Annotated in this window: 52 protein-coding genes and 2 riboswitches (2 of these 54 running past the window's edge); of the genes, 13 read left to right on the top strand and 39 right to left on the bottom strand. The window is 70.8% G+C overall.

Translation table 11 applies throughout. From position 1 onward, the window contains the following. Positions 1-499, bottom strand: partial view of a proline dehydrogenase family protein gene (locus ACWDRW_RS09665; protein ID WP_451721740.1) — the 5' portion only. It extends 428 nt beyond the left edge of the window; the window shows 499 of its 927 coding nt (coding positions 1-499); it begins with the start codon at positions 497-499; its stop codon lies off the left edge, out of view. A 163-nt stretch (positions 500-662) separates the two neighbouring features. On the opposite strand from ACWDRW_RS09665, the gene ACWDRW_RS09670 reads away from it, so the two are divergent. Continuing rightward, positions 663-1,850, top strand: a complete 1,188-nt coding sequence (locus ACWDRW_RS09670; protein ID WP_451721741.1) for a PucR family transcriptional regulator — start codon at positions 663-665, stop codon at positions 1,848-1,850. Positions 1,851-1,881: 31 nt separating this feature from the next. On the opposite strand, the gene ACWDRW_RS09675 is transcribed toward ACWDRW_RS09670, so the two are convergent. Beyond that, positions 1,882-2,460, bottom strand: coding sequence for a TetR/AcrR family transcriptional regulator (locus tag ACWDRW_RS09675; protein WP_451721742.1), 579 nt, complete (start codon positions 2,458-2,460; stop codon positions 1,882-1,884). An 82-nt stretch (positions 2,461-2,542) separates the two neighbouring features. On the opposite strand from ACWDRW_RS09675, the gene ACWDRW_RS09680 reads away from it, so the two are divergent. Continuing rightward, positions 2,543-4,093: an MFS transporter gene (locus tag ACWDRW_RS09680; RefSeq protein ID WP_451721743.1), complete on the top strand. Its 1,551-nt coding sequence runs from the start codon at positions 2,543-2,545 to the stop codon at positions 4,091-4,093. A 79-nt stretch (positions 4,094-4,172) separates the two neighbouring features. Here ACWDRW_RS09680 and serA read toward each other — a convergent pair whose 3' ends face one another. The 6 genes from serA to ACWDRW_RS09710 form a co-directional block, all read right to left on the bottom strand. Further along, complete coding sequence (gene serA / locus ACWDRW_RS09685; protein ID WP_451721744.1) at positions 4,173-5,762, bottom strand: phosphoglycerate dehydrogenase; 1,590 nt, start codon at positions 5,760-5,762, stop codon at positions 4,173-4,175. Positions 5,763-5,991: 229 nt separating this feature from the next. Then, a complete protein-coding gene (gene ilvC, locus ACWDRW_RS09690) occupies positions 5,992-6,990 on the bottom strand; it encodes a ketol-acid reductoisomerase (RefSeq protein ID WP_451721745.1) in 999 nt (332 codons plus the stop codon). A gap of 118 nt (positions 6,991-7,108) precedes the next feature. After that, positions 7,109-7,633 carry an acetolactate synthase small subunit gene (ilvN, locus tag ACWDRW_RS09695; protein WP_093722996.1) on the bottom strand — a complete coding sequence of 175 codons (525 nt, stop codon included), beginning with the start codon at positions 7,631-7,633 and terminating at the stop codon, positions 7,109-7,111. 21 nt (positions 7,634-7,654) lie between these two features. Next, positions 7,655-9,511, bottom strand: a complete 1,857-nt coding sequence (locus ACWDRW_RS09700; RefSeq protein ID WP_451721746.1) for an acetolactate synthase large subunit — start codon at positions 9,509-9,511, stop codon at positions 7,655-7,657. Between the two features lie 225 nt (positions 9,512-9,736). After that, positions 9,737-12,730: a putative bifunctional diguanylate cyclase/phosphodiesterase gene (locus tag ACWDRW_RS09705; protein ID WP_451721813.1), complete on the bottom strand. Its 2,994-nt coding sequence runs from the start codon at positions 12,728-12,730 to the stop codon at positions 9,737-9,739. A gap of 384 nt (positions 12,731-13,114) precedes the next feature. After that, positions 13,115-14,089: a 2-hydroxyacid dehydrogenase gene (locus ACWDRW_RS09710; protein ID WP_451721747.1), complete on the bottom strand. Its 975-nt coding sequence runs from the start codon at positions 14,087-14,089 to the stop codon at positions 13,115-13,117. Between the two features lie 75 nt (positions 14,090-14,164). On the opposite strand from ACWDRW_RS09710, the gene ACWDRW_RS09715 reads away from it, so the two are divergent. Further along, the gene (locus ACWDRW_RS09715) at positions 14,165-15,163 is read left to right on the top strand and encodes an aldo/keto reductase (RefSeq protein WP_451721748.1); all 999 of its coding nucleotides are present in this window, start codon (positions 14,165-14,167) and stop codon (positions 15,161-15,163) included. 157 nt (positions 15,164-15,320) lie between these two features. Next, a complete protein-coding gene (locus ACWDRW_RS09720; RefSeq protein WP_451721749.1) occupies positions 15,321-16,487 on the top strand; it encodes a PQQ-dependent sugar dehydrogenase in 1,167 nt (388 codons plus the stop codon). 3 nt (positions 16,488-16,490) lie between these two features. On the opposite strand, the gene ACWDRW_RS09725 is transcribed toward ACWDRW_RS09720, so the two are convergent. From ACWDRW_RS09725 to ACWDRW_RS09800, 16 genes are all read right to left on the bottom strand, one after another. Then, a complete protein-coding gene (locus ACWDRW_RS09725) occupies positions 16,491-16,751 on the bottom strand; it encodes a hypothetical protein (RefSeq protein WP_451721750.1) in 261 nt (86 codons plus the stop codon). Between the two features lie 25 nt (positions 16,752-16,776). Then, a complete protein-coding gene (locus ACWDRW_RS09730) occupies positions 16,777-19,809 on the bottom strand; it encodes a helix-turn-helix transcriptional regulator (RefSeq protein ID WP_451721814.1) in 3,033 nt (1,010 codons plus the stop codon). 65 nt (positions 19,810-19,874) lie between these two features. Next, the gene (locus tag ACWDRW_RS09735; protein ID WP_451721751.1) at positions 19,875-20,060 is read right to left on the bottom strand and encodes a hypothetical protein; all 186 of its coding nucleotides are present in this window, start codon (positions 20,058-20,060) and stop codon (positions 19,875-19,877) included. 198 nt (positions 20,061-20,258) lie between these two features. After that, on the bottom strand, positions 20,259-20,819 hold the full coding sequence (locus ACWDRW_RS09740; RefSeq protein WP_451721752.1) for a hypothetical protein: 561 nt from the start codon (positions 20,817-20,819) through the stop codon (positions 20,259-20,261). A gap of 35 nt (positions 20,820-20,854) precedes the next feature. Next, on the bottom strand, positions 20,855-21,430 hold the full coding sequence (locus ACWDRW_RS09745; protein WP_451721753.1) for a GNAT family N-acetyltransferase: 576 nt from the start codon (positions 21,428-21,430) through the stop codon (positions 20,855-20,857). Further along, positions 21,408-23,636 (bottom strand): MMPL family transporter, encoded by a 2,229-nt coding sequence (locus ACWDRW_RS09750; RefSeq protein WP_451721754.1) that lies wholly within the window; start codon positions 23,634-23,636, stop codon positions 21,408-21,410. Before ACWDRW_RS09750 ends, ACWDRW_RS09745 begins: the two co-directional genes overlap by 23 nt. Positions 23,637-23,830: 194 nt before the next feature. Continuing rightward, on the bottom strand, positions 23,831-24,133 hold the full coding sequence (locus ACWDRW_RS09755) for a hypothetical protein (protein ID WP_451721755.1): 303 nt from the start codon (positions 24,131-24,133) through the stop codon (positions 23,831-23,833). Between the two features lie 294 nt (positions 24,134-24,427). Then, positions 24,428-25,945: an Asp-tRNA(Asn)/Glu-tRNA(Gln) amidotransferase subunit GatB gene (gene gatB, locus ACWDRW_RS09760; RefSeq protein WP_451721815.1), complete on the bottom strand. Its 1,518-nt coding sequence runs from the start codon at positions 25,943-25,945 to the stop codon at positions 24,428-24,430. A 12-nt stretch (positions 25,946-25,957) separates the two neighbouring features. Beyond that, positions 25,958-26,197, bottom strand: a complete 240-nt coding sequence (locus ACWDRW_RS09765) for a hypothetical protein (RefSeq protein ID WP_451721756.1) — start codon at positions 26,195-26,197, stop codon at positions 25,958-25,960. Further along, complete coding sequence (gene gatA / locus ACWDRW_RS09770) at positions 26,194-27,687, bottom strand: Asp-tRNA(Asn)/Glu-tRNA(Gln) amidotransferase subunit GatA (protein ID WP_451721757.1); 1,494 nt, start codon at positions 27,685-27,687, stop codon at positions 26,194-26,196. The genes ACWDRW_RS09765 and gatA overlap by 4 nt, the downstream gene beginning before the upstream one ends. A 6-nt stretch (positions 27,688-27,693) precedes the next feature. Further along, positions 27,694-27,990, bottom strand: a complete 297-nt coding sequence (gene gatC, locus ACWDRW_RS09775) for an Asp-tRNA(Asn)/Glu-tRNA(Gln) amidotransferase subunit GatC (RefSeq protein WP_007384860.1) — start codon at positions 27,988-27,990, stop codon at positions 27,694-27,696. Between the two features lie 187 nt (positions 27,991-28,177). Further along, positions 28,178-30,418 carry a putative bifunctional diguanylate cyclase/phosphodiesterase gene (locus tag ACWDRW_RS09780; RefSeq protein ID WP_451721758.1) on the bottom strand — a complete coding sequence of 747 codons (2,241 nt, stop codon included), beginning with the start codon at positions 30,416-30,418 and terminating at the stop codon, positions 28,178-28,180. A 268-nt stretch (positions 30,419-30,686) separates the two neighbouring features. Further along, the gene (ligA, locus tag ACWDRW_RS09785; protein WP_451721759.1) at positions 30,687-32,879 is read right to left on the bottom strand and encodes an NAD-dependent DNA ligase LigA; all 2,193 of its coding nucleotides are present in this window, start codon (positions 32,877-32,879) and stop codon (positions 30,687-30,689) included. 15 nt (positions 32,880-32,894) lie between these two features. Then, complete coding sequence (locus ACWDRW_RS09790) at positions 32,895-33,890, bottom strand: methionine synthase (protein ID WP_451721760.1); 996 nt, start codon at positions 33,888-33,890, stop codon at positions 32,895-32,897. Next, positions 33,887-34,585 (bottom strand): SDR family oxidoreductase, encoded by a 699-nt coding sequence (locus ACWDRW_RS09795; RefSeq protein WP_451721761.1) that lies wholly within the window; start codon positions 34,583-34,585, stop codon positions 33,887-33,889. The genes ACWDRW_RS09790 and ACWDRW_RS09795 overlap by 4 nt, the downstream gene beginning before the upstream one ends. An 18-nt stretch (positions 34,586-34,603) precedes the next feature. Continuing rightward, complete coding sequence (locus ACWDRW_RS09800) at positions 34,604-35,143, bottom strand: LOG family protein (RefSeq protein ID WP_451721762.1); 540 nt, start codon at positions 35,141-35,143, stop codon at positions 34,604-34,606. A 51-nt stretch (positions 35,144-35,194) separates the two neighbouring features. Here ACWDRW_RS09800 and ACWDRW_RS09805 point away from each other — a divergent pair, with 51 nt between their 5' ends. Both ACWDRW_RS09805 and ACWDRW_RS09810 read left to right on the top strand, forming a co-directional pair. Then, positions 35,195-35,518: a DUF427 domain-containing protein gene (locus ACWDRW_RS09805; protein WP_451721763.1), complete on the top strand. Its 324-nt coding sequence runs from the start codon at positions 35,195-35,197 to the stop codon at positions 35,516-35,518. A gap of 36 nt (positions 35,519-35,554) precedes the next feature. Further along, entirely contained in the window at positions 35,555-36,337 is a 783-nt protein-coding gene (locus tag ACWDRW_RS09810) for an alpha/beta fold hydrolase (protein WP_451721764.1), read from the top strand. 31 nt (positions 36,338-36,368) lie between these two features. Here ACWDRW_RS09810 and mnmA read toward each other — a convergent pair whose 3' ends face one another. Then, positions 36,369-37,493, bottom strand: coding sequence for a tRNA 2-thiouridine(34) synthase MnmA (gene mnmA, locus ACWDRW_RS09815; RefSeq protein WP_451721765.1), 1,125 nt, complete (start codon positions 37,491-37,493; stop codon positions 36,369-36,371). Positions 37,494-37,553: 60 nt separating this feature from the next. On the opposite strand from mnmA, the gene ACWDRW_RS09820 reads away from it, so the two are divergent. After that, positions 37,554-38,219 (top strand): N-acetylmuramoyl-L-alanine amidase, encoded by a 666-nt coding sequence (locus tag ACWDRW_RS09820; RefSeq protein WP_451721766.1) that lies wholly within the window; start codon positions 37,554-37,556, stop codon positions 38,217-38,219. 12 nt (positions 38,220-38,231) lie between these two features. Here ACWDRW_RS09820 and ACWDRW_RS09825 read toward each other — a convergent pair whose 3' ends face one another. The 4 genes from ACWDRW_RS09825 to ACWDRW_RS09840 form a co-directional block, all read right to left on the bottom strand. Next, positions 38,232-38,606: a DUF1304 domain-containing protein gene (locus ACWDRW_RS09825; RefSeq protein ID WP_451721767.1), complete on the bottom strand. Its 375-nt coding sequence runs from the start codon at positions 38,604-38,606 to the stop codon at positions 38,232-38,234. Positions 38,607-38,632: 26 nt separating this feature from the next. Beyond that, the gene (locus ACWDRW_RS09830) at positions 38,633-39,796 is read right to left on the bottom strand and encodes a cysteine desulfurase family protein (protein WP_451721768.1); all 1,164 of its coding nucleotides are present in this window, start codon (positions 39,794-39,796) and stop codon (positions 38,633-38,635) included. An 81-nt stretch (positions 39,797-39,877) separates the two neighbouring features. Next, complete coding sequence (locus ACWDRW_RS09835; protein ID WP_451721769.1) at positions 39,878-40,144, bottom strand: DUF4190 domain-containing protein; 267 nt, start codon at positions 40,142-40,144, stop codon at positions 39,878-39,880. Between the two features lie 38 nt (positions 40,145-40,182). Continuing rightward, positions 40,183-40,335 carry a hypothetical protein gene (locus ACWDRW_RS09840; RefSeq protein ID WP_451721770.1) on the bottom strand — a complete coding sequence of 51 codons (153 nt, stop codon included), beginning with the start codon at positions 40,333-40,335 and terminating at the stop codon, positions 40,183-40,185. 121 nt (positions 40,336-40,456) lie between these two features. Between ACWDRW_RS09840 and ACWDRW_RS09845 the strand changes: the two genes are divergently transcribed. Next, on the top strand, positions 40,457-41,086 hold the full coding sequence (locus tag ACWDRW_RS09845) for a TetR family transcriptional regulator (protein ID WP_451721771.1): 630 nt from the start codon (positions 40,457-40,459) through the stop codon (positions 41,084-41,086). Positions 41,087-41,203: 117 nt separating this feature from the next. Here ACWDRW_RS09845 and ACWDRW_RS09850 read toward each other — a convergent pair whose 3' ends face one another. The 10 genes from ACWDRW_RS09850 to ACWDRW_RS09895 all read right to left on the bottom strand — a co-directional run bounded on the left by ACWDRW_RS09850 (position 41,204) and on the right by ACWDRW_RS09895 (position 51,892). Then, a complete protein-coding gene (locus tag ACWDRW_RS09850) occupies positions 41,204-42,055 on the bottom strand; it encodes a thioesterase family protein (protein WP_451721772.1) in 852 nt (283 codons plus the stop codon). Between the two features lie 93 nt (positions 42,056-42,148). After that, positions 42,149-42,805, bottom strand: coding sequence for a trimeric intracellular cation channel family protein (locus tag ACWDRW_RS09855; protein WP_451721773.1), 657 nt, complete (start codon positions 42,803-42,805; stop codon positions 42,149-42,151). 71 nt (positions 42,806-42,876) lie between these two features. Further along, complete coding sequence (locus ACWDRW_RS09860) at positions 42,877-44,103, bottom strand: ABC transporter ATP-binding protein (protein WP_451721774.1); 1,227 nt, start codon at positions 44,101-44,103, stop codon at positions 42,877-42,879. Further along, positions 44,100-45,197, bottom strand: a complete 1,098-nt coding sequence (locus ACWDRW_RS09865) for an ABC transporter ATP-binding protein (protein ID WP_451721775.1) — start codon at positions 45,195-45,197, stop codon at positions 44,100-44,102. Before ACWDRW_RS09865 ends, ACWDRW_RS09860 begins: the two co-directional genes overlap by 4 nt. Continuing rightward, positions 45,194-46,201 (bottom strand): ABC transporter permease, encoded by a 1,008-nt coding sequence (locus tag ACWDRW_RS09870; RefSeq protein WP_451721776.1) that lies wholly within the window; start codon positions 46,199-46,201, stop codon positions 45,194-45,196. Before ACWDRW_RS09870 ends, ACWDRW_RS09865 begins: the two co-directional genes overlap by 4 nt. Positions 46,202-46,270: 69 nt before the next feature. Next, positions 46,271-48,028 carry an ABC transporter substrate-binding protein gene (locus ACWDRW_RS09875; protein WP_451721777.1) on the bottom strand — a complete coding sequence of 586 codons (1,758 nt, stop codon included), beginning with the start codon at positions 48,026-48,028 and terminating at the stop codon, positions 46,271-46,273. Between the two features lie 58 nt (positions 48,029-48,086). Further along, positions 48,087-49,085 carry an ABC transporter permease gene (locus ACWDRW_RS09880; protein WP_451721778.1) on the bottom strand — a complete coding sequence of 333 codons (999 nt, stop codon included), beginning with the start codon at positions 49,083-49,085 and terminating at the stop codon, positions 48,087-48,089. A gap of 322 nt (positions 49,086-49,407) precedes the next feature. Next, positions 49,408-50,196, bottom strand: a complete 789-nt coding sequence (locus tag ACWDRW_RS09885; protein WP_451721779.1) for an enhanced serine sensitivity protein SseB C-terminal domain-containing protein — start codon at positions 50,194-50,196, stop codon at positions 49,408-49,410. Positions 50,197-50,366: 170 nt separating this feature from the next. Then, entirely contained in the window at positions 50,367-51,158 is a 792-nt protein-coding gene (locus ACWDRW_RS09890; protein WP_451721780.1) for an enhanced serine sensitivity protein SseB, read from the bottom strand. A 77-nt stretch (positions 51,159-51,235) separates the two neighbouring features. Continuing rightward, positions 51,236-51,892, bottom strand: a complete 657-nt coding sequence (locus ACWDRW_RS09895) for an AAA family ATPase (protein ID WP_451721781.1) — start codon at positions 51,890-51,892, stop codon at positions 51,236-51,238. Between the two features lie 176 nt (positions 51,893-52,068). After that, positions 52,069-52,164: riboswitch (glycine riboswitch) on the top strand. Beyond that, positions 52,165-52,272, top strand: a riboswitch (glycine riboswitch). It abuts the riboswitch before it with no gap. 38 nt (positions 52,273-52,310) lie between these two features. On the opposite strand from ACWDRW_RS09895, the gene gcvT reads away from it, so the two are divergent. The 5 genes from gcvT to ACWDRW_RS09920 all read left to right on the top strand — a co-directional run. Further along, on the top strand, positions 52,311-53,429 hold the full coding sequence (gene gcvT, locus ACWDRW_RS09900) for a glycine cleavage system aminomethyltransferase GcvT (RefSeq protein WP_451721782.1): 1,119 nt from the start codon (positions 52,311-52,313) through the stop codon (positions 53,427-53,429). Between the two features lie 98 nt (positions 53,430-53,527). Next, the gene (gene gcvH / locus ACWDRW_RS09905; RefSeq protein WP_451721783.1) at positions 53,528-53,905 is read left to right on the top strand and encodes a glycine cleavage system protein GcvH; all 378 of its coding nucleotides are present in this window, start codon (positions 53,528-53,530) and stop codon (positions 53,903-53,905) included. A gap of 9 nt (positions 53,906-53,914) precedes the next feature. Continuing rightward, the gene (gene glyA / locus ACWDRW_RS09910) at positions 53,915-55,180 is read left to right on the top strand and encodes a serine hydroxymethyltransferase (RefSeq protein ID WP_451721784.1); all 1,266 of its coding nucleotides are present in this window, start codon (positions 53,915-53,917) and stop codon (positions 55,178-55,180) included. Between the two features lie 60 nt (positions 55,181-55,240). After that, the gene (locus ACWDRW_RS09915) at positions 55,241-56,608 is read left to right on the top strand and encodes an L-serine ammonia-lyase (protein ID WP_451721785.1); all 1,368 of its coding nucleotides are present in this window, start codon (positions 55,241-55,243) and stop codon (positions 56,606-56,608) included. A 73-nt stretch (positions 56,609-56,681) separates the two neighbouring features. Beyond that, positions 56,682-57,045, top strand: the 5' portion of a protein-coding gene (locus tag ACWDRW_RS09920) for a glycoside hydrolase family 25 protein (protein WP_451721786.1). The gene runs 194 nt beyond the window's last position; 364 of the gene's 558 nt are visible here — the first part of the coding sequence; its start codon is at positions 56,682-56,684; the stop codon falls past the right edge of the window.

The following is a 57,045-nucleotide window of genomic DNA, read 5'->3' on the forward strand; positions in this document are numbered from 1 at the left end:
ACAGGTAGGCCTGGATCACACAGCCGGTCTGCGGGAAGTCCTTCCGCAGCTCCTCGTGGATGGCGAACATCGAGTCGAGGGTGGTGTGGTCCTCCGCGTCCAGGGTGACCGTGGTGCCGATGGCGGCGGCGGCCTCGACGACCGGGCGGACGTTGGCGAGCGCCAGCTCGTGGCCGCCGGGCAGCGCCTGGCCGAACATCGACAGCTTCACGGACATCTCGGCGCGCGTGCCGAGGTCGAGACCCTTGAGCCGGTCGATCAGTTCCAGGTAGGCGTCCCGGGCGGCCTCGGCCTGCTCGGGAGTGGTGATGTCCTCGCCGACCACGTCCATGGTCAGCTCCAGGCCCTTGGCGGTGAGGTCCTCGATGATCGGGACGATCTCGGCCACGGTCTCACCGGGGATGAAGCGGTCGACGACCTGCTTGGTGACCGGGGCCGCCGAGACCAGACGTCGCATCCGGTCGCTGCGTGACGCGGCGAGAATCACGGGACCCAGCACGGGGCACCTCCACAAACCATCAGAAACAGGCCGCGACCCGACGCTTGGGGTACGGCACGGAGAACCACCGTGAAACCTAAGGATCCCTCCGATCGTCGGCCATCGACAGCTGTCACGCATCCGTGCCACGGATCTCATACAGATGTATGAGGACCCTCTTGAAATGAGGGAGAATGCCCGAGTGACAGCGGAATTCAAGGCTGACTACCAGGAACTCGTCGATGAGATCTCGGAGCTGCTGGGCGCCCCCGCGACCCTGGAGAACCGCGACTTCGAGTTGATCGCCTTCGGCGCGTACGACAGCGAGGACGAGCTGGACGCCTCCGCGCTGGACCCCGTGCGCACCCGCTCGATCCTGACCCGCCGCTCCACCGCCGCCGTCCGCACCTGGTTCGAGGGCTTCGGCATCACCCGCGCGAGTGCCCCGGTCCGGATCCCGCCCACCCCGGAGGCGGGGGTCTACCGAGGACGGATCTGTCTGCCGGTACGCCACCGGGGTGTCGTCCTCGGTTACGTCTGGCTCCTGGACGACGACCCAGGACCCACCGACCGCCAGCTGGCCGCCGCGATGGAAGTCACCGCCCGGATCGGCGCCCTGCTCGCCGACGAGGCCCAGCACGGCGCCGACCTGACCCGCGAACTGCGGGCCGTCCTCACCGCCGAGCGGGACTGGCAGCGGGACATGGCCGTCGCCGAACTCCGCGCCGCCCTCGGCTCCCGCGCCGACTCCGTCCACACGGTCGTCTGCGTCGCCCCCTGGCCGTCGGCCGACCCGGACGACGCCCCCTCGGTGCGCACCGTGCCGGGCGCGACGGCGCTGTGCACGGTGCCGTGGGGGGCGACGGCCCACTCGCTCGCGCTGCTGATGCGGCTGCGGTCCCCCGAGGTCCTGACGCCGGCGACGACCGCGGCCGGGCGGCTCCTGGAGCGCGCGGGCGGACAAGGGGGCGCCGGGATCGCCGCCGCCCGGGCGGGGCTGGCCGAGCTGGGGGCGGCCTGGCGGGAGGCGTCGGCCGCGGCGCGGGCGGTGCTCGCCGAGCCCCGGCTCGGACCGATCGCCCCGTGGGCCCGCATCGGCCCGTACCGACTGCTGACCGCACTGCCCCCGGAGGCGGCCCGCGACCCGGCGGTGACCCCGCTCCTGGCTCCCGCCCACCGGGAACTCGCCCGCACCGCCGAGGTCTACCTCGACCGCGCGGGCCAGGCCGCCCGCACCGCCGCCGAGCTGGGCATCCACCGGCAGACCCTGTACTACCGCCTCTCCCGCGTCGAGCAGCTGACGGGCCTCGACCTGGACGACGGGGAGGACCGGCTACTGCTGCACATGGCCCTGAAGGGGGCGCGGCTGTAGTCCCCGGCGCGCCTCCGGCGCGAGGGGCGGATCACTTTCGGGTGGCGGCCTCGACGACCTGGCGCAGCCCCTCGGTGAGCTGCTCCGCGCCGGGCGCGGTCTTCGGGTCGAAGGTCCACTGTGCGATGAGGCCCGTCATGAGGGTCACGTAGAACATGCCGAGGGTGTCGGCGGTCTCGTCCGAGACGTCCTCCTCGCGCCCGCCCATGAGCAGCGGGATCAGTCCGCGCCCGGCTTCCCGCTGGGCCCGCGCCAGATGGTCGCGGACCTCGGGCATGCGGTCGCCCGCGGTGATGACCTCCATGCTGAGGCGCCACATCGGCGCCCTCAGGGTGCCGATGATGTTCGACCACGTCTCCTGGAACCGCTCGATCGAGCCGTCCTCGGTCGCGCTCTCGACGACCCCCTCACCCTCGAAGGCGTCGCCCATCTCGCCGACGAGCGCCACATACGCCTCCGCCAGCAGCGCGTCCTTCGAACCGTAGTGGTACCCGATCGAGGCCAGGTTGGTCCCCGACTCCTTGACGATGTCGCGCGCGGTCGTGCGCACGAACCCCTTGGCCAGCAGGCAGCGCTTGGCGCCTTCGAGCAGATCCTCACGGTGTCCCATGGCGCCAGCGTACCCCCGTCCATACACACGTCCTATACAGCCGTCATAGACAAGCGTTTAATACGTGTGTACATTTCCCGGCATGACGACGAACCAGACCCCGCCCACCCGGGCCGGTCGCCGCGAATGGACCGCGCTCGGGGTGCTGATGCTGCCGCTGCTGCTGGTCTCGATGGATGTGTCGGTCCTCTACTTCGCCATCCCGGCGATCAGCGCCGACCTGGAACCGAGCGCCACGCAGCAGCTGTGGATCTTCGACATGTACGGCTTCGTCCTGGCGGGCCTGCTGATGACGATGGGCTCGCTGGGCGACCGGATCGGCAGGCGCCGCCTGCTGCTGTTCGGCGCGGCGGCCTTCGGCGGCGCCTCCCTGGTAGCCGCGTACGCCAACAGCCCCGAGACCCTGATCGCCGCCCGCGCGGTGCTCGGCATCGGCGGCGCCACGCTGATGCCGTCGACGATGGCGCTGGTGCGCACGATGTTCACCGACCCGGCGCAGCGCACCCTGGCGATCGGCGTGTGGTCCGGCGTGATGACCGCGGGGATCGCGCTGGGCTCGGTGATGAGCGGCGTCCTCGTCGAACACTTCTGGTGGGGCTCGGTCTTCCTGGTCAACCTGCCCGCGATGGCCCTGCTCCTGCTGCTCGGCCCGGTCCTGCTGCCCGAGTCCAGGAACCCCGGGCCCGGCCGCTTCGACCTGCTGAGCGTGCCCCTGTCCATGGCGGCCGTGCTGCCCGTGATCTACGGCCTGAAGGAGATCGCCGCCGAGGGCTGGAACGTCGGCCACGTCGTCTCGGTCACCGTCGGCCTCCTCTTCGCGGCGCTCTTCGTCCAGCGGCAGCGCACCACGGTCTCGCCGCTGATCTCCCCCGCCCTGTTCCGGGGCCACGGCTTCACCCCGGCGGTCGTGCTCAACCTCGTCTCGGCCTTCGGGATGATGGGCTCGGCGTACTTCACCACCCAGTACCTGCAGTCCGTCCTGGACAAGAGCGCCCTGGAGGCCGCGCTGTGGAGTCTGCTGCCCTCGCTGCCCATCGGTGCCGCGGCGCCGGTCGCGGCCGGACTCGTGCGGCGGGGTGTGCCGCGCGCCCTGGTCGTCGCCGGGGGCTTCGCGGTCGCCGCTTCCGGCTATCTGATGCTGGCCCTGACCGACTCGGACGCCATCTGGCTGCTGGCCGCGTGCGCCGTCCTGGCCTGCGGGATCGTCGCCGTGATGTCCCAGCTGACCGACCTCGCGCTGAGCGCGGCCCCGGTGGAGAAGGCCGGCTCGGCCTCCTCACTGATGGAGACCGGCACCGAGTTCGGCGGCGCCCTCAGCATGGCCGCGCTGGGTTCCGTCGGCACGGCCGTCTACCGCGCCGACATGCCGGACGCGGCCCCGGCGGCGGCCCGCGAGACGCTGGGCGGCGCGCTGGCCGTGGCCGAGCGGATGCCGGAGCACACGGGACAGGCCCTGGCGACGGCCGCCCGGGAGGCGTTCACGGCGGGCATGCAGACGGCGGCGGTCGTGGGCGCGGTCCTGCTCCTCGCCGCGGCGGTGCTGGCGGCGGTGACGCTGCGGCGGGTGGAGGTGCGGGAGCGGACACACGAAACGCCGGACGAGCCGAGCAACCTCAGCCCGTCCGGCGTTTGAGGACGAGGCCCGTTCAGGGCCGAAGGGGCGCGGGGAACTGCGCGAACAGCCCCCACACACCCGCGGTCGAACAGCGACCTCAGACCAGGTTCACCGCGCGAGCGGACGTCGCCCCGATCTCCTCGGCGACCTCGGCCAGCACCGCCGCCGTCACCGCGTCGTCCACGGTCAGCACGGCCAGCGCCTCGCCGCCCACCGCCGCGCGGGCGACCTGCATACCGGCGATGTTGATGCCCGCCTCGCCGAGGACCCGGCCCACGGTGCCGACGACACCCGGACGGTCCTCGTACCGCAGCACCACCATGTGGTCCGCGAGCGCGAGGTCGACGTCGTAGTCACCGACCGCGACGATCTTCTGGAGGTGCTTGGGCCCGGCCAGCGTGCCGGAGACCGCGACCTCCTCGCCGCTGCCGAGCGTGCCGCGCACGGTGACGACGTTGCGGTGGTCGGCCGACTCGGAGCTGGTGGTCAGCCGTACCTCGACCCCGCGCTCCTGGGCGAACAGCGGGGCGTTGACGTAGGACACCGTCTCGTCGACGACGTCCTCGAAGACGCCCTTGAGCGCGGAGAGTTCGAGCACCTTCACGTCGTGCTGGGTGATCTCGCCGTAGACCTCGACGTCGAGGCGGACCGCGACCTCACCGGCGAGCGCGGTGAAGATCCGGCCGAGACGCTCGGCGAGCGGCAGACCCGGCTTGACGTCCTCGGCGATGACACCGCCCTGGACGTTCACCGCGTCCGGGACCAGCTCACCGGCGAGGGCGAGCCGCACCGAGCGGGCGACGGCGATACCGGCCTTCTCCTGCGCCTCGTCGGTGGAGGCGCCGAGGTGCGGGGTGGCGACGACCTGGTCGAACTCGAAGAGCGGGGAGTCCGTGCAGGGCTCCTTGGCGTACACGTCGAGACCGGCACCGGCGACCCGGCCCTCCTTCAGGGCGGAGTACAGCGCCACCTCGTCGACGATCCCGCCGCGCGCGGCGTTGACGATGCGCACGCTCGGCTTGACCTTGCGCAGCGCCTCGTCGCCGATGAGACCGAGGGTCTCGGGGGTCTTCGGCAGGTGCACCGTGATGAAGTCGGAGACCTCGAGGAGCTCGTCGAGCGACAGCACCTTGACGCCCATCTGCGCGGCCCGGGCGGGCTGGACGTAGGGGTCGTACGCGACGACCTTCATGCCGAAGGCGGACATGCGCTGCGCGACGAGCGCGCCGATGCGGCCGAGGCCGACGACGCCGAGGGTCTTCTCGGCGAGCTCCACGCCCGTGTACTTGCTCCGCTTCCACTCGCCGTTCTTCAGCGCGGCGTTGGCCTGAGGGATGTTGCGGGCGGTGGCGAGCAGCAGGCCGCAGGCCAGCTCGGCGGCGGTGACGATGTTGGACGTCGGGGCGTTGACGACCATCACGCCGGCCTTGGTGGCGGCGGAGACGTCGACGTTGTCCAGGCCGACGCCGGCTCGTGCGACGACCTTCAGCTTGTTCGCGGCGGCGATGGCCTCGGCGTCGACCTTGGTGGCGGAGCGGATCAGGATCGCGTCCACGTCGGCGATGGCCGGGAGCAGCTCCGCCCGGTCGGCGCCGTTGCAGTGCCGGATCTCGAAGTCCGGACCAAGGGCGTCCACAGTCGCGGGCGACAGCTCTTCAGCGATGAGTACGACGGGTTTCGAGCTCACGTGAGTCCTCACATGTCCAATGCGGACGGCCGTCCCGACGGCCGCTGGCGGTGGAGGGGCTTGCCGCGTGGAAGACGCACGACGCTGTGGGCCTGACGCGTATGTTGTGCAGCAGTGTAGTGCTGCGGGCTGAGGCGTCTTACGCCTCAGCGGAAGGATCACTCGTCCGTGGCTGGACGATGTGGACAACGGGGCCGGAGCGAACGCTCCGACCCCGTGGCCCCGCTGCTTACGCGTCCTCGTTGACCCAGCTCATGAGCTTGCGCAGCTCCTTGCCGGTGGTCTCCAGCAGGTGCTCGGAGTCCTGCTGCTTGTACTCGTTGTACTTCTTCAGACCGCCGTGGTACTCGGCCATCCACTCACGCGCGAAGGTGCCGTCCTGGATCTCGGCGAGGACCTTCTTCATCTCGGCCTTGGTGGCGTCGGTGATGATCCGCGGGCCGGTGACGTAGTCGCCCCACTCGGCGGTCTCGGAGATCGACCAGCGCATCTTCTCCAGGCCGCCCTCGTACATGAGGTCCACGATCAGCTTCAGCTCGTGCAGGCACTCGAAGTACGCGATCTCCGGCTGGTAGCCGGCCTCGGTCAGCGTCTCGAACCCGGCCTTGACCAGGGCGGCCGTACCACCGCAGAGGACGGCCTGCTCACCGAACAGGTCGGTCTCGGTCTCCTCGGTGAAGGTGGTCTTGATGACGCCGGCGCGGGTGCCGCCGATGCCCTTGGCGTACGACAGGGCGAGCGCGAAGGCGTTGCCGGTGGCGTCCTGCTCGACGGCGGCGATGCAGGGAACGCCGCGGCCCTCCTCGTACTGACGGCGGACCAGGTGGCCCGGGCCCTTCGGGGCGACCATGCAGACGTCCACGCCGGCCGGGGGCTTGATGAAGTCGAAGCGGATGTTCAGGCCGTGGCCGAAGAACAGCGCGTCGCCGTCCTTGAGGTTGTCCTTGATGGACTCCTCGTAGACCTGGGCCTGGATCGGGTCCGGGACGAGGATCATGATGACGTCGGCCTCGGCGGCGGCCTCGGACGGGGTCACCACGCGCAGGCCCTGCTCCTCGGCCTTGGCCTTGGACTTGGAGCCCTCGTGCAGACCGACGCGCACGTCGACACCCGAGTCACGGAGCGACAGCGCGTGGGCGTGGCCCTGGCTGCCGTAACCGATGACCGCGACCTTGCGGCCCTGGATGATGGACAGGTCGGCGTCGGCGTCGTAGAACAGCTCGGCCACTTTGGGTTCTCTCCTTGTGTGCAGGTGTTGCGTTCCACCGTATGACGGCGGGCGGAAGGGAAGTTCGGGGGTCTCGGTATACGGGCGGCCGGTTGTGCCCGGCCGCCCGGAACCGTCGCTACGCCGACCGGTCGAGGGCGCGCAGTGACCGGTCCGTGATCGAGCGCGCGCCGCGGCCGATCGCGATCGTGCCGGACTGGACGAGTTCCTTGATGCCGAACGGCTCCAGCATCTTCAGCATCGCCTCCAGCTTGTCGCTGGAACCGGTGGCCTCGATCGTCACGGCCTCCGGGGAGACGTCGACGGTCTTGGCGCGGAACAGCTGGACGATCTCGACGATCTGGGAGCGCGTCTCGTTGTCGGCGCGCACCTTCACCAGAACGAGTTCCCGCTGAACGGCCGAACCGGGCTCCAGCTCGACGATCTTCAGCACGTTGACGAGCTTGTTGAGCTGCTTGGTGACCTGCTCGAGCGGCAGGTCGTCGACGCTCACCACGATGGTGATGCGGGAGATGTCGGGGTGCTCGGTGACGCCGACCGCGAGCGAGTCGATGTTGAAGCCGCGGCGGGAGAACAGGGCGGCGATCCGCGCCAGGATGCCGGGCGTGTTCTCCACCAGGACCGAGAGCGTGTGCTTGGACATGATCTTCTACGTCTCTCTGCTTCAGTCGTCTTCGTTGTCGCCGAAGTCGGGGCGGACGTCCCGGGCGGCCATGATCTCGTCGTTGGAGGTTCCGGCGGCGACCATCGGCCACACCATGGCGTCCTCGTGGACGATGAAGTCGATGACGACCGGGCGGTCGTTGATCGAGTTCGCCTCCTCGATGACCTTGTCGAGGTCGGCCGGGTCCTCGCAGCGGATCGCGTAACAGCCCATGGCCTCCGACAGCTTGACGAAGTCGGGGACGCGGGTGCCGGCGCTCGGCGACTTGCCGTCCGCCTCCGGGCCGCTGTGCAGCACGGTGTTGGAGTAGCGCTGGTTGTAGAAGAGGGTCTGCCACTGGCGGACCATCCCGAGGGCGCCGTTGTTGATGATGGCGACCTTGATCGGGATGTTGTTCAGGGCGCAGGTGGTGAGTTCCTGATTGGTCATCTGGAAGCAGCCGTCGCCGTCGATCGCCCAGACGGTCTGGTCCGGGGCTCCGGCCTTGGCGCCCATGGCCGCCGGGACCGCGTAGCCCATGGTTCCGGCGCCGCCGGAGTTGAGCCAGGTCGCCGGCTTGTCGTAGTCGATGAAGTGCGCGGCCCACATCTGGTGCTGGCCGACGCCCGCCGCGAAGATCGTTCCCTGCGGGGCGAGTTGGCCGATGCGCTGGATGACCTGCTGCGGGGAGAGCGAGCCGTCCTCGGGCTGGTCGTAGCCGAGCGGGTAGGTCTCGCGCCAGCGGCTGAGGTCCTTCCACCAGGCCTCGTAGTCGCCCCGGTGCCCCTCGCTGTGCTCCTTCTGCACGGCCTGGATCAGATCGGCGATGACCTCACGCGCGTCACCCACGATCGGCACGTCCGCGGCCCGGTTCTTGCCGATCTCGGCCGGGTCGATGTCCGCGTGCACGATCTTGGCGTACGGCGCGAAGCTGTCCAGCTTGCCCGTGACGCGGTCGTCGAAGCGGGCGCCGAGGGCGACGATCAGGTCGGCCTTCTGCAGACCGGTGACGGCGGCGACCGAGCCGTGCATACCGGGCATGCCCAGGTGCTGCTGGTGGGTGTCGGGGAATGCGCCGAGCGCCATCAGGGTGGTGGTGACGGGCGCGCCGGTCAGCTCGGCGAGTACCTTCAGCTCCGCGGTGGCCTGCGCCTTGAGGACGCCGCCACCGACGTAGAGGATCGGCCGCTTGGCGGAGGTGATCAGCTTGGCGGCCTCGCGGATCTGCTTGGCGTGCGGCTTGGTCACCGGGCGGTAGCCGGGCAGGTCCATGGTGGGCGGCCAGGAGAAGGTCGTCTGCGCCTGGAGCGCGTCCTTGGCGATGTCGACCAGGACCGGGCCGGGGCGGCCGGTGGCGGCGATGTGGAAGGCCTGCGCGATCACCCGCGGGATGTCCTCGGCCTTGGTGACCAGGAAGTTGTGCTTGGTGATCGGCATGGTGATGCCGACGATGTCCGCCTCCTGGAAGGCGTCGGTGCCGATCGCCTTGGAGGCGACCTGCCCGGTGATCGCGACCATGGGCACCGAGTCCATGTGCGCGTCGGCGATCGGGGTGACCAGGTTGGTGGCACCGGGGCCGGAGGTCGCCATGCAGACGCCGACCTTGCCGGTGGCCTGCGCGTAGCCGGTGGCGGCGTGGCCCGCGCCCTGCTCGTGGCGGACCAGGACGTGGCGCACCTTGGTGGAGTCCATCAGCGGGTCGTACGCCGGGAGGATGGCACCGCCGGGAATGCCGAATACGGTGTCGGCGCCGACCTCCTCGAGAGAGCGAATGAGGGACTGCGCACCCGTGACGTGCTCGGGCGCGGACTGCTGTCCTCCGGAACGGGGCCGCGGCTGCGGATGATGGGCCCCGGTGGCCTGCTCGGTCATCGGCATTCTCTTCTCGATGCTGAGGGTTTTTGCGAAGTTTGGGCGGGGTACGGCTGCTGCTCGGCAGGTGCCTGTGCAACAAAAAACCCCTCGTGCCGTAAGGCAAGCGAGGGGAGCGCGCCGGGAGTGGGTCGCTGAGCGATCAAGGGCTCAGCGTCAGCCGACGCGCTTTCCAAGTACGAGAATTCGGGTGCGCATGGCACTGACCCTCCCCCCGGCACGCGTCGCGTGTCAAGGTGGTGGGACGGGCGTCTCATTATGTGAGCGATGGGCACTGCCGCCTCCGAGAACAGCGGACACACTTCCGGTGTACACCGGTGCGGCGCCCCCGGCGAACGCGGGCTCCACCGGTCCGTGCGGGACCGGATAATGGCCGGATCCGAGCGCTCTGCGGAGCCGGTACTCGTCCAGCGGGCCGGAGAAGGCCATGCCCTGTCCGTGCGTGCAGCCCATCGCGCGGAGCGCCACCACCTGCTCGGGCAGGTCCACGCCGTCGGCCACGGACTGCAGCCCCAGATCGGTGGCGATCCGCAGCAGTCCACTGGTGATCTTGTGCAGCCGCGCGGACTCGACGACGCCCTCGACCAGACCGCGGTCGACCTTGAGGATGTCGACGGGGAGTCTGCGCAGCGCGGTGATCGCCGCACAGCCACTGCCGAAGCCGTCCAGCGCGATCCGCACGCCGAGCCTGCGCAACGCGCTCAGCCTGCGCTCCAGCTCGTCCAGCGAGACGCGTACGTCGGTGTCGGACAGCTCGATCACCAGCGAACCCGAGGGCAGCCCGTGCCGGGTGAGCAGGGCCTCGATCGAGTCGAGCGGCATCGAGCGGTCCAGCAGCCGACGCGCGCTCATCCGGACGCAGACCGGCACCGCGAGCCCCGTGGCGGTGCGCTCGGCGGCCTGTTCGACGGCCTCCTGGAGCATCCAGCGCCCCAGCTCGGCGGTCTTGTCGCTGTCCTCGGACACCCGCAGGAACTCGGCGGGCGTGAACAGCACGCCTTGCGAGGACCGCCAGCGGGCCTGGGCGGCGACCGATGTGATCCGGCCGTCCTCCAGCGACACCACCGGCTGGTGCAGCAGCGCGAACTCGCCGTCGTGCAGCGCCGCCCGCAGTCGCGTGGCCAGCTCCGCCTTGCGTACGACGTCCTGCTGCATCTGCGGCTTGTACAGCTCGACCCGGCCTTTGCCGCCCGCCTTGGCGCGGTACATCGCGAGGTCGGCGTTGCGCAACAGCTCTCCCGCGCCGAGGCCCGGCTCGGCGAAGGCGACCCCGATGGAGGCGTTGACCCGGACATCGTTGCCGTCGATGACGTACGGCTGGGACAGGGTGACCCTGAGGCGGTCGGCGAGCTCCAGGATGTTCCGTTCGCGAGCGGTACGGTCGCGGGTGCCGTCCCCGACGATGAGCGCGGCGAACTCGTCCCCGCCGAGCCGGGAGGCGGTGTCCCCGTGCCGGACCGCCTCCTGGAGTCGGCGGGCGGCCTGGACGAGCAGTTCGTCCCCGGCCTGGTGCCCGATGGTGTCGTTGACGGCCTTGAAGCCGTCGAGGTCGATGAAGAGGACGGCGGTGCCGCGCAGGGCGGCGCCGCGGTCGGAGGCACGGCGGCCGGAGAGCGCCTGCTGGACGCGCTTGGTGAACAGGGCGCGGTTGGGCAGGTCGGTGAGCGGGTCGTGCTCGGCGTTGTGCTGGAGCTGCGCCTGCAGGCGCACGCGTTCGGTCACGTCCCGGCTGTTGAAGATGAGGCCGCCGTGGTGGCGGTTGACGGTGGACTCGACGTTGAGCCAGCCACCGTCGCCGGACCGGAAGCGGCACTCGATGCGCGTGGTGGCTTCCTCCAGGGGGCTGGCGGCGAGGAAGCGGCGCACCTCGTGCACCACACAGCCCAGGTCCTCCGGGTGGATCAGGTTGGCGAGTTCGGTCCCCACCAGCTCCTCCGCGGGGCGGCCGTAGACGCCGGCCGCGGCCGGGGAGACGTAGCGGAGGATGCCGTTCGGCGCGGCGATCATGATGACGTCGCTGGAGCCCTGCACCAGGGAGCGGAAGTGGTTCTCCTTCTGCGCCAGTTCCTGGGTGAGGGTGATGTTGTCGAGCAGCATGATGCCCTGGCGCATCACGAGGGCGAGCACCACGGTGCCGCCGGTGATGAGCACGATCCGGTCGACGCTGCGGCCGTTGAGGACGTTGTAGAGAATCCCCAACGTGCAGACGGCGGCCGCGAGATAGGGCGTGAGAGCGGCCAGCGAACCGGCGATCGGCCGGGCCGCCGGGTACCGGCTGTGATCACCTCCCTGCGCGGGCAGGTGGTGGTGGCCGCCACCGCGCTGTCCCGGTAGGTGCTCGTGCACCACGCGCGTGTACCCCTCGCTCTCCTGCCGCTCGGCGTCGCCGCGCCGGGGTGTGGCCCAGGGGGCGTAGGCCAGCAGCAGCGAGCCCGCGAACCAGCCCGCGTCGAGGAGTTGGCCGGAACGGTAGTTGTTGTGCATCAGCGGCGATGTGAACAGCGCGTCGCACATCACGGTCAGGGCGAGGGCGCCGATCGCGGTGTTGACGGCCGTGCGGTTCACCGAGGAGCGCCGGAAGTGCAGCGCGAGCACCATGCTGACCAGGGCGATGTCCAGCAGCGGGTAGGCGAGCGAGAGCGCGGTGTGCGCCACGCTCGTCGCCTCGGACTCCGCCGCGGTCTGGGCCAGGGCGAGGCTCCACGCCAGGGTGAGCAGGGAGCCGCCGATCAGCCAGGCGTCGAGCCCGAGACAGACCCAACCGGCCTTGGTCACCGGGCGCTTGGCGAGCACCAGGAGTCCCACGATGGCGGGCGGGGCGAAGCAGAGGAAGAACCCGTCCGCGTAGGACGGGCTGGGCACGGGCCGCTCCAGGACGACCTCGTACCACCCCCAGACCAGGTTGCCCAGGGCGGCCATCAGTGAGGAGAGGGCGAACAGCAGCCAGGCCGGCCGGAAGCGGATCCGGCGGTTGCGGGCGTAGACGAAGCAGGAGACTGCCGCGGCGGCCGCCGCGGCGCTCAGCCCGAAGTCACCCATGATCAGGGCGAGTTGGCTCGAACCCCAGCCGCACGCGGAACCGACGGCGTATCCCGCGCACACCAGGGCCAGGGCGAGTTGGGGGACCAGACCGGCCCCGCCGCCGGTGGACGGCGGCCGGGGCAGCGCCCCCGAGGCGGGCTGGGCCCGCAGCGCTCCGCGCAGCATGGTGGGGGGCGGCGAGATCACCGGTCCCTCCCGGTCCGCGCCGCACCCGGGTCCCGAGTGTCCCGGTGCGCTGGGTGTGTGTGCCTCCTGCGGCCGCTGTGCCTGCGGTGGTGGCTGTGGTGACCGCCGTGGTGGCCGCGTCTGCGCGCGGTCGTGCGCCAGGGTCGCCGCCGGCGGCCCCGCCGCGTCGGATCGTTGGTCCATAGGCCGTGCATCGCCCGTCGCCCCCCTCACAGTCTGAAATGTCCATCCCCGGCGCCGAACGGTGCGCGGCGCAGCCCCTGTCGGGACGATACACCAGTCTCGTCACTCAGGGACATAGGTTCTCTACGCTCCGTGACGATCAACGGGGGTGCGGGCACGGACCGCTTCCGCAAGGTTGCGGAGGGTACCCGAACCGGATTACGTGGCCGTCACGTCGGTTGCGGGGCCGCTGGGGACACCCGTTGTAAGGATCACGTTGCGCAGGGGCTCCCGGTTCACGAATCGGTGCAACTGGTCCGCCAGCAGCCGCTTGGCGCGCGGCAGGAAGGCGGATGTCGGGCCGCCCACGTGCGGGCTGATGAGCACTCCGGGCGCCTGCCACAAGGGGTGGCCGGGGGGCAGCGGCTCGGGGTCGGTGACGTCGAGGGCCGCGGTGATGCGCCCGTTCTCCAGTTCCGCGAGCAGGGCCTTGATGTCGACGACGGCGCCCCGGGCGACGTTCACCAGCAGCGCGCCGTCCTTCATCCGGGCCAGGAAGGCGGCGTCGACCAGGTGCCGGGTGGACGAGGTGAGCGGTGTGGACAGTACGACGACGTCCGCCTCCGGGAGCAGGGAGGGCAGTTCGGTGAGCGGATGCACTGGACCGCGCGCCGTGGTGCGCTCGGAGCGCGCGACGCGCGCCACCCGCGCGAGCTCGAACGGCGCGAGCCGGTCCTCGATGGCGGCGCCGATCGAGCCGTATCCCACGATGAGGACGGTCTTGTCGGCGAGGGCGGGCCGGAACCCGCCGCGCCACTCCCCCTTGTCCTGGGCGCGCACGAAGTCCGGGATGCCGCGCAGCGAGGCAAGGATCAGGGCGAGGGTGAGCTCGGCGGTGCTCGCCTCGTGCACCCCGCGCGCGTTGCAGAGCTGGACGCCGGGACCCAGATGCCGCAGGCCGGGCTCGACGTGGTCGGTGCCGGCGGACAGCGTCTGGACGACCCGCACGGAGCTCATCCGGGGCAGCGGACGCTGCCCGAGGCCCGGCGGCTTCATGTAGGGGACGACGTAGAAGGCGCACGCGGCGGGGTCCGCGGGGTAGTCCTCGGCACCGTCCCAGAAACGATACTGCGGCCCGTCGGGGAGCCCTTCGATCTCTTCCGGCGGGATGGGAAGCCACACGTCAGGAGTCATGTCAGGAGGCTATGTCAGGGGTGCCGGACGGCAGAGGTTAGGTTGGGGTGCCGGAAGAGGGAGGGTCACGAGCAGGTGGAGCGCAGGACGATCGGCGCGGCGGCGCTCGCGGTGGGGGCTGTCGGACTCGGGTGCATGCCGATGAGCTGGGCGTACAGCGGATCGCGGCAGCGCGGTGACGAGTCGCTGCGAGCCGTGCACCGGGCGCTCGATCTGGGCTCGACGCTGCTGGACACGGCCGACATGTACGGCCCGTTCACCAACGAGCTGCTGCTGGGGCGGGTGTTGAAGGAGCGTCGGCAGGACGCCTTCGTCTCGACCAAGGTCGGTCTGCTGGTCGGCGAGCAGCACATCGTGGCCAACGGCCGCCCCGGGTACGTGAAGCGGGCCTGCGACGCCTCGCTGCGACGCCTGCAGACGGATGTGATCGACCTCTACCAGCTGCACCGCGCGGACCCGGAGGTCCCGGTCGAGGAGACCTGGGGCGCGATGGCGGAGCTCGTACAGGCGGGCAAGGTAAGGGCGTTGGGCCTGTGCGCGGTCGGCGCGCGCGGCGGCCGCCGGTCCGGTACCCGGCTGCACGACGCCACGCTGCGGCAGTTGCGGCGGATGCAGCAGGTCTTCCCGGTGAGCGCGGTCGAGGCGGAGCTGTCGGTGTGGTCGCCGGAGGCACTGGAGTCGCTGCTGCCGTGGTGCGAGGCTCGCGGCATCGGCTTCCTGGCGGCGATGCCGCTCGGCAACGGCTTCCTGACCGGCACGCTGACGCCGGGCGAGGGCTTCGAACCGGACGACGTACGCGCCCGGCACCCGCGCTTCACCGCGGAGATGATGGCGGCCAACCAGCCGATCGTGGCGGGCCTGCGCCGCATCGCCCACCGCCACGGCGAGGACGTCACCCCGGCCCAGGTGGCGCTGGCGTGGGTCCTGGCACAGGGCCGGCACGTGGTGCCGGTCCCGGGCGCGAAACAGGAACGCTGGGTGACGCAGAACGCGGGCGCGGCTTCCCTGTGCCTCACGGCGGAGGACCTGGCGGAGGTGGGGCGGTTGCCGGGGGCGCGGGGGTCCTGGGACTGACCGGGGGCGTTTGATCCGCGTCGGCAGCGGCGGCTCACTGCGGGCGCGGCGGCGAGCCCCGTGATTCGGGGTTTCGTGATCGGGAACCTGTGAGGCGCGAGCGGTGTATGACAGGTAGAACCCGCGTCGGGACCGCCGCGTCGAAGGGACCAAGATCGTGCAACGTCGAGCTGTGACGGCCGTACTGGCCGCGGCCGCCCTCCTGCTGACGGCGGGGTGCTCCTCAGACGAGGACGGGGGATCGTCGGGCGGCGGTGACGGCGCGGCATCGAGGGATACGACCTCGGCGGCGCCGCCCTCGTCGGGGGCGAGCGAGGAGACCCCGCCCGCCAAGGGCTCGGCCGAGGTGGTGCGCACGGTCGCCGAGGGACTCGAGACACCCTGGGGCCTGGCCCCGCTGCCCGACGGCGACCTGCTCGTCTCCTCGCGCGACGAGGCCACGATCACCCGAGTCGACCCCGAGACCGGCAAGAAGACCGAGGTGGGCGAGGTGCCCGGGGTCTCCCCCGAGGGCGAGGGCGGCCTGATGGGCCTCGCCCTCTCCCCGGACTACGCCTCGGACCACATGGTCTACGCCTACTTCACCTCGGCCTCGGACAACCGCATCGTCCGCATGCTCGTCGACGAGGACAAGCCGGCCGGCGAGCAACTCGGCGCACCCGACACGATCTTCCGGGGCATACCCAAGGGCTTCATCCACAACGGCGGCCGGATCGCCTTCGGCCCCGACAAGATGCTGTACGCGGGCACGGGCGAAAGCGGGGACACGGGCCTGTCCCAGGACAAGGAGTCCCTGGGCGGCAAGATCCTGCGCATGACCCCGGAGGGCGAACCCGCCCCGGGCAACCCCTTCGGCGACTCCCCCGTGTACTCCTACGGCCACCGCAACGTCCAGGGCCTGGCCTGGGACACCAAACAGCGCCTGTTCGCGGCGGAGTTCGGGCAGGACACCTGGGACGAGCTGAACGCGATCAAGCCCGGCGACAACTACGGCTGGCCGGAGGCGGAGGGCAAGTCCGACGACCCGGCCTACCACAACCCCATAGCGCAGTGGAGCACCGACGAAGCCTCCCCGAGCGGCATCGCGTACGCCGAGGGCTCGATCTGGATGGCGGGCCTGAGGGGCGAGCGCCTGTGGCGCGTCCCCTTGAAGGGCACGCAGGTCTCGGCGGACCCCCAGCCCTTCCTGGAGGGCGAGTACGGCCGCCTGCGCACGGTGGTCTCGGCGGGCGGCGACAAACTGTGGCTGACGACGAGCAACACGGACGGCCGCGGCGACCCGAAGGACGGCGACGACCGGATCCTGGAGGTGCGGGTGAGGTAAGGGCTACTCGTCCTCTATCAGCGACCGGTCGAGGATCGCCACGGAGACGAGGATCAGGAACGCCCGGTGCACCATGTAGTCCACGGTCAGGCCGGGGGCGACGGACACCACCCGGATGTCCTCTCCGCTCACGGCCTGCGACACCGGCGTGAAGGGGTCCTCGGCAAGCTTCAGGAGGCCGCGCTCCAGGAGCTTGCGGCGGTCCTCGCCGAGCGCGTCCCGCTGTGCCGCGGCGCGCTCGGTGTACTCGATCTGGTACAACACGGCTCCTCCCTTGTGGCCGGCCTCATTATCCCGCGCCCAGCCGTTCCCTGTCCCCCGGCTCGAACAAGCCCAGCCGGTGCGCCACCGCCGCCGCCTCGCCACGGCCCGAGACACCGAGCTTGGCGAGGATGTTGGAGACGTGGACGCTCGCCGTCTTCGGGGAGATGAAGAGTTCCTCGGCTATCTGGCGGTTGGTGCGGCCCGCCGAGACCAGGCGGAGGACGTCCCGTTCCCGGGTGGTGAGGCCGAGGGGGTCGGCGGTGGGGCGGGGTGCGTCGGGGGTCAGGGGGAGTCGGGCGCGGTGGGCGAGGGAGGCGGCCTCGTCGGCCAGGGGGCGGGCGCCCAGGTGGACGGCGACCGCGTGGGACAGACGGAGCAGTTCCGCGGCGGCGGCCCGGTCGTCCTCGCCGCCGACCGTCAGCAGGGCCTCGGCCAGGCGGTGGCGGACGCGGGCGAGGTCGTAGGGGCGCTGGAGCTGTTCGAAGGCGGTGGCCACCGTCGACCAGAGGTCGAGGGGCGCCTGGCCCTCGGCGCGCTGGAGTTCCGCGCGGACCCACTGCTCGTGGGCGTACCAGAGGGGGGCGTCGGTGGTGAGGGTCTTCACGGCTCCGAGGAGGCGCTCCAGGGTCTCGCCGCGCCCCTCCCTGGCGGCGGGCAGGTCGCGGGCGTCGCCCTCGGCGGTGGCGGCCGCCAGCAGCAGGGGCCAGGCGTAGCGCTGGGTGCCGGGCTGGAATCCGGTCTCCAGGGTGCGCGCGAGTTCGGCGCGGGCGTCGGGGAGTCGGCCCTGCGCGGCGGCGAGGGCGATGGCGAGCCGGGAGACGGGCAGGTCGTTCTGGGGCATGGGGTCGTGGGTGCCGTAGGCGGCGCGGCCGTGGGCCAGATGCCGGGCGGCCTCCTCGACCCGCCCGCGGGCCAGCGCGAGGGTGCCCAGGCAGTGGGCGGCGCAGCCGCGCGGCTTGGCGACCTGTCCCGTGCGCTGGGCGGTGACCGCCGCCTGAGCGGCCTCCTCCCAGTGGCCCAGGGAGATCAGCGCCTCGGCGAGGTTGGCCCAGAGCCAGGCCTCGGAGTCGGTCAACCCCCGCTCCTGGGCGAGCCGCAGGCCGTCGCGCGCGACGGCGACCGCCTCCTCGGAGCGGCCGATGCCCTCCAGGGCGGACGCCAGGTTGATGTGGCTGCGGCCCAGCACCGACGGCACTCCGGCACGTACCGACTGCTGGCGGACCTCGGACATCACGGTCAGCCCGGTCTCGATGTCCCCGGCGTCGACGAGCAGGCCGCCGAGGGTGAGACGGGCGTTCAGCTCGATGTCGGTGGCGCCCACCATGCGGGCGTACTCGACGGCACGCTCGGCCGCGGTCATCGCCTCCGGACCCGGTGAGTGGACCATGGCCCAGCCGGCGACCGTGGCCAGCACCTCGGCGTGCACCTCGGACGGGGGCAGCCCGCGGACCAGTTCCTGGGCGGTGGCGATCTCCTGCCAGCCGTCGCCGCGGGCCTGCGCCTGGACCAGCCGGGAGCGCTGGATCCAGAACCAGGCGGCGCGCAGGGGGTCTCCCTCGCCGTCCAGCAGGTGCAGCGCCCGCTTGGTGATCTTCAGCGCGCGTTCCCGTTCCCCGCACAGCCGTCCCGCGACGGCGGCCTCGGCCATCAGGTCGAGGTAGCGCAGGGGTGTGGTGGCGGGGTCGCAGCCGCAGGGCGGGTAGGCCTCGGCGTAGTCGAGGGGGCGCAGGGTCGCCCGGACCTCCGCGGGGGCGGTGTCCCACAGTTCCATCGCGCGTTCCAGGAGCCTGAGTTGCTCGGCGTGGGCGTGCCGGCGGCGGGCCGTGACGGAGGCGTCGAGGACGGCGGGCAGGGCCTTGGCGGGGTCGTGGGCGTGGTACCAGTAGCTGGCCAGCCGCATCACCCGTTCGTCGGCGGGCACGAGGCTCGGATCGGTCTCCAGGGCCTCGGCGTAGGCGCGGTTGAGGCGGGAGCGCTCACCGGGCAGCAGATCGTCGCCGACGGCCTCGCGGACCAGGGAGTGGCGGAAGCGGTAGCCGTCGCCCGCGGGCGCGGGGGTGAGGATGCTGGCGTTGACGGCGGCCCGCAGCGCCTCGATGAGGTCGTCCTCGGCGAGCCGGGCGACGGCGGCGAGCAGCCGGTACTCGACGGTGGAGCCGCCCTCGGCGACGATCCGGGCGACCCGCTGCGCGCTCTCGGGCAGCGCCTCGACCCGCACTAGGAGCAGGTCGCGCAGGGAGTCGGTGAGTCCGGTGCAGCAGCCCTCGTGTGCGGCGACGGCGAGTTCCTCGACGAAGAAGGCGTTGCCGTCGGAGCGTTCGAAGATCTCGTCGACCGTGCCGGGGTCGGGTTCGCCGGCGAGGATCCCGGCGATCTGGCGGCCCACCTCGGCACGGCTGAAGCGGGCGAGCTCGATCCGGCGGACCGTGCGCAGCCGGTCGAGTTCGGCGAGCAGGGGGCGCAGCGGATGGCGTCGGTGGATGTCGTCGGAGCGGTAGGTGGCGAGGACGACCAGGCGGCCGGTGCGCAGGGTGCGCAGGAGGTAGGCGAGCAGGTGGCGGGTGGAGGCGTCGGCCCAGTGCAGGTCCTCCAGGGCGAGGACGACGGTGCGGTCGGCGGCGACCCGCTCCAGCAGTCGGGCGGTGAGTTCGAAGAGGCGGGCCATGCCGTTCTCGTCGTACCGCTGGGAGCCGGTCTCGCCGAGTTCGGGCAGCAGGCGGGCCAGTTCCTCCTCCTGGCCCGCGGTGGCCTCGGCCAGTTCGCCGGGCAGTTCGTGGCGCAGGGCGCGCAGGGCGGTGGAGAAGGGGGCGAAGGGCAGTCCGTCGGCGCCGATCTCCACACAGCCGCCGAGCGCGACGACGGCTCCGTCGCGGGCGGCGGCGCTCGCGAACTCCTCGACCAGGCGGGTCTTGCCGACCCCGGCCTCACCGCCGACCAGCAACGCCTGCGGCTCTCCCGCAGCGCCGGCGCGGGCGAGCGCGTCGTTCAGGGTCTGCAACTCGTCGGCACGACCGACGAACACCGGGCTGACGGACTGGGTCTCCACGGGCCAGAGCATCGCACGCGGCTCCGGCTGCGGGGCACCGGTTTTCACCGGCCGCCCCGCGCCCAGTCCCCCGGCGGTCATGCGGCGCGGGTGGTCCGCAGCCGGCCGAGGCGGGAGCTATGCACCTCGCCCTCGGCGGCCCGGCGGGCGGCTTCCCGGCGGGCGGCGCGGCGCGTGCGAACGATCTCGCGGACCAGACGCTCGTTCTGGGCCTCGCGGATCAGGTCGGCGGAACGGAGGTGGTGGAGCTCGTACTCGAACATGGTGTCCCCTGCTGAGAGTTGGTTTCGAGGGCTTCGCTTGCTGCGATGCCTCAACTCTCGTCTCCCAGGGGGGTCCGCCACATCGGGAGAGTTCCGCATCTTCGGCGGCGGGCGGGGCCTTAGACGCGCGTGAGGGGGCCTCAGGGCTTCCGTAAGGTACTCACGGACGCCCTAAGACCCCTCAGGACCTGCGGTGATTCAGCTGGTGGAGGGCAGGCCGAGCAGGACGTCGGTGTACTTGAGCACCGCCATCAGCAGGCCGATCACGCCGAGGGCGACGCCCGCCCAGGCGACCGACTTGATCCACACGGGCTGCGGCTTGCCGGGGGCGCCGAAGGCGGGCCGGGCCAGCGCGAACACGCCCACGATCAGGCCGAGGAGCGCGAACAGACCCGCCCACAGGGCGGTGGTCTGCCAGGCGTCGCCGTAGACCTCCTTGACCTGCTGGGCCACGGTCGCGCTGGAGGAGGTCTCCAGCTGGCCGATGAGGGTCTCGCGCGCGGAGGCGACCGTGCCGATCCAGCCGCCCGTCAGCGACACCAGGCCGAGCGCCGCGGAGACGACCGCGGCGGCGCCCTGCCCGACGAAGGAGGAGCCCTCCCGGGTGGCCTGGATCTGCTCGTCGCCGTCGTCCTCGAGGAGCTCGTCGCCGTTCTCGAGGATCTCGGCGTCGGTCTTGGTGACGTCCGTGGGCTCGGTGGCCTCGACGGCCTCCTGCTCCTGGGCGGTCTTCGTCTCGTCCACTGTCTTCGTTCCCATGTGTCGCACCGTACGGAGGCTGTCTGAGAGGTTTCTTAATGATCGCTGTGAGCGGTACGCGCGCGTGCCTCGTGCCACTCGGGGGCGAGGACCGCCCAGATCTCGGTGTCGTGGCGGACACCGTGGTGGGGGTAGTTCTGCCGCAGCACGGCCTCGCGGGTCATGCCGAGCCGCCGGGCCACGTTGACGCTGGGCACATTGGCGCTCGCCGCGTGCCACTCCACGCGGTGCATCCCGCGCTCGTCGAACGCGTGGTCCAGCAGCACCCGCATCGCGCGCGTGACGAGCCCGCGTCCGGTGCCCGCGGGCTCCAGCCAGCACCCGACCTCGCAGTTGCGGGCCTCGGCGTCGAAGTTCAGGAAGAGCACCCCGCCGACGAGCTTGCCGTCCTGCCACAGGCCGTGCAGGGACCCGGTGTCGGCGGCGCGCATGTCGGCGTACCGCTGGAGGACCTCACGCGCGCCGGCGACGTCCTGGGCCTTGGAGGCGAAGGGGACGTACTGGTTGATGAACTCCCGGCCCCGTTCCAGGTGCGCGAGGAACACCTCGGCGTGCCAGGGCTCCAGCGGACGCAGCTCCGCCCCGTCGTCACCCAGCGATATCGCGTACATCGTCCCGCCGCTCCTTCTCGAGCTCCACCACGACGTCGGCCAGCCTCTCATGGGCGGCGCGCGCCTCGGGCGGCTCGATGCTGATCCGCGGCAGCCGGGCGTCCAGCCAGCGTGGCAGCCACCAGTTGGCGCCGCCGAGCAGATGCATGAGGGCGGGGACGAGCAGGGTGCGCAGGACGAAGGCGTCCAGGGCGACGGCGGCGGCGAGCGCGATGCCGAACATGGCGATCACCCGGTCACCGCTGAGTACGAAGGCGAGGAAGACCGAGATCATGATGACCGCGGCGGAGTTGATCACCCGGCTGGTCTCGGCCAGGCCGATCCGCACCGCCCGCCGGTTGTCGCCGGTCTCCAGCCACTCCTCGTACATCCGGCTGACCAGGAACACCTGGTAGTCCATGGAGAGCCCGAACAGGACGGACACCATGATCACGGGGAGGAAGGGCTCGATGGGCCCGGCGCGGCCGAGACCGAGCAGTTCGCTCCCCCAGCCCCACTGGAAGATCGCGACGACGACGCCGAAGGAGGCGGCCACGGCGGCGATGTTCATCGCGGCGGCCTTCAGCGGGATGCCGATGGACCGGAAGGCGAGCAGGAGCAGCAGACAGCCGAGGCCGACCACGACGCCCACGAACAGCGGGAGCTTGCCGACGATGACGTCGGCGAAGTCGTCGTAGCCCGCCGTAACCCCGCCGACCTGCACATCGAGCGAGGTGCCGGTCTCCGCGCGGGGAAGCACCTCCGAGCGCAGCCGCTCGACGAGGTCGCTGGTCCTCTGGGACTGCGGCGAGGAATCGGGGACGAGCGTGAGGTAGGCGGTGTCTCCGGCCGAGTTGAAGGTGACCGGCGTCACGGAGGCGACGCCCTCGGTGGACTTCAGCGCCCTGTCGAGGTTGTCCAGGGCGAGCTTGTCGTCGCCGCCGTCGACCTGCGTCACCAGGGTCAGCGGGCCGTTGACGCCGGGGCCGAAGCCGTCGGCGAGGAGGTCGTAGGCCTGCCGGGTGGTGGCAGTCTGCGGGTTGTTGCCCTGGTCGGAGGTGCCCAGCCGCAGGGAGAGCGTGGGCAGGGCGAGGAGCGTGATGACGACCAGGGCGAGGGCGCCGAGCACCTTGGGGTGGCGTTCGACGAACGCCGACCAGCGGGCGGCGAACCCGGTCGGCAGCTCCGGCTCGGGCCCGTGCTCGACCAGCCGGCGCCGCTCACGGCGGCTCAGGGCGCGCATCCCGATGAAGGAGAGCAGGGCGGGCAGCAGGGTCACCGAGGCCGCGACGGTCAGCACCACGGTGAGCGAGGCGGCGATCGCGACGCCGTTGAGGAAGTTGAGCCGCAGGATCAGCATCCCCAGCAGGGCGATGCAAACGGTGGCACCCGCGAACACGACGGCCCGTCCGGTGGTCGTCACGGCGTTGGTGATCGACTCGTCGACGGTCAGTCCGCGCTTCAGACCGCGCCGGTGCCGGGTGACGATGAACAGCGCGTAGTCGATGCCGACGCCCAGGCCGACCAGCATGCCGAGCATGGGCGCGAAGTCGGCGACGGTCATGACGTGCCCGAGGAGCACGGTCCCGGCGTAGGCGGTGCCGACGCTGACCAGGGCGGTGGCGATGGGCAGCAGGGAGGCGGCGAGCGAGCCGAAGGCGAGGAAGAGCACCAGGGCGGCGACGGCCACTCCGACCACCTCGGCGAGATGCCCGCCGGAGGACTCGGTGAGCCCCACGGCGGTGCCCCCGAGCTCCACCCGGAGCCCGTCGGCCTCGGCTTCCTTGGCGGTGTCGACGACGGCCTGCGCCTCGGCGCGGTCGATGTTCTCGGCGCTGTCGTCGAAGGTGACGGTGGCGTAGGCCGTACGTCCGTCCTCGCTGACCTGGGACGCGCCGTGACCGTCGTAGGGGCCGGTCACCGAGGCCACCCCGGGCAGCTCGGCGATCTCCTCCAGGGTGCGGGTCATCGTCTGCTGGACGTCGGCGGCGCGGACCGTGCCGGAGTCGGTGTGCCAGACGACGGTGTCGCTGTCGCCGCCGAGGCCCGGGAAGCCGTCCTTCAAAAGCTGGGTGGCGCGGCCCGACTCGGTGCCGGCGACCTCGTAGTCGTTGGAGTACGCGGTGCCCACTGTCACGGCGCCCGCGCTCACTGAGCCGAGCGCGAGGAGCCACAGCAGTACGGCGACGAGGCGGCGCTGGACACACCAGCGTGCGAGGGCTGCCACGAACGTGCTCCCAGTAGTTCCGATTTGTGGATCTTTGACCGGGAGTAGTCGTTCATGAGGTGAACAGCCCGCAAAGAACGCATGAGCAATGCGAGGACCACTCTTGCAGGCGAAAGTGATCCTTTGATGCGTTCGTGGGCTTATTCACAGGAGTGGGAGGCAGATCACAGGACAGTAACGACCGCTCTGTCACGTCAGTCGAACTGGTCGCCGAACGCCATCACCGTCACTCCGGCGATCAGCAGCCACAGTGCCCGCCGGGTCCGTCCGCGGGAGCCGAGGAAGGCCGCGAGGCCGCAGACACCGGCACCGAGGGCGTAGGCGGCCGGGACGAGGGCCGGGGCGGGCCCGCCGGCCCGGAGTGTGGAGGCGGCGAGGCCGGCCAGGGTCAGCAGCGCGCCGACCGCGACGGCGGTCCAGCGGGCTCGCCGCGCGTCGTGCACCTCGTCCGCCTCGGCTATGTCCGCGGGGTTCTCGGAATCGGGGCGTCCACTCATGACGGGCGAGCGTAGCGCCCTTTGGCGAGCGCCGGATCACTGGTCGCGCGCACGACCACGTGTCGAGGGTCCGGCCCCGTGCCGAGGGTCCGGCCGCGTAGGGGCTCGCGCCCGCGCTCGGCCTGGACGGCCCGCGTCCGTGCGCCCGGGTGCTCGCCCAGGTCAGCGGCCGGGCCACTGCCGCGGTCCTCCTGGCCAGGGACGGACGGTTTCCGTACGGCTCGCGGGACGCCGCGGGCAGGTACGGCGACGGCCCCGGAGGACGTGCCTCCGGGGCCGTACCGGCGAGGGGGTTCAGCCCTCGCTGACGCCCAGCTTCTCCAGGATCAGCTCCTTGACGCGTGCCGCGTCGGCCTGACCCCGGGTCGCCTTCATGACCGCGCCCACCAGGGCACCGGCCGCGGCGACCTTGCCGCCGCGGATCTTGTCCGCGATGGCCGGGTTGCCGGCGATGGCCTCCTCGACGGCCGTCGTCAGGGCGCCCTCGTCGGAGACGACCTTCAGACCGCGCTTGTCGACGACCTCGTCCGGGGTGCCCTCGCCCGCGAGGACGCCCTCGATGACCTGCCGGGCCAGCTTGTCGTTCAGGTCGCCCTTCGAGACCAGCTCGGAGACGCGGGCGACCTCGACCGGCGTGATCGACAGCTCGTCCAGCGACTTGCCGGACTCGTTGGCGCTGCGGGCGAGTTCACCCATCCACCACTTGCGGGCGGAGGCCGCGTCGGCACCGGCGTCGATCGTGGCGACGATCGGGTCCAGGGCACCGGCGTTGAGAATGGCCTGCATGTCGGTGGCGGAGATGCCCCACTCCTCGCGCAGGCGGTTGCGGCGCACCAGCGGCAGCTCGGGGAGCGCCGCGCGGATCTCCTCGACCCACTCGCGCGAGGGCGCCACCGGGACGAGGTCGGGCTCCGGGAAGTACCGGTAGTCCTCGGCCTCCTCCTTCACGCGGCCCGAGGTCGTCGACCCGGTGTCCTCGTGGAAGTGGCGGGTCTCCTGCACGATCGTGCCGCCGGAGGACAGCACGGCCGCGTGCCGCATGATCTCGAAACGGGCCGCGCGCTCCACGGACCGCAGCGAGTTGACGTTCTTCGTCTCCGAGCGGGTGCCGAACTTCTCGGTGCCGTTCGGGCGCAGCGACAGGTTCACGTCGCAGCGCATCTGGCCCATCTCCATACGCGCCTCGGAGACGCCGAGCGCCCTGATGAGCTCGCGCAGCTCACGGACGTACGCCCGCGCGACCTCGGGAGCACGCGCGCCCGCGCCCTCGATCGGCTTGGTGACGATCTCGATGAGCGGGATGCCCGCGCGGTTGTAGTCCAGCAGCGAGTGCGAGGCGCCGTGGATCCGGCCCGTCGCGCCGCCCACGTGCGTCGACTTGCCGGTGTCCTCCTCCATGTGGGCGCGCTCGATCTCCACCCGGAAGGTCTCGCCGTCCTCCAGCTGCACGTCGAGGTAGCCGTTGAAGGCGATCGGCTCGTCGTACTGGGAGGTCTGGAAGTTCTTCGGCATGTCCGGATAGAAGTAGTTCTTCCGGGCGAAACGGCACCACTCGGCGATCTCGCAGTTCAGCGCGAGACCGATCTTGATCGCCGACTCCACGCCGGTCGCGTTGACGACCGGGAGCGCGCCGGGCAGGCCGAGGCAGACCGGGCAGGTCTGGGTGTTGGCGTCCTGACCGAGGGCCGTCGAACAGCCGCAGAACATCTTGGTCTTGGTGCCGAGTTCGACATGGACCTCGAGGCCCATGACGGGGTCGTACGACGCCAGCGCGTCCTCGTACGACACCAGGTCGGTCGTGGTGGTCACGATGAAACTTCCCTCTCAGCCCAGCAGGACGTCGTCGTCGCCCAGCCGCTTCAGCTCGCGGTAGAGAATGGCCAGGTTGGTGACAACCGCGGCACCGGTCACGACGGCGTCGAGCAGCCGCAGCGCGTCGTTGTCTCCGCGGGCCTTCTTGATCTGCTTGTAGACACCGACGGCGCCGAACGCCGACGTGGCCATCGAGATGTACAGACCGGACTTGGACTTCTTGAAGTCCTTGGCCTTGGACAGCTTGCTCACAGCGACGGAGCCTCCTCAAGAAGCGGGTGCCCCCACCTTTCCACGAAGGCGGCCTCCACTGCGGCGCCCACCTTGTACAGGCGGTCGTCCTGCAGTGCCGGGGCGATGATCTGCAGGCCGACCGGGAGGTTGTCCTCCGGGGCCAGACCGCACGGGAGCGACATGGCCGCGTTGCCCGCGAGGTTGGTCGGGATGGTGCACAGGTCCGCGAGGTACATCGCCATCGGGTCGTCGGCGCGCTCGCCGATCGCGAAGGCGGTGGTCGGGGTCGTCGGGGAGACGATGACGTCCACCTGCTCGAACGCCTTCTCGAAGTCGCGCGTGATGAGCGTGCGGACCTTCTGGGCGCTGCCGTAGTAGGCGTCGTAGTAGCCGCTCGACAGGGCGTACGTGCCGAGCATGATGCGGCGCTTCACCTCGGGGCCGAAGCCGGCCTCACGGGTGAGGGAGGTGACCTCCTCGGCGGAGTGCGTGCCGTCGTCGCCGCTGCGCAGGCCGTAGCGCAGGCCGTCGAAGCGGGCGAGGTTGGAGGAGCACTCGGAGGGCGCGATCAGGTAGTACGCCGAGAGCGCCAGGTCGAAGGACGGGCAGTCCAGCTCGACGATCTCCGCGCCCAGCTCCTTCAGCAGCTCGACGGACTCGTCGAAGCGCTGGATGACACCGGCCTGGTAGCCCTCACCGCGGAACTGCTTGACGACGCCGACGCGCATGCCCTCGACGCTGCCGTTGCGGGCGGCCTCCACGACCGGCGGGACCGGGGCGTCGATGGAGGTCGAGTCGAGCGGGTCGTGGCCGGCGATGACCTCGTGCAGCAGGGCCGCGTCCAGGACCGTGCGGGCGCAGGGGCCGCCCTGGTCGAGGGAGGAGGAGAAGGCGACCATGCCGTAGCGGGAGACCGCGCCGTACGTCGGCTTCACGCCGACCGTGCCGGTGACGGCGGCCGGCTGGCGGATGGAGCCGCCGGTGTCGGTGCCGATGGCCAGCGGGGCCTGGAAGGAGGCGAGCGCGGCGGACGAGCCACCGCCCGAACCGCCGGGGATCTTGGTGAGGTCCCAGGGGTTGCCGGTGGGCCCGTAGGCGCTGTTCTCGGTGGAGGACCCCATGGCGAACTCGTCCATGTTGGTCTTGCCGAGGATGACGACGTCGGCGGCCTTCAGCCGCTTGGTGAGCGTCGCGTCGTACGGCGGGATCCAGCCCTCGAGGATCTTCGAACCGACCGTCGTGGGGATGCCCTCGGTGGTGAAGATGTCCTTCAGCGCGAGCGGCACACCGGCCAGCGGGCCGAGCTTCTCGCCGCGCTCCCGCTTCTCGTCGACGGCACGGGCCTGCGCGAGGGCGCCCTCGCGGTCGACGTGCAGGAAGGCGTGCACCTTCTCGTCGACGGCCTCGATACGGGCGAGGTGGGCCTCGGTGACCTGGACCGCGGTGAGCTCGCCGGAGGCGATCTTCTCGGCGGTCTCGGCGGCCGTGAGCTTGATGATGTCCGTCATGGCTTCTTAGTCCTCCCCCAGGATCTGCGGCACCTTGAAACGCTGCTGCTCCTGGGCCGGGGCGCCGGAGAGCGCCTGCTCGGGGGTGAGCGACGGACGGACCTCGTCCGCGCGCATGACGTTCGTCAGCGGGAGCGGGTGCGAGGTCGGCGGTACGTCTTGGTCGGCGACCTCACTGACGCGTGCGACCGCGCCGATGATGTCGTCCAGCTGTCCCGCGAAGTGCTCGAGCTCTTCGGGCTTCAGCTCCAGACGCGCCAGCCGGGCGAGGTGGGCGACCTCCTCGCGCGTGATGCCAGGCATGCAGCGATCCTCTGGGGTGAGTGCGTGTGGTTTGGGCCCAATCCTATGGGGCGGGGACCCGTGCCCGTGAAACGGTTAACAGCAGTCCTCGCGGGAGGGTCCTGCGGCGGACCCGAGGGGCGCGGGAACTGCGCTCAACCACCGGTGCTGCGGACGACCACGGTCGGTGCCGGCACCGACCCCACGCTCACTCGGCCGCCGGCAGCGCGGCGCGCGGTCGCTGCCAGCCCCGCGAACCCCGGGCCCGCAGCCACGCCGTCGTCTCCTCGGGCGGCATCGCCGCCGCGACCAGCCAACCCTGTACGGCGTCGCAGCCCAGGTCGCGCAGCCGTTCCCAGGTCTCGTCGTCCTCGACGCCCTCGGCGACCACGAGCAGGCCGAGCGAGTGAGCCAGATCCACCGTGCAGCGCACGATCTCCGCGTCCTCGGTGTCCACCGCGAGCCGGGCCACGAACGAGCGGTCGATCTTCAGCTCGCTCACCGGGAGCCGCCTGAGGTGCACGAGGGAGGAGTAGCCCGTGCCGAAGTCGTCCAGGGACATCTTCACGCCGTGCCCGGTCAGGCCCGCGAGGGTGTCGGCGGCGCGCTGCGGGTCCTCCAGGAGGACGTGCTCGGTTATCTCCAGCTGGAGCGAGCCCGCCGGGACGCCGTGCCGGGCGAGCCGGGCGGCGACCGATCCGGCGAAGCCGGGGGTGTGGACATCGCGTGGGGAGACGTTGACGGCGACCGGGACGTGCAGTCCCTGGGCCCGCCATTTGGCCACTTGCCCGAGGGCCGTCTCCAGGACGTACTCGGTGAGGTAGGGCATCAGCCCGGAGGACTCGGCGATGGCTATGAACTCGTCCGGCGGCACCTTCCCGCGCTCCGGGTGCACCCAGCGGACGAGCGCCTCCAGGCCTGCCACCTGGCCGTCGAAGCGGACCTTGGGCTGGTAGTGCAGCTGCACCTCGTGCGCGTCGAGGGCCCTTCTGAGATCCCCGAGCAGGCCGAGGCGGTCCGGGGTGTTGGAGTCCCGCTTGGACTCGTAGACCTCCACGCCCGTGCGGTCCCGCTTCGCCTGGTACATCGCCACGTCCGCGCGGCGCAGCAGGCCCTCGGCGTCGAGGGCGTGGTCGGGGAAGACGGCGACTCCGGCGCTGGCCTCCAGGACCAGGGTGAGACCGTCGAGGTCGAGCGGGGAGCTGAGGTCGGCGACCAGACTGCGGGCGACGCGAGTCGCGGACGTCGTGGAGTCGGCGACCGGCAGTAAGACGGCGAACTCGTCGCCGCCCAGACGCGCGGCCTCGGCCCCGCGGGGCAGCGCCAGCCGGAGCCGGTCGGCTATCTGCAGCAGCAGCCGGTCACCGGCGAGATGACCGAGCGTGTCATTGACCGAACGGAAGCGGTCCAGGTCGATCAGCATCAGCGCGGACCGGGCGCCGATCCGCTCGGCGTCGTCGAGCGCGGTCCAGATCCGCTCCAGCAGCCACTGCCGGTTGGGCAGCCCGGTCAGCGGGTCGCGCAGCTGCTCCTCGGCGCGGGCCCGGGCTATCCACAGGGTGGAGTCGAGGGCGATCAGCGGGATGGAGAACAGCGGCAGCAGCACGGGCTTGGCCATGGCGACGACGCAGACCAGCGGGGCGATGCCGAGCAGGGCGACAGCGACGAGGCCCTGTCTGACCAGGGCGGTACGGGCGACGGTGGGCAGGCCCTTGGCGCGGGGGGCGTGCAGGTACCACAGCAGGGTGCGGCTGACCAGCAGGTAGGCGGCGGCGACCAGCACCACCTCGGGGGCGGTGTAGAAGGTCCAGGTGTCGGGGTTCCAGGGCTCCTCGACGGACGGCACCCGGCCGCAGGCGGCGAGGACCAGGGCGCCGGCGGCGATGCCGAGGATGTCCACCGAGCCGTGCAGGACGCCCTGCCGCCAGCGGTGGCGCCGGGCTATGCCGACCAGGACGACGACGGTGAGGCTGACCATCCCGGCGGGCACCCAGCCGTAGAGCATCAGGACGGCGAGGGTGAGGGCGGCGCCGGAGCCGGTGCCGCCCCACCAGCGGGCGCGGCCGAGGGCGACGAGATGGCCGACGATGATGCCGGTGAGCACGGCCAGCGACCAGCCGACGGTGCCGGACGGGAAGAGGGCGTGGCCGCCGGTGAAGGCCCGGTAGAACCCGGCGCCGAGCACGAAGCCGGCCGCCGCGACGACGGCCGCGGGCAGCGCGGGCCAGGACAGGTGCCGCTCGGCGTCTCCGTCCGGCAGTCCGGACAGGTGCCCGGTGCTGAGCTGGACGACGGAGCGGCCGTCCGCCCCGGTGAGTGGTCCGGTGGCACGCCCCGCCGTACCCGGGCTCCCGGTGGCCAGACCGGACCAGCGGCTCGCCCGCCAGGCGCCGGTGACCCGGCGCAGGCGCAGCCGTGAGTCCGGGGCGGCGCTCTCGGTCGGTTCCATTCCCGTCCCTCTCACTGCCGGCGGTGCCCACGCCACGCGGTACCGCCCCCGACGACTCGGGCGGCACCGCGTTGGAAAACCCTTCCCCCGGCTCATCAAGAGCAAGGGAATGCCCCGACCGCAGCTGGGCACGGCAGGCGCACATCTCAACAGTAGGCCGCAGAAGGCTTCCACGGGCAGCGGTCGTCGACGGTTGCCCGAATGCGCCCTGGCCACCCGTATGCATCTGGTATGCGCCGATCGGGTGGCCTTCAACCGCTGCCGTCGGCTACTCCTCGGTCGGAAGCGCGACGTCGGCCGCCGCCTCGGGGCCCTGTTCCAGCAGGACGTTGAAGCCGTCCTCGTTCAGAACAGGGACCTTGAGCTGCATCGCCTTGTCGTACTTCGAACCAGGATTGTCGCCTACGACGACGAAGGACGTCTTCTTCGAAACCGACCCGGTCACCTTGGCCCCGCGGGTCTGGAGCGCCTCCTTGGCGCCGTCCCGTGTGAAGTGCTCAAGAGTGCCGGTCACCACGACGGTGAGGCCCTCCAGCGGGCGCGGGCCCTGGTCCTCGCCGGAGCCCTCCTCCTCCATGCGGACGCCGGCCGCTCTCCACTTGCGGAGGATCTCCTGGTGCCAGTCCTCGGCGAACCACTCCTTGAGCGAGGCGGCGATGATCCCGCCGACCCCGTCGGTGGCCGCCAGCTCCTCCTCACTGGCCTGCTCGATCCGCTCGATCGAGCGGAATTCACGGGCCAGCGCCTCGGCGGCGACCGGGCCCACATGACGGATCGAAAGACCCGTCAGGACGCGGGCGAGCGGGCGGTCCTTGGCCGCACGGATGTTCTCCAGCATGGCAAGCGCGTTCTTCTTCGGCTCGCCCTGCTGGTTGGCGAAGACCATGGCGAGCTTCTCCTCGCCGGTCTTCGGATCGCGCTTGGGCAGACCGCTGTCCTGGTCGAGGACGTACGCCTTGATGGGCAGCAGCTGCTCGATGGTGAGGTCGAACAGATCGCCCTCGTCGACCAGCGGGGGGTCCGCGGGCTCCAGCGGCTTGGTGAGGGCCGCCGCGGCGACGTACCCGAAGTGCTCGATGTCCAGCGACTTGCGGCCCGCGAGGTAGAAGAGGCGCTCACGCAACTGGGCCGGGCAGGTACGGGCGTTCGGGCAGCGCAGGTCGACGTCGCCCTCCTTCATGGGCCGCAGCGCCGTACCGCACTCGGGGCACTCGCTCGGCATCACGAACTCCCGCTCGCTGCCGTCGCGCAGGTCGACCACCGGACCGAGGATCTCCGGGATGACGTCCCCGGCCTTGCGCAGCACCACGGTGTCGCCGATGAGGACGCCCTTCAGCTTGACGACGTCCTGGTTGTGCAGGGTGGCGAACTCGACCTCCGAACCGGCCACCGTCACCGGCTCGACCTGGGCGTACGGCGTGACCCGGCCCGTACGGCCCACGCCCACGCGGATGTTGACCAGCTTGGTGTTGACCTCCTCCGGCGCGTACTTGTACGCGATGGCCCAGCGCGGGGCGCGGGAGGTGGAGCCGAGGCGGCCCTGGAGCGGGATCTCGTCGAGCTTGACGACGACTCCGTCGATCTCGTGCTCCACGGAGTGGCGGTTCTCGCCGAAGTACGCGATGAACTCCCGGACGCCGTCCAGGTCGCCGACCACCTTGTTGTGGCCGGAGGTGGGCAGCCCCCAGGTCTTGAGCAGGTCGTACGCCTGGGAGAGCCGGGTCATGCCGTCGAAGCCCTCCAGGGCGCCGATGCCGTGGACGACCATGTGCAGCGGGCGGGTGGCGGTGACGCGCGGGTCCTTCTGGCGCAGCGAACCCGCGGCGGCGTTGCGCGGGTTGGCGAACGGCTTGTCGCCGGCCTCGACCAGACGGGCGTTGAGCTCCTGGAACTTCTCCATCGGGAAGTAGACCTCGCCGCGGATCTCGACGAGGTCGGGGACGCTGTCCCCCGTCAGGCGGTCGGGGATCTCCGCGATGGTGCGCACGTTGGGAGTGATGTCCTCGCCGGTGCGGCCGTCGCCGCGGGTCGCCGCGCGGGTGAGCCGGCCGCGCTCGTAGGTCAGGTTGACGGCGAGGCCGTCGACCTTCAGCTCGCACAGGAAGTGGTACGCGGAGGTGCCGACGTCCTTGTGGACGCGCTCGGCCCAGGCGGCCAACTCCAGGTCGTCGAAGGCGTTGTCCAGCGAGAGCATGCGCAGGCGGTGCTCGACGGCGGTGAACTCCGTCTCGTACGCGCCCGCGACCTTCTGCGTCGGCGAGTCCGGCGTCCGCAGCTCGGGGTGCTCCTCCTCCAGCGCCTCCAGCGAACGCAGGAGCATGTCGAACTCCGCGTCGCTGACGACCGGGGCGTCCTTCACGTAGTACCGGAAGCGGTGCTCCTCGATCTGCTCAGCGAGCTTGGCGTGCTGTTCCCGCGCCTCGGCGGGCACCGTCGTCTCCGCTTGCTTGTCGCCGGCCACCGTGTTGTCCTCCCGTTACTCAGGGTTGTCCGCGAGTGATCTCGCCGCCCGGACGCAGTGGGCGAGGGCCTTGCGGGCGTACTCGGGGGAAGCGCCCGCGAGTCCGCACGCCGGGGTGACCGTGACGGACTCCGCGAGAAGCCCCGGTCGCAGTCCCAGCCTGCGCCACAGCGTCCTGACACCCATGACGCTACCGGCAGGGTCTGACAATGGGCCGTCCGTGCCGGGGACGACACCGGCGAACAGCCGGGTGCCCTCCTCCACCGCCTCACCGATCACGTCGTCGTCACGCTCGGTGAGGAGCGCGAAGTCGAACGAGATCGCCGTGGCTCCCGCCCGACGCAGCAGGGCGAAGGGGACGTCCGGTGCGCACGAGTGGACCACGACGGGACCGCCCTCGTGAACCCCGACGACATCGCGGAGGGCGGCCTCGACGACCTGGCGGTCCGGGGCCCGGTGCGTCCGGTAGCCGCTGGCGGTCCTCACCTGGCCCCGGAGCACGGTGGTGAGCGACGGTTCGTCGAGCTGGAGCACGAGTTGGGCGCCGGGGATGCGGCGCCGGACCTCAGCGAGGTGCTGCCGCAGCCCCTCGGCGAGCGACGCGCCGAGGTCACGGCAGGCGCCCGGGTCGGAGAGGGCCGCCTCGCCGTTCCTGAGCTCCAGCGCGGCGGCGAGGGTCCAGGGCCCGACGGCCTGCACCTTCACCTGCCCCTCGTACCCCTGGGTGAACTCCTCCAGCGCGTCGAGGTCCTCGACGAGCCAGGACCGCGCCCGCTTGGTGTCCCGCCCCGGCCGGTCCCCGATCCGCCATCCACTGGGCTCCACGCGCGCGTACAGCTCGACGAGCATTCCGGCGGTACGGCCGATCATGTCGGCGCCGGGGCCCCGGGCGGGCAGCTCGGCGAGGAACGGGAAGTCCTCGAAGGACCCGGTGGTCGTCTTGGCGGCCTCCCGGGCGTCACCGCCGGGCAGCGAACCGACGCCGGTGGCGGGGGCGAAGCGAAACGTCACCGGCCCGGCCTCACCGTCAGGTCGTTGACCTCCGCGTCCCTGGGCAGGTCGAGCGCCATCACGATCGTGGTCGCCACGGACTCCGGGTCGATCCACTTCGACTCGTCGTACTCCTTGCCCTCCTGCTGGTGGACCTTCGCCTGCATCGGGCTCGCCGTGCGGCCGGGGTAGACGGAGGTCACCCGGACGCCGTTCGCGTGCTCCTCGTGCCGCAGGGAGTCGGCGAGGGCCTTCAGGCCGTGCTTGGAGGCGGCGTACGCGGACCAGTCGGCGTGGGCGTTGAGGCCCGCGCCCGAGTTCACGAACAGCACATGGCCGCGAGTGGCGCGGAGCTGGGGAAGGAAGTGCCGGGTCAGCTCGGCCGGGGCGATCAGGTTGACGTTCAGCTGGTGGCGCCAGGCCTTCGGGGTCAGATCGCCCACCCGTCCCAGGTCGACCACGCCCGCGATGTGGAGCAGGGAGTCCACCCGGTCCGGGAGCGACTGGTGGGAGAAGGCCCAGGACAGCTTGTCCGGGTCCGACAGGTCGCCCACCAGCGTCCGCGCCCCCGGGAACCGCGCCGCCAGTTCCTTCGCCCGCCCCGCGTCCCGCGCGTGCAGCACGAGTTCGTCCCCGCGCGCGTGCAGCCGCCGCGCCACGGCCGCGCCGATTCCGGAACCGGCCCCGGTGATCACATGAGTTGCCATGCCCGACATCGTCGCATCACGGCGGCCTCACTCCACGCCCTGGCTCTCCTCCAGGTACGCCAGCGCCCCCACCGGCTCCTGTGCGAAGAACACCAGGTCGGCCAAGGGGCGGGGCAGGAAGCCCTCGTCCTCCATGCGCTGGAACTGCTCCTGGAGGCCGTCGTAGAAGCCCGCGGTGTTCAGCAGGACGACCGGCTTGTCCGTGTGCCCGTGCTTCTTCAGCTCCAGGATCTCGGTGGCCTCGTCGAGCGTGCCGGTGCCACCGACCATGATGACCACGGCGTCGGCCTTCTCCAGGAGCAGCCTCTTGCGCTCGGCGAGGTCCCTGGCGATCACCATCTCGTCCACGCCCGGGCGGACCTTCGCGGCGAGGAACTCCACGGACACCCCGACGAGCCGGCCGCCCGCCTCCTCCACCCCGTCGGCGACCACCTTCATCAGCCCGACGTCGGAGCCGCCCCACACGAGCGTGTGACCGCCCTTGCCCAGCAGGTTCGCGAACTCCCGCGCGGGGCGGGTGTAACGCTCGTCGAGATCGGCGGCGGAGAGGAAGACGCAAATTCGCATGGGGCCACGGTACGTGGGAAGAACCGGCGGCCCGCGAGCGCTCCCACAGGCATGGCTGAAGGACACACGATCACGATCGAGCAGGGCACGCGGCGCGTACGGGTCGTCCACGGCGACCGGATCCTCGCCGAGACCGACCGGCCGCTGGTCCTGCGGGAGACCGGCTGTCCCGTCCGCTACTACATCCCGCCGGAGGACGTACGTCTGGATCTGCTGAAGCCCTCCGACACGCACACCTACTGCCCCTTCAAGGGCACGGCCTCCTACTGGTCGCTGCCGGACGCCGCGGACCTGGTGTGGGCGTATCCCGAGCCCAAGCCGGACGTGGCCCGGATCAAGGACCACCTGTGCTTCTACGAAGTAGAAGTGTTGTGACCGATTAGTCCGGCGCCCGATGGCAGGCTGTCGGGTATGGGACACGAGACCAGTTCGCGCGACGGCACTTCCCTCGCGTACGAGAGCACCGGTGACGGCCCGGCGGTCGTCCTCGTCAGTGGCGCGATGTCGACGGGGGCGACGCTGGCGCCGTTGGCACAGTCCCTGGCGGGGCACGGGTTCGCCGTGGTCACGTACGACCGCCGGGGCCGCGGTGAGAGCGGTGACACGGCACCGTACGACGTGGCCCGCGAGGTCGAGGATCTCGCGGCGCTGATCGGGGCGGCGAGCGGGGAGGCGGCCCTGTGCGGGGTCTCCTCGGGCGGCGCGTTGGCGCTGGAGGCGGCGGCGAGCGGGCTGCCGGTGCGTCAGGTAGCCGTGTACGAGACGCCGTTCGCCGTGCACGAGAACGGGAAGGCGGAGTGGGCCGAGTACACCGAGCGGCTCGGCGAGGCACTCGGACAGGGGCGGCGCGGGGACGCCGTGGAGTTGTTCCTCCGGCTCACCGGACTCGCCGAGGAGATGATCCAGGGCGCCCGCCAGTCCCCGATGTGGGCCGGCATGGAGGCCGTGGCGCCGAGTCTCGCGTACGACGCCGCCGTGCTGGGCGACGGCGGGGTACCGGGCGAGCGGGTGGCCGCGATCGAGGTGCCGGTGCTGGCGATCGCGGGCGGCGCGAGCCCCGCGTGGATGCGGGAGGCCGCCCGGGCGGTCGCGGAGGCGGCACCCCAGGGCTCGTACCGCTCTCTGCCGGGCCAGACCCACATGGTCGAGCCGCAGGTCCTCGGCCCGGTGCTGGCGGAGTACTTCGGCGGCTAGTCCTACGGCGCCGCCGGCGTCGCAGGACCGCTCAGGCCACGCCCGCCGTCGCGCGGGTGGTCGTCGAGATCGTCGCCGAGCCCACCACGCGCGTGCCGTCGTACAGGACGATCGCCTGGCCGGGGGCCACGCCGCGGACCGGCTCCGTGAAGGACACCTCGAGGGTCCCGTCGACCAGTTCGGCGGTGACCTCGGTCTCGCCGCCGTGGGCGCGGAGCTGGGCGGTGTAGGCGCCGGGGCCGGTGGGGGCGGTGCCGCACCAGCGGGGCTTGATCGCGCGCAGGGCGGTCACGTCCAGGGCGGCGGCCGGACCGACCGTGACCGTGTTGTCGACCGGGGAGATGTCGAGGACGTAGCGCGGCTTGCCGTCGGCGGCCGGGGTGCCGATGCGCAGGCCCTTGCGCTGGCCGATGGTGAAGCCGTACGCGCCCTCGTGGGTGCCCAGCTTGGCGCCGGACTCGTCGACGATGTCGCCCTCGGCCTTGCCGAGCCGCTTGGCCAGGAAGCCCTGGGTGTCGCCGTCGGCGATGAAGCAGATGTCGTGGGAGTCGGGCTTCTTCGCGACCGCCAGGCCCCGGCGCGCGGCCTCCGCGCGGATCTCGTCCTTGGTGGTGACGGTGTCGCCGAGCGGGAAGAGCGCGTGCGCGAGCTGCCGGTCGTCCAGGACGCCGAGGACGTACGACTGGTCCTTGGCCATGTCGGAGGCGCGGTGCAGCTCGCGGGAGCCGTCCTCGCGCACGATCACCTTGGCGTAGTGGCCGGTGCAGACCGCGTCGAAACCGAGGGCCAGCGCCTTGTCCAGCAGCGCGGCGAACTTGATCTTCTCGTTGCAGCGCAGGCAGGGGTTGGGGGTGCGGCCCGCCTCGTACTCGGCGACGAAGTCCTCGACCACGTCCTCGCGGAAGCGGTCGGCGAGGTCCCAGACGTAGAAGGGGATGCCGATGACGTCCGCGGCGCGGCGGGCGTCGTGGGAGTCCTCGATGGTGCAACAGCCACGGGCGCCCGTGCGGAACGACTGCGGGTTCGCGGAGAGCGCGAGGTGGACACCGGTCACGTCGTGGCCGGCTTCCGCGGCGCGGGCGGCGGCGACGGCGGAGTCCACGCCTCCGGACATGGCGGCGAGGACACGAAGGGGGCGCTGCGGGGTGTCAGTCATAACTCTTCAAGAGTACGGGTCCGCGGGAACCGGGGCCGCCGGGTATCCGTTGACGATCACATGGGGGCGGAGAAGGCATCCAAGGACACGGACCGGCGCATCGGGCGGCGGGCGCTGCTGATCGGCGGCGCCGCGGCCGCGGTGGGCACGGCGGTGCTCGCGCGCGACGAGCTGGGGCGGCTGTGGTGGCGGATGCCCGGCGTGGAGAAGCCGCGCAAGGAGGGCGAGGTCGACTTCGCGGGCGCGCGCTGGGTGGCGGCGTCGGACGCGAACTGGCGGCGCGCGGACCGCCCCGACGACTACGGCATCGACATGGTGATCATCCATGTCACCCAGGGCAGCTTCGACAGCGCGGTGCGGGTGTTCCAGGACCCGGAGCACGGCGCGGCCTCGCACTACATCGTCCGCAAGGACGGCCATGTCACCCAGATGATCCGCGAGTTGGACGTGGCGTACCACGCGGGCAACCGCGACTACAACGAACGCAGTGTGGGCATCGAGCACGAGGGTTTCGTGGACCGCCCGGAGGGCTTCACGGACGAGATGTACGCGGCCTCGGCACGGCTCACGGCCCGGATATGCGCCCGCTACGACATCCCCGTGGACCGCGACCACATCATCGGCCACGTCGAGGTGCCGGGCACTGACCACACGGACCCGGGCGAGCACTGGGACTGGGACCGGTACATGAGGCTGGTCCGCAAGGCGCGTACGGCGACGGCCTGACGTTCCGGCCGCTCAGAACGGCGCCGCGAGCAGGGCGACGGCGGGCGCCAGCCCCTGCCCCAGCGCGCCCTTCCACAGGCGGGGGAAGGAGAGGGCGAAGACCGCGGCGGAGACGATCAGGAAGGCGCACAGGTACACGATGAGCGTGCGGCCCACGGTGGTGTCCCCGGTGTGCAGGGCGACGAAGCCGGCGATCAGGCCCGCGCCGAGCAGCAGGTTGTAGACGGCCACGCCGGAGCGCCACAGGGTGACCTCGGGCGCGTCGGCGGTGGAGGTGGTCAGGAACTCTCGAACGGCGGGGCGGTCGTAGAAGAAGCGCTCCAGGACGCCGACCGCGAGATGGATCAGGGCAGCGGCGAGGACGAAGATCTGCGTGATGACGTTCACGCCCGGATTGTCCTGCGTGCGGAGCCTTACGTCAGCCCCGCCGCACGGGCCCTTTCCACCGCCGGGCCGATCGCCTTGGCCACCGCCTCGACGTCGGCCTCCGTGGAGGTGTGGCCGAGGGAGAAGCGGAGGGTGCCGCGGGCCAGGTCCGGGTCGGTGCCGGCGGCCAGCAGGACGTGGCTGGGCTGGGCGACGCCCGCGGTGCAGGCGGAGCCGGTGGAGCACTCGATGCCCTGGGCGTCCAGCAGGAGCAGCAGGGAGTCGCCCTCGCAGCCGGGGAACACGAAGTGGGCGTTGGCCGGGAGGCGGTCCACCGGGTCGCCGCCGAGGATCGCGTCGGGCACGGCGGTGCGGACGACCCGGATCAGTTCGTCGCGCAGGGCGCCGATCTCCCGCGCGAACCACTCGCGCTGTTCGGCGGCCAGCCGGCCCGCCACGGCGAAGGAGGCGACGGCGGGGACGTCGAGGGTGCCGGAGCGGACCTGGCGCTCCTGGCCGCCGCCGTGCAGGACGGGGACCGGCGTGTGGTCGCGGCCGAGGATCAGCGCGCCGATGCCGTAGGGCCCGCCGATCTTGTGGCCGGAGACGGTCATCGCGGCGAGTCCCGACGCGGCGAAGTCAACGTCGAGCTGGCCGAAGGCCTGGACGGCGTCGGCGTGCAGCGGGACGCCGAACTCGGCCGCGGTGTCGGCGAGTTCACGGACCGGCATGATGGTGCCGATCTCGTTGTTCGCCCACATGACGGTGGCCAGGGCCACGTCGTCGGGGTTGCGGGTGATGGCTTCGCGCAGGACCTCGGGGTGGACCCGGCCGTACTCGTCCACCGGGAGGTACTCGACCGTGGCGCCCTCGTGTTCGCCGAGCCAGTGGACGGCGTCGAGCACGGCGTGGTGCTCGACGGGGCTCGCGAGGACCCGGGTGCGGGCCGGGTCGGCGTCCCGGCGGGACCAGTACAGGCCCTTGACCGCGAGGTTGTCGGCCTCGGTGCCGCCGGAGGTGAGGACGACCTCGCTGGGGCGGGCGCCGAGCGCTTCCGCGAGGGCCTCTCTCGACTCCTCGACCGTGCGACGGGCCTGGCGGCCGGCCGCGTGGAGGGAGGAGGCGTTGCCGGTGACGGTGAGGTGCGCGGTGAGTGCCTCGACTGCCTCGGGGAGCATCGGCGTGGTCGCGGCGTGGTCGAGGTAAGCCATGGTGAGCCCGATTCTACGGGCCCCGCCGGAGTGCGGACGCGGGGCGGGCCGGTGCGGGCGGCCGCCCCGGCCCGGACGGTGTCAGAAGCTCCAGGACACCGTGCCGTCGGCCTGCATGAAGGCCAGGAGGACCACGAGGTCGGCGACTCCCAGGGTCAGGCCCAGGTACGCGCGGCCCCGGCGCTGCGTGCCGCGCCAGAGCGCCACCGCCGCCAGGGTGATCGCGGTCGGGCCGAGGAAGACGTTGAGGACCAGCAGGCCCACGAGACCGAGGATGAAGGACGCCACGGCCATGCCGTCGGCGTCCCGGCGGACGGGACGGGTGGATGTCTCTGCGGTGAGTTGCATGGTGGGTCTACTCCCTGCGCGGTCGGTGACGGGCGCGGTCAGTGGCGGCGGGCGTGACGCTCGCGGAGCGCGAAGACGGCCAGCCAGGCGGCGATCACCACGGCGGCCACGACGGTGAAGCCGAGCGGTGCGTGGGCCACGGTGCCCATGACGACGCCCAGCAGCAGGAGCGCGGCAACGAGAAACAGCATGGGACGAGATCCCCCTCGTGACATTTCGGTGAACGGTTGTAGTAACACTTGTTCACTGACTTAGAAGTCTAACCCGTCCGACGGCTTTTCAATTCCGGAGAACAGTTGTTAACTGCATGGCATGAGTCACACCCTCGGCATCCGGCAGGCCCAGAAGCAGAAGACCCGACAGGCGCTCCTGGACGCCGCGTTGGGACTGCTGGAGGAGCAGAGCCTGAGCAGTCTGGGCCTGCGTGAGGTCACCCGCGCCGTCGGCGTCGCCCCCACCGCCTTCTACCGGCATTTCCGTTCCACCGCGGATCTCGGCGTCGCCCTCGTCGAGGAGGCGCTCGGCAGCCTGCACGCGATGATCCGCGTCACCGTCTCCGCCGACGGCGACCCCGACGAACGCATAGCCCGCGCCGTCGAGTTGATCGCCGGGCACGTCGCCACGCACCCGGCGCACGTCCGGTTCATCGCCCGTGAACGGCACGGCGGGGTGCAGCCCGTGCGCGAGGCCATCCAGGACCAACTCGCCCGTTTCGGCGAGGAGGTGAAGCGCGAGCTCGCCAAGGACCCGCAGTCCGAGGGCTGGAGCGACGACGACCTGCTGATGCTGGCCCACCTCTACGTCGACCAGATGCTCATCACCGCCTCGCTCTTCCTCGACACCCTGGAGGAGGGATCGCGGGAGCAGCGGCAACAGGTCGTCCAGGTCGCCACCCGACGGATGCGCCTCATCAGCATCGGCCGCCGGCACTGGCTGGACTGACACCGGGGCGACCGGGACCACCGGGACCACGGCGAAGGCGGCGCACCCGTCCCGGGTGCGCCGCCTTCGCCGTACGACCGCGTCCGCTCTCGCGTCAGCCCTGCCGGGCATCGAACGTCAGCCCAGGCGGACCCTCGCCAGTTGGCGGGACTGCGCCACGAGGCGGTCCTCGCTGTCCCAGACCTCCGCGTCCTCCTCCAGGAAGCCGCCCGCCAGGTTGCGCGTCGTGATCGAGACCCGGAGCGGGCCCGGGGCCGGACGGGAACGGACATGGACCGTCAGTTCGACCGTGGGGACCCAGCCCTTGATGCCGAGCTCGAAGGCGGTCGGAGGCAGCGCGTCCACCGCCAGGAGCAGGGAGAGGGGGTCGGCGTCGCGGCCGTCGGCCAGGCCGAACCACGCCCGCATCTCGCCCTTGCCGGAGGGGGCGCCGAGGGCCCAGCCCAGCGTCGAGGGGTCCAGCTTGATCATCAGACGGTCGGTGATGGCCGAGCTGCCCGGGACGGGGGCCGGGCCGTCCTGGGGCCCGAAGCACTGGTCCATCGGCGGGATCGCGGGCGGCTTCGCCGTCGTACGCACGTCGTCCGGGAGGGAGCCGAGGTCACCGTAGGAGGCGAGGACGCGGATGCGTTCGACCTCCCGGCCCTGCTCGTCGTACTGGAAGAGCGAGGCCTGGCCGGTCGAGAGGGTGCGTCCGGTGCGGACCACCGAGGTGCGGACGACAGCCGGACCCGGCTGGGAAGCGGTCAGGTAGTGCGCCGAGATCGTGAAGGGGTCGGCGTGCGGCAGCGCGTCCGCGAGCGCGCGGCCGAGGACGGCCAGCAGATAGCCGCCGTTGACGGCGCTGATGATGGTCCAGCCGGCGGAGAGGTCGATGTCGTAGACCCCGGGCTCACGCCGGGTGAGGGCGGTGTCGCGGTCGAACTCGCTGTCGCCGATGGTGGCCTGCGTGGACGCTGCTTCTGGCATGGGTGAACGGTACAACAACTAACTACTAAGCGGTAGCTTTTCTGTCATTCGGCTACGGCCCCACCCGCCCAGTTCATCCGGCCGCCGAGGCCCTCACTCCTCCCGCACCGTCGACCGCCGGTTCCACGCCCGAGGTGCCCGCCAGTGGAACCGCATGGCCAACAGCCGCAGCACGAACGCCGTGACCACCGCGAGCCCGCTGGTGAAGGGGTTCAGGGCGTCGAACCGGATGCACAGGGCGACCATCGTGGCGCCGACGATCGCCGGGACCGCGTAGAGGTCACGGTCCCAGCGCAGCAGCGAGGGCACCTCGTTCGCGAGTACGTCCCGCAGGACGCCGCCGCCGACCGCCGTGGCCAGGCCCAGGGCGGCCGACTGGGTGAGCCCGAGGCCGTGGTCGTACGCCTTCGTCGTGCCCGTGACGCAGAAGAGGCCGAGGCCCGCCGCGTCGAAGACGTTCACGCCGGTCTGGATCCGCTCCACGTGCGGGTGCAGGAAGACGACCAGGAGCGCGGCGAGCAGTGGCGTCAGGAAGTACCCCAGATCCGTGAAGGCGGCGGGCGGTACGGCGCCGATGATCAGATCGCGGAAGAGCCCGCCGCCCAGCGCGGTGACCTCGGCGAGGACGGCGATGCCGAAGACGTCGAAGTTCTTGCGGACCGCCAGCAGGGCGCCGGAGATGGCGAAGACGAAGATGCCGATCAGGTCGAGCGTGTGCTGGACGGACGGGGTGAACAGTTGCTGGAGCACCCGTACATTCTCACCCGACAGCAAGCCCCCGCCTTACATTGCAAGGCGGGGGCTCGGTCAGGCTTGGGGTACTAGTCCCGCTTCTCGACAGTCTCCTCGACCGGCTCCTCGGAGGAGCTCTCCTCGGAGGCCGCCTGCACCTCCGCCGCCACCGCGGCCGACGTCTCCGCCGACTCCGCCAGGACCTCGTCGGAGACCAGTTCCGCCGCCTTCTTCGCGGCGGTCAGCAGGACCGTGTCCTGCGGGGCCTGGTCCTCGAAGCTCTCGGGGTGGTGGCAGGCGACCTGCTGACCGGGGCGCAGCTCCAGCAGCGGCGGCTCGGTCGTCTTGCAGATCTCCGTCGCCTTCCAGCACCGCGTGTGGAAGCGGCAGCCGCTCGGCGGCGCGATCGGCGAGGGCACGTCACCGCGGAGCAGGATGCGCTCGCTCTTGGCGCCCCGGCGCTTGGGGTCCGGCACCGGTACCGCGGACATCAGCGCCTTGGTGTACGGGTGCATCGGCGCCTCGTACAGCGAGGTGCGGTCGGCGAGTTCGACGATCTTGCCGAGGTACATCACCGCGATGCGGTCCGAGACGTGGCGTACGACGGAGAGGTCGTGCGCGATGATCACGTACGTCAGGCCCAGTTCCTGCTGGAGGTCGTCCATCAGGTTCACGACCTGCGCCTGGATCGACACGTCCAGCGCCGAGACCGGCTCGTCCGCCACGACCAGCTTCGGCTTCAGGGCGAGCGCCCGCGCGATGCCGATGCGCTGACGCTGACCGCCGGAGAACTCGTGCGGGTAGCGGTTGTAGTGCTCGGGGCTCAGACCGACGAGCGACAGCAGCCGCTGGACCTCCTTCTTCACCCCGCCCTCGGGCTCGACGCCCTGGAGCCGGAAGGGCGCCGAGACGATCGAGCCGATGGTGTGCCGGGGGTTCAGGGAGCCGTACGGGTCCTGGAAGATCATCTGGATGTCCCGCCGCAGCGGACGCATCCCGGCCGTGTTCAGCCGCGTGATGTCCTTGCCCTCGAAGTGGATCGAGCCGCCCGTCGGGTCCTGGAGCCGGGTGATGACCCGGCCCATGGTCGACTTGCCGCAGCCCGACTCGCCGACCACGCCGAGCGTCTCGCCCTTGCGCACCTCGAAGTCGATGCCGTCGACGGCCTTGACCGCGCCGACCTGCCGCTGGAGCACGCCCTTGCGGATCGGGAAGTGCTTCTGCAGGCCCTCGACCTTGAGCAGCACCTCGCGCTCCGCGGCGGGCGCCGAGGCCTGCGCCGGGACGGTCACGTCCGATTTCCTGGTTTCACTCACAGCTTCGGCGCAATCTCTTCGGTCCAGATCCGCGTGCGGTCCTCCGGTGAGAGGTGGCAGGCGGAGAAGTGTCCGGTGCCGACCTGCGTCAGCTCGGGGCGCACGGTGCGGGTGACATCGCCCTTGGGGACGTCCGCGTACGGGCAGCGCGGGTGGAAGGCGCAGCCCGAGGGGACGTTGATGAGGCTCGGCGGCGCGCCCTTGACCGGGATGAGCCGGTCGGAGGTCTCCCGGTCGATGCGGGGCATCGAGCCGAGCAGGCCCCAGGTGTAGGGGTGTTGCGGCCGCTCGAAGACGTCGTCGACCGAGCCGCGTTCCACGCACCGGCCGCCGTACATCACGAGGACGTCGTCGGCGATCTCGGCGACCACGCCGAGGTCGTGGGTGATGATGACGACCGCGGAGCCGAACTCCTTCTGCAGGTCCCGGATCAGGTCGAGGATCTGCGCCTGGACGGTCACGTCCAGGGCGGTCGTCGGCTCGTCCGCGATGAGCAGCTCGGGGTTGTTCACCAGCGCCATGGCGATCATCGCGCGCTGGCGCATACCGCCGGAGAACTCGTGCGGGTAGCCGTCGACACGCTTGGCGGGCTCGGGGATGCCGACCCGGTCGAGCATCTCGATGGCCCGCTTGCGCGCGACCTTCTTGCTGACGTCGTGGTGGACGCGGTACGCCTCCACGATCTGGTTGCCGATCGTGTAGTACGGGTGCATCGCGGACAGCGGGTCCTGGAAGATCATCGCCATCTCGCGACCGCGCAGCCGGCGTACCTCGTCCGGGGCGGCGGAGATCAGTTCCTTGCCGTCGAGCCAGATCTCGCCCGACATCTGGACGCTCTTGCCCCGCGCGCCGAGCTTGTGCAGGCCCATGATCGCCAGCGAGGTGACGGACTTGCCGGAGCCGGACTCGCCCACGATGGAGAGGGTCTTGCCCTTCTCCAGCTTGAAGCTGAGCCCGTCGACGGACTTGACCAGGCCGTCGTCGGTCGGGAAGTGCACCTTGAGGTCACGGACTTCGAGGAACGCGGTGGGCGCGTCGGAGGGGCCCTTCACGGGCTCCCCCACAGCGGCACCGGTCTTGGAGCGTTCGGTCACGAGAGCCTCACCCGCGGGTCGGCGGCGGCATACAACAGGTCCACCAGGAAGTTGGCAAGCACGACGAAGAAGGAGGCGAGGAGGGTGACGCCGAGGATCGGGGGCAGGTCGTTGTCCCGGATGGACTGCACGGCGTACTCACCGATGCCGTGCAGGGAGAAGACCGACTCGGTGATCACGGCGCCGCCGAGCAGCAGTCCGAGGTCCATGCCGAAGACGGTGATGATCGGGGTCAGCGCGGCCCGCAGCCCGTGCTTGGTCACCACGTTCCGCTCGCGCAGGCCCTTGGCGCGGGCCGTGCGGATGAAGTCCTCGCTCATCGTCTCCAGCATGCCCGAGCGAGTGAGCCGGGCGTAGATGGCGGAGTAGAGCAGGGCGAGCGAACACCATGCCGGGAAGAGCGTGTTGGCCCACTGCGAGGGGTTCTCGGTGAAGGGGACGTACTCGCGGCCGAAGATCGGCCACTGGTAGGTGAAGAGGAAGATCGCGAGCTGGCCCGTGAAGAACATGGGCAGCGAGACACCGGCGAGGGCGATGCCCATGAACGTCCGGTCGGCGAACGACCGCGGCTTGAGCGCGGAGATCACACCGGCCGTGACTCCGCCCAGCAGCCACATGACGGCGGCACCGACGGCCAGGGACAGCGTCACCGGCAGACGGTCGGTCAGATGCGGCCAGACAGCCTCGTGGGTCTTGAAGGAGTAGCCGAAGCAGGGCGCGTTGCACTGCGCGGTGGTGGGGCCCAGGTCATAGGTCGCGCCGGAGACGATCCCCTTGATGAAGTCCCAGTACTGGACGTACACGGGCTGGTCGAGACCGAGGTTCTGCTTGACCGCTTCGATGTCGGCCTTCGAGGGGCTCTTCCCGATGTACTGCTGAGCCAGCTGGTCGGCCGTCTGGCCGGCGAGCCGGGGCAGCAGGAAGAAGATCGCGAAGGTGACCGCGGTGACGACCAGCAGCAGGATCACTGCCGCGACCGTCCGGCGGAGGATATACGAGATCACGGGGATCGGCGCTGGTGCCCGCGGGCCGCGAAGCCCGCGGGCACCAATGCCTTCACCTGCCTTCCGGGGCTACTTCTTGGTCGTGCCGATGTTGAGGTAGTCGTACTGACCGCTGAAGGCCGCCGTCGAGACCAGGTTGGTGAAGCCGGCGGGACGGTACAGCAGGACCTTGAAGTAGGTCAGCGGAACGAGAGCCGCCTCCTCCATGGTCTTCTTGTCGATCTCGGCGTAGAGGCTGTTGCGCTCGGCCTCGTCCTCGGTCGCGATCGCCTTCTCGAGCATCGAGTTGATGTCCGCGTTGTCGAGCTGCGACAGGTTGGTGTTGCCGGACTCGCCGATCGCGTCACCGTGCAGGATCTGCTGCTCGAAGCCGTAGCCGGAGGGCCAGTCGGCACCCCACTGCATCATGTGCAGGCCGATGTTCTGCTTCTTGTTGAACTTCGGCACACCCGCGCTGTCGGTGAAGTACTTGCCCGACGGGTACTGCTTGAGGGTGGCGTTGATGCCCGCCGCCTTCAGCGAGTTGATGATCGCGGTGGCCGCGGCGATCTCCTGCGGACGGTCGCTGCGCGCCGAGATGTTGGTGCTGATCGTGTCCTTGCCGCAGGCCTTCAGCTGCTCCTTGGCCTTGGCCGCGTCACCCTTGCTGTCCGGGGTGGCGTACAGGTCGGACTTCTCGTAGCCCGGGATGTCCGGCGGCAGGACCGTGGTGGCGATGTCACCGCGGATCGGGCCGCCCAGGGCGGTCTGCACCGAGTTCTTGTCGACCGCGTACTGCACGGCCTTGCGGCACTCGACCTTGTCGAACGGCGCGAGCTTGGTGTTGATCGCCATGTAGACCAGACGGCCACCGAAGGTGTTGTCGGTGTTGGCCTTGAGGTCGGGGTCGCCCACGACCTCCGCCTGCGTGGCGGCCTGGACGCCACCGCCGCCGAGGTCGATCGCCTTGCCGGCGCGGACGTCCTGGTCGATCGTCTCGGCGTTGACCTTCAGCTTGACGACGATCTTGTCCGGGTACTGCTTGCGCAGCGGGTCGGTCTTGGCGTCCCAGTTCTCGTTGCGGACGAGGACGGCTTCCTTGCCCTCGGAGTAGCTCTCGAACTTGTAGGAGCCCGAGGACACGATGTTCTTGACGTACTCGACGCCCTTGTCCTTCGCCTTCGGCACCGGGGCCGTCTGCGGGGTGGCGACGAGGTAGTCGAACTCCTGGAAGGCGCGGTTGAGCTTGAAGACGATCGTGGTGTCGTCCGGCGTCTCGATGGACGCGAGGCCCTTGCCGCTCTTGTCCTTGTACGGGCCCTTGTACTTGTCGCCGCCCTCGAGGAACTGCTGGAAGTAGTTGGGGCCGAGCGAGAGCACGTCACGCGCGAAGTTGGAGCGCTCCACGGCGTACTTGACGTCCTTGGACGTGATCGGCGTGCCGTCCTCGTACTTGAGGCCCTCACGCAGCTTGTACGTCCAGGTCTTGCCGCCGTCGCTGGGCTCACCCGGCGCCGACGCGAGGTCCGGGACCAGCTCGTTGCCGGCCTCGCCCGCGGCGGGCTTGAACGTCATCAGCGGACGGGCGTACAGCCGGGAGAGGTTGTACATGTACGCGTAGTACGTGTTGCCCGGGTCGAAGGAGTCCGGCACGTCCGAGTACTCGTACGTGACCGTGCCCCCCTTCGCGTCGGAGGCGTTGACGACACCCTTGGTCGCTGCGTTGGCACCGGCCGACTTGCTGTTGCCGTCGCCATTGTCGTTGTTGTCATCGGCCTTGCTGCAACCCGAAAGCACCAGGCTCACAGTGCCGATGGCCGCGATGGCGGCCAGCGCTGACCTTCGCATGATGGTCTGCTTCCCCTCCATAGTTGGAAACTTGATGGGCCCTCGACGCGGCCGCACGTCAGCGGCTACTGCGCGGGTCGAGAGCGTCACGGAGTCCGTCGCCGAGCAGGTTGAACGCCAGGACGGTGACGAAGATGGCGAGGCCAGGCACGATCATGAACTGCGGATCGACCTTGTAGAAGTTGACCGCCTCGCTGAGCATGCCGCCCCACGACGCCTGCGGGGGCTGGATGCCGACGCCGAGGAAGCTCAGGCTGGCCTCGAAAAGGATGTTCGTCGGGATGAGCAGCGTCGAGTAGACGATGATCGGGCCGACCAGGTTCGGGAGCAGCTCCCGGAAGAGGATGTACGGTCCCTTGGCTCCCATGCCCCGGGAGGCGTCGATGAACTCGCGCTCCTTGAGGGCCAGGGTCTGACCGCGGACGATGCGGCCCAGATACGGCCAGTTGAAGAAGCCGATGATGAAGATCAGCACGCTGATGTGCAGCGGCAGACCCTCCAGGCCGAAGGCACCGCCCTGCAGCGTCGCCGAGATGGCGATGGCGAACAGCAGCAGCGGGAAGGCGAGGAAGGTGTCCATCAGACGGCTGATGATCGTGTCCACCCGCCCTCCGTAGTAGCCCGCCATCACACCGAGGATCGTGCCGATGGTGTTGGACAGGATGGTGGCCCCGAACGCCACGACCAGGGAGACCCAGGAGCCCTCCAGGATCCGGGTGGCGATGTCCCGCCCGAACTTGGGGTCCACACCCAGCGGGTGCTCCGCGCTCATGCCGCCCCAGTCCCCGGCGGGCAGCGAGGTGTTGGGGTCGAGCAGGTCCTGGTTGAAGGCGTTGGGGTCGAGGCCGAAGAGGGCCTGGATGGGACGGGCCAGGACCGCGAGCAGCACCAGCAGGATGACGACGACGCCACCCGCCACGGCGACCTTGTCCTTCTTGAACCGGGACCAGGCGATCTGCCCAAGGGAACGGCCCTCGATCTGCCCCTTGTCGGCGCCGCTGAGCACAGCCTCCGGCTGCGCCTCGGCTGCCCCGGTGGTCTCGATCGGTGCGGTCACAGTGACCCGACCCCTCTCGCCGGTGGTGACCGGCCTACACCCGCCGTGGATTACGGCTTTGTCGACTTGCACTCGATCACAGGATCGACCGACCCCGTGTCTGAGTCGGGAGTCTTCAGCGTCGTCACGATCACCCGCCAGGTCTGGCGGTGAAAGTATGCGTAACCGTGATGATGCGCTAGGGATTCCGTTATCCGAACAGGGGATAACGGACCCCGGACGGTAGGGAGTTGGGACACATCGGACATTTCATGACGTTCGCCATCATCTACGCGCGCAGAAATGTGCCCGGCGCGTGAAGAGGCCGACGGTCCGTCATACGTCAGTAGCCGCCGTGCGCCGGAGGGTAGCCGTATCCCGCGGCGGGTGCCTGGGCCGCGTGCGCCTCACGGTCGTAGAACGGTCGGGCGTTCGCCCGCATCCACATCGCGACCGGGTCGTACTCGTCGGACATCGCCACCGTCGAGACCGGAAGGCCGTCCGGGACCGCCCCGATGGACTGCTGCATCATCGCGCGCACCGAGTCCACCGCGGGCGGGCTGGTGTCGTACACATCCAGGCCGATGGCCAGATACGGCGCACCGAGGGCCGGTTGCACCCAGGCGCGGCGCAAGGTGCGGACCGCGGGGGTGCGGTGGGCGTTCTGCGCGAGCAGGGCGTAGAAGTGCGGGATCTCGATGCCGGGTTCCGAGAGGCGCAGCGGCCCGGCCGGCTGACGGTCGAGGCCGGTGGCGATCCGGCGCAGATCGAGCCAGGGGATGCCGACGCCGCCGCCCTGGGCGTGCGGGTTCAGCCAGAGGCCGAAGTGGTCCGGGTACAGGGTGCGGGCGACGTCGATGCCGTCCACGACCTCGTAGGAACGGTTCCAGCCGCTCGCCGACAACTCCTGGGCGGAGGTGACGCAAGGGGCGTAGCCGTAGCCCTCGACCTCCATGTTCCCGTACTGGGCGTCCGGGGAGCCGGCCTGGCCGTGCCACAACAGCATCCAGATCTGGCCGGAGTTGGGCGTCGCGAGCGCGCGCAGGAGCGCCTCGTAGGCGTCGTACCGCCCGGGCGTGACCTGGCGCAGCATGTGCTCGACCTGACCGGCCGCGATGCCGCTGGCGCTCACCTGTACCGCCCCTTCATCTTCACTCTCGCCCGAGCCGTGACCCTAGCTTAAGGCCGCCCGCCCCTCCGGGACTTGCGGTGGTCGTGCGGCTGCGGCGGCGTGGGGGTCTGTCGCGCCCACGCGGCGGAGCCGCACATCGACCCGGCCCACCGCGCCCCTGGGTTCCCCCGCTAGCCCTGGGTGTAGAAGGGCCGCACCTTTTCACGCATCCAGATCGCCACGGGGTCCTGGGCCGCCATGTCCAGCAGGATGAGGTTCACCGGCCACTTCGTCGGCACCCTGCCCAGGGCCCTGCCCAAAGCATCCATCGGAAGCGTGCGGAGGTCGCCTTCCCAGTTGGAGAGTTCCACTCCCACGAACATCACGGGATCCGCCGTTTCGATGGCGGCCAGACAGCGGCGGGCCGTCGTCACGACTCCCGTGGCGGCGAACTCCGCCGAGGCCGCGGCCAGGAAGTCGACCGGGTCGTCCTGCCAGTCCGGCTCGTACAGCTTGACCCGGCCGCCGCTCGCGGGGCCGTCCAGCGGCGTGCGGCCGACCCGACACAGCTCGGCCACCGCGACCGGCGGGAGGGGTATCCCCACCACGCCGTCGGGGTTGACCGCGATCCCGACCTGCGGGGGCAGGCCGCGGGCGAACTCCACCGCGGGGGCGATGGTGAACGACATGTGCGCGCCGACGACCTGGCGGAACTGCTCCTCGGAGCTGAAGACGGGGACGTAGGCCTGGCCCTCGATCTCCAGCGTGGGCAGGTCCAGGGGGCCGCTGTGCGGGCCGCCGCCGGACGGCAGCGGGACCCACAGGAAGCTGCGCCCCAGGACCTCGATGATCCGGCCGCCCGCCGAGGGCACGCCGAGGGAGGCGGAGAGCACCTCCTCCAGCTCGTTGCCGGGCCATCCGCCGTGCGGATGGGGGTGTGCCTGCGCCGGAAAGTCCGCGGGGAGATCCGCCGGGAAGTCCATCTGTCTGACCGCCTGCCGTAACCACTGCTGTGGCTGAAAAGGCTAGCGCCTCCCGGCGGACCGGGAATCAGCCGGAATCAGCCCGTGAAGCCGATCCGGCGCAGCACTCCCGCCGCGGGCCGGTCGATCAGCACCGCCGACCCGCAGCCCTGGGGCAGTTCCCCCTTCTCCACCGCGCGCAGCAGCCGCCCGGCCGCCGTGCGGTGCCGCAGGAAGGCGTATCGGGACACGCCCCGGCCGCGCTCCCGCTGGCCCTCCAGGGCCTGGTCCGGGGTGACGTCCAGCACGAGCAGGTGCAGGGCGCCGCCCCGGCGCCGGGCCTCGCGGGCGAGCCAGCCGCGTACCCAGGCCTGCGTACCGCAGTCGTGCACGACGACGCCCTGGCCGGAACGGAGGGCTCGCCACAGACCGGCGTAGTGGGCCAGGCGGACGAGGGGGCGGTAGACGGCGTAGGGAAGGAAGCCGGGCATGCGGGCGTCCCAGCGGTCCCGGGTGTCCTGGGAGTCGATGCGGGTGCCCTTCACGGCCCGCTTCATCAGCGTGGACTTGCCGCTGCCGGGCAGGCCGGTGATCACGACGAGGTCCTGGGGCCCGAAGAGCAGCGCGTGCGGGCTGCGACCGCCGCGCTCGCGCAGATCGCGTACGACCGGGGCGCAGCCCTCGAGAACGGGGGCAGCGGGCTGCCGGGGCACCGCGATGCCCGTGGTGGTCGCGTACGCCGTGGTCCTGTTCAACGTGATCGTCCTCCCCTGGGTCAGGTAGAGCACCTGCCCGTTGAGCGTAAAGAGAAGGTAATGCCGTGCGCCTTCCGTTTCTGTACGCGTACCGCCACAGCCCGGTTACAGATGCGGCCCTGCCGGACCGGACCGATGCGTGCAATGATGTCCGCGCCAACTGCATACCGGCCGTTTGAATCCGCGCGGGAGAGTTCCCAGCCTTGAGCTGGGGCGCCGAAGGAGCAAGTCCCTCCCTTGAATCTCTCAGGCCCCGTTACCGCGCGGGCGAGGCACATCTGAAAAGCGGACCGCCCCTGTGGTGGTCCCACCCAAGGTGCAAGCCATGCCCACTGGGGGTCATGGCGAACCTCTCAGGTTCCGATGACAGATGGGGAGGAACGACCTCGCCCGTCATGCCTTGGGAGACATCCGTCCGATGAGCAGCACCGAACCCCGTCGTACCGCCCTCGATGCCCTGCATCGCTCGCTGGGCGCGACCATGACCGACTTCGCCGGCTGGGACATGCCGCTGCGCTACGGCTCCGAGCGGGACGAGCACAACGCCGTGCGCACCAAGGCCGGCCTCTTCGACCTCTCCCACATGGGCGAGATCACCGTGACCGGACCGCAGGCGGCCCGGCTGCTGAACTTCGCCCTGGTCGGGAACATCGCCTCCGTCGGCGTCGGCCGCGCCCGGTACACCATGATCTGCCGGGCCGACGGCGGCATCCTGGACGACCTGATCGTCTACCGGCTCGCGGAGACCGAGTACATGGTCGTCGCCAACGCCTCGAACGCCCAGGTCGTGCTGGACGCCCTGGTGGATCGTTCCGCCGGTTTCGACGCCGAGGTCCGTGACGACCGGGACGCGTACGCGCTGATCGCCGTCCAGGGCCCCGAGTCCCCGGGCATCCTGAAGTCGCTCACCGACGCCGACCTCGACGGCCTGAAGTACTACGCGGGCCTGCCCGGCACCGTCGCGGGCGTCCCGGCGCTGATCGCGCGCACCGGGTACACCGGCGAGGACGGCTTCGAGCTGTTCGTGAAGCCCTCGGACGCCGAGACGCTGTGGCAGGCGCTGACCGAGGCCGGCGCGCCCGTCGGTCTGGTCCCCTGCGGGCTGTCCTGCCGGGACACCCTGCGCCTGGAGGCGGGGATGCCCCTGTACGGGCACGAGCTGACGACCGGCCTCACCCCCTTCGACGCCGGGCTCGGCCGGGTGGTCAAGTTCGAGAAGGAGGGCGACTTCGTCGGGCGCGAGGCGCTCACCGAGGCCGCCGCCCGCGCGGAGGGCAACCCGCCGCGCGTCCTCGTCGGCCTGATCGCCGAGGGCCGCCGGGTCCCGCGCGCCGGGTACCCGGTCGTCGCCGCCGGCCAGGTCATCGGCGAGATCACCTCCGGCGCCCCCTCCCCCACGCTGGGCAAGCCGATCGCCATGGCCTACGTCGACGCCGCGCACTCGGCGCCCGGCACGGCCGGTGTCGGCGTGGACATCCGGGGCAGTCACGAGCCGTACGAGGTCGTGGCGCTGCCGTTCTACAAGCGTCAGAAGTAGTAGCCGTAGGTGATGCTGAGCACATCACCGCTGCTCACGCACGCCTCCAGCAGTCCCCCATTCATCAGCACTCCCCCGCGTACAGGAGAATTCAGGCCATGAGCAACCCCCAGCAGCTGCGCTACAGCAAGGAGCACGAGTGGCTGTCGGTCGCCGAGGACGGCGTCTCGACGGTCGGCATCACGGAGTTCGCGGCCAACGCGCTCGGTGACGTCGTCTACGCCCAGCTCCCCGAGGTCGGCTCCACGGTGACCGCGGGCGAGTCCTGTGGCGAGCTGGAGTCCACCAAGTCGGTCAGCGACCTGTACTCCCCGGTCAGCGGCGAGGTCACCGAGATCAACGAGGACGTCGTCAACGACCCGTCCCTGGTGAACTCCGCCCCCTTCGAGGGCGGCTGGCTGTTCAAGGTACGCGTGGCGGAGGAGCCGGCCGAGCTGCTCTCCGCCGACGAGTACACCGCCTTCTCCGCCGGCTGAGGATCGTAGATGACTCTTCTCAACACTCCCCTGCACGAGCTCGACCCGGAGATCGCCGCCGCGGTCGACGCCGAGGTGGGCCGTCAGCAGTCCACGCTCGAGATGATCGCCTCGGAGAACTTCGCTCCGCTGGCGGTCATGGAGGCGCAGGGCTCGGTCCTGACCAACAAGTACGCCGAGGGCTACCCGGGCCGCCGCTACTACGGCGGCTGCGAGCACGTCGACGTCGCCGAGCAGATCGCCATCGACCGGGTCAAGGAGCTGTTCGGCGCCGCCTACGCCAACGTCCAGCCCCACTCCGGCGCCTCCGCCAACCAGGCCGCGCTGTTCGCGCTGGCCCAGCCCGGCGACACGATCCTCGGCCTGGACCTGGCCCACGGCGGCCACCTCACCCACGGCATGCGGCTGAACTTCTCCGGCAAGCAGTTCAACGTGGTCGCCTACCACGTCGACGAGGCCGGCCTGGTCGACATGGCCGAGGTCGAGCGCCTGGCCAAGGAGCACCGCCCCAAGGTGATCATCGCCGGCTGGTCGGCCTATCCGCGGCAGCTGGACTTCGCCGAGTTCCGTCGGATCGCCGACGAGGTCGAGGCGTACCTGTGGGTCGACATGGCGCACTTCGCCGGGCTGGTCGCGGCGGGGCTGCACCCGAACCCGGTGCCGTACGCCGACGTGGTCACCTCCACCACCCACAAGACCCTGGGCGGGCCGCGCGGCGGCATCATCCTCGCCCGCGGCACCGACTTCGCCAAGAAGCTGAACTCCTCGGTCTTCCCCGGTTTCCAGGGCGGCCCGCTGGAGCACGTGATCGCCGCGAAGGCGGTCTCCTTCAAGGTCGCGGCCTCGGAGGACTTCAAGGAGCGCCAGCGGCGTACGGTGGAGGGTGCCCGCATCCTCGCCGAGCGGCTGACCGCCCCCGACGCCCGTGAGGCCGGGGTGAACGTCCTGTCCGGCGGCACGGACGTGCACCTGATCCTCGTCGACCTGCGCGAGTCCGAGCTGGACGGACAGCAGGCCGAGGACCGACTCCACGAGGTCGGCATCACGGTCAACCGCAACGCCGTCCCCAACGACCCGCGCCCGCCGATGGTGACCTCGGGTCTGCGGATCGGCACCCCGGCCCTGGCCACCCGCGGCTTCACCGCCGAGGACTTCGCCGAGGTCGCGGACGTGATCGCACAGGCGCTGAAGCCGTCGTACGACGTGGAGGCGCTGAAGGCCCGGGTCAAGGCCCTGGCCGACAAGCACCCGCTGTACCCCGGCCTGAGCAAGTAGTAGTTCCCTGGTGGGGGCGCCCAAGGATGTGTGCCCCCACCCCTTTTTGAGGAGTTCCCCGTGGCCATCTCGGTCTTCGACCTGTTCTCGATCGGCATCGGCCCGTCGAGCTCCCACACGGTCGGCCCGATGCGTGCGGCCCGTATGTTCGCCCGCCGACTGCGCAACGAGGGCCTGCTGCCCTCCGTCGCCTCGGTCCGCTCCGAGCTGTACGGCTCGCTGGGCGCGACCGGACACGGCCACGGCACCCCCAAGGCGGTGCTGCTGGGCCTGGAGGGCTCCTCGCCGCGGACGGTGGACGTGGAGACGGCTGACGAGCGGGTCGAGACGATCAAGTCGGCCGGCCGGCTCTCCCTGCTCGGCGAGCACGAGATCCCGTTCTCCTTCGACGACGATCTCGTCCTGCACCGGCGCGAGACGCTGCCGTACCACGCCAACGGCATGACGATATGGGCGTACGACGCCTCGGGGGCCGAGCTCCTGTCGAAGACGTACTACTCCGTCGGCGGCGGCTTCGTCGTGGACGAGGACGCGGTCGGCGCCGACCGCATCAAGCTCGACGACACGGTGCTGAAGTACCCCTTCCGCACGGGTGACGAGCTGCTGCGCCTGACCAAGGAGACGGGTCTTTCGATCTCGTCCCTGATGCTGGAGAACGAGCGGGCCTGGCGGACCGAGGAGGAGATCCGGACCGGTCTGCTGGAGATCTGGCGGGTCATGCAGGCGTGCGTGTCGCGCGGCATGTCCCGGGAGGGCATCCTGCCGGGCGGGCTGCGGGTGCGGCGCAGGGCCGCGATGTCCGCGCGCCAGCTGCGGGCCGAGGGCGATCCGCTCGCGCACGCCATGGAGTGGATCACGCTCTACGCGATGGCGGTCAACGAGGAGAACGCGGCGGGCGGCCGCGTGGTGACGGCCCCGACGAACGGCGCCGCGGGCATCATCCCCGCCGTCCTCCACTACTACATCAACTTCGTGCCGGGCGCCGACGAGGACGGCGTCGTCCGCTTCCTGCTGGCCGCGGGCGCGATCGGCATGCTCTTCAAGGAGAACGCGTCCATCTCCGGCGCCGAGGTCGGCTGCCAGGGCGAGGTGGGCTCGGCGTGCTCGATGGCGGCGGGCGCGCTGGCCGAGGTGCTCGGCGGCTCCCCGGAGCAGGTGGAGAACGCGGCCGAGATCGGCATGGAGCACAACCTCGGCCTGACCTGCGACCCGGTCGGCGGCCTCGTCCAGATCCCGTGCATCGAGCGCAACGGCATGGCCGCGGTGAAGGCGGTCACCGCGGCGAAGATGTCCATGCGCGGCGACGGCTCGCACCTTGTCTCCCTCGACAAGGTCATCAAGACGATGAAGGACACCGGCGCCGACATGAGCGTCAAGTACAAGGAGACGGCGCGGGGCGGGCTCGCGGTGAACATCATCGAGTGCTGAGCGTTCCGGCCGGGCGCATATGGGGCATCAACAACTCCCGTCCCCCCACTCACACTTCAGGGAGTCCCCCACGATGTTGCGCGGCATCGACGTGAGCGCGTACCAGTCCTCGAACTACGACACGGACGGCCTCTCCTTCGTCTTCATCAAGGCGACGGAGGGCCGCTCGTACGTCAACCCGAAGCTGTCGGCCCAGACGAAGCGAGCGCGCGAGGCGGGCCTGGTGGTCGGCTTCTACCACTTCCTCTGGCCCGGCAACCTCTCCGCCCAGGCCGAGTACTTCGTCAAGCACGCCCCGGAGAAGGCAGGTGACATCCTCGCGGTCGACTGGGAGACGACGAGCGACGGCACGCACGCCGGCAACGCGGAGAAGGACCTCTTCATCCGCAAGGTGAAGGAACTGCGGCCGAACAACCCGGTCGTGCTCTACTGCAACA

The sequence above is a fragment of the Streptomyces sp. NPDC003635 genome (genome assembly GCF_053587635.1).

Bases quoted from the DNA above. Each gene is read 5' to 3' on its own strand.
- ACWDRW_RS09835 (WP_451721769.1), bottom strand. From the start codon at position 40,144: ATGCAACTCACCGCAGAGACATCCACCCGTCCCGTCCGCCGGGACGCC.
- ACWDRW_RS09740 (WP_451721752.1), bottom strand. From the start codon at position 20,819: ATGGGAACGAAGACAGTGGACGAGACGAAGACCGCCCAGGAGCAGGAG.
- gatA (WP_451721757.1), bottom strand. From the start codon at position 27,687: ATGACGGACATCATCAAGCTCACGGCCGCCGAGACCGCCGAGAAGATC.
- gcvT (WP_451721782.1), top strand. From the start codon at position 52,311: ATGAGCAGCACCGAACCCCGTCGTACCGCCCTCGATGCCCTGCATCGC.
- ACWDRW_RS09795 (WP_451721761.1), bottom strand. From the start codon at position 34,585: ATGTCGGGCATGGCAACTCATGTGATCACCGGGGCCGGTTCCGGAATC.
- ACWDRW_RS09800 (WP_451721762.1), bottom strand. From the start codon at position 35,143: ATGCGAATTTGCGTCTTCCTCTCCGCCGCCGATCTCGACGAGCGTTAC.
- ACWDRW_RS09875 (WP_451721777.1), bottom strand. From the start codon at position 48,028: ATGCGAAGGTCAGCGCTGGCCGCCATCGCGGCCATCGGCACTGTGAGC.
- ACWDRW_RS09845 (WP_451721771.1), top strand. From the start codon at position 40,457: ATGAGTCACACCCTCGGCATCCGGCAGGCCCAGAAGCAGAAGACCCGA.
- mnmA (WP_451721765.1), bottom strand. From the start codon at position 37,493: ATGACTGACACCCCGCAGCGCCCCCTTCGTGTCCTCGCCGCCATGTCC.
- ACWDRW_RS09810 (WP_451721764.1), top strand. From the start codon at position 35,555: ATGGGACACGAGACCAGTTCGCGCGACGGCACTTCCCTCGCGTACGAG.
- ACWDRW_RS09820 (WP_451721766.1), top strand. From the start codon at position 37,554: ATGGGGGCGGAGAAGGCATCCAAGGACACGGACCGGCGCATCGGGCGG.
- ACWDRW_RS09850 (WP_451721772.1), bottom strand. From the start codon at position 42,055: ATGCCAGAAGCAGCGTCCACGCAGGCCACCATCGGCGACAGCGAGTTC.
- ACWDRW_RS09890 (WP_451721780.1), bottom strand. From the start codon at position 51,158: ATGGACTTCCCGGCGGATCTCCCCGCGGACTTTCCGGCGCAGGCACAC.
- ACWDRW_RS09755 (WP_451721755.1), bottom strand. From the start codon at position 24,133: ATGAGTGGACGCCCCGATTCCGAGAACCCCGCGGACATAGCCGAGGCG.
- ACWDRW_RS09730 (WP_451721814.1), bottom strand. From the start codon at position 19,809: ATGCTCTGGCCCGTGGAGACCCAGTCCGTCAGCCCGGTGTTCGTCGGT.
- ACWDRW_RS09680 (WP_451721743.1), top strand. From the start codon at position 2,543: ATGACGACGAACCAGACCCCGCCCACCCGGGCCGGTCGCCGCGAATGG.
- ACWDRW_RS09805 (WP_451721763.1), top strand. From the start codon at position 35,195: ATGGCTGAAGGACACACGATCACGATCGAGCAGGGCACGCGGCGCGTA.
- ACWDRW_RS09840 (WP_451721770.1), bottom strand. From the start codon at position 40,335: ATGCTGTTTCTCGTTGCCGCGCTCCTGCTGCTGGGCGTCGTCATGGGC.
- glyA (WP_451721784.1), top strand. From the start codon at position 53,915: ATGACTCTTCTCAACACTCCCCTGCACGAGCTCGACCCGGAGATCGCC.
- gcvH (WP_451721783.1), top strand. From the start codon at position 53,528: ATGAGCAACCCCCAGCAGCTGCGCTACAGCAAGGAGCACGAGTGGCTG.
- gatC (WP_007384860.1), bottom strand. From the start codon at position 27,990: ATGCCTGGCATCACGCGCGAGGAGGTCGCCCACCTCGCCCGGCTGGCG.
- ACWDRW_RS09710 (WP_451721747.1), bottom strand. From the start codon at position 14,089: ATGACTCCTGACGTGTGGCTTCCCATCCCGCCGGAAGAGATCGAAGGG.
- ACWDRW_RS09745 (WP_451721753.1), bottom strand. From the start codon at position 21,430: ATGTACGCGATATCGCTGGGTGACGACGGGGCGGAGCTGCGTCCGCTG.
- ACWDRW_RS09670 (WP_451721741.1), top strand. From the start codon at position 663: ATGAGGGAGAATGCCCGAGTGACAGCGGAATTCAAGGCTGACTACCAG.
- ACWDRW_RS09675 (WP_451721742.1), bottom strand. From the start codon at position 2,460: ATGGGACACCGTGAGGATCTGCTCGAAGGCGCCAAGCGCTGCCTGCTG.
- ACWDRW_RS09830 (WP_451721768.1), bottom strand. From the start codon at position 39,796: ATGGCTTACCTCGACCACGCCGCGACCACGCCGATGCTCCCCGAGGCA.
- ACWDRW_RS09735 (WP_451721751.1), bottom strand. From the start codon at position 20,060: ATGTTCGAGTACGAGCTCCACCACCTCCGTTCCGCCGACCTGATCCGC.
- ACWDRW_RS09700 (WP_451721746.1), bottom strand. From the start codon at position 9,511: ATGCCGATGACCGAGCAGGCCACCGGGGCCCATCATCCGCAGCCGCGG.
- ACWDRW_RS09780 (WP_451721758.1), bottom strand. From the start codon at position 30,418: ATGGAACCGACCGAGAGCGCCGCCCCGGACTCACGGCTGCGCCTGCGC.
- ilvN (WP_093722996.1), bottom strand. From the start codon at position 7,633: ATGTCCAAGCACACGCTCTCGGTCCTGGTGGAGAACACGCCCGGCATC.